Below are 53679 nucleotides of genomic sequence, written 5' to 3' on the forward strand. Positions count from 1 at the left end.
CTCCTTCGAATCGGACGAAGCTTGCCTGTCAGGAATCAACCCGGTCTGAATTGTCAGGACTCAGCCCGGTTCATACCGTGTCTCTCCTATCGTCTTGATCCCTCAAGAACTCGTGCATGACAGCGCGGAGCCGCATTGGGTCGACAGGTTTGTGCAGCAAAATGTACCCTCTATCCTTAGCGTCACGTAATGGTTCGGGTGCCGTATCGCCGCTGGTGAGGATAGCTGGAATTGATGAGCCAAACGCCGCACTAATTTGTTCAATTGCTCGGATCCCGGTCTTTCCGCTCGCAAGATGATAATCCGAGATTATAAGATCGAGGCGTTGTTGGCGCTCAGCCAGTCGGATAAGCGCAGCTTCGTCGGATCCGGCGGTAAGGACGGAGTATCCCCATTTGCCAAGCAATCCGCCCGTCTCCTCTCGCACAATTGGAGCATCGGCAATAACAAGAATTACCTTACCTTCGACCGCAACGACTGCGGGGCGAGGTGTGTCGACGGGCTCAGTGGACGTGACGCATTTGTCGGCCATCGGAATCAGGATTGCGAATCGCGAACCTCGGCCCACAGTCGAAGCTAAGTCGACTTGATGGTTGAGAAGTACGCGAAGCCTGTCGACAATAGCCAGGCCGAGCCCCAGGCCGCCGTACCGGTTCCGTTCTGAGCCGGGTAGTTGAAAAAACTCGCCAAAGATATTCTGCTTCTGATCCTCAGGAATGCCGGGACCGCTATCCCATACTTCGATACGCAACATTTCACCGCGCCGACGACATCCGACGATGATCCCGCCCCGTGACGTATAGCGCACAGCATTGGATACCAGATTGAGCAGTATGCGTTCGAGCAGCATGGCGTCGCTCCGCACCCAGGCATCACTTCGCCGAACGCGTAGACGCAAGCCTTTTTCTCGCGTTGCCTGATCAAACGTAGTCTCAATTGTTTGCAACAGGCGCGCGATCGGGAATTCGGTAATTTTGGGTGTAAGGATTCCAGCATCGAGCCTGGAAATATCCAGGAGCGAGTTGAACATTTCATCCATTTCTTTGCGCGTTGCATCGATCCGCTCGATCGTCTTTGTCCTTTCCCCCGATTTGAGCGGCGTGCGCAGCTGCGCAACGAACAGGCCTAGTGCATGTAATGGCTGCCGCAAATCATGGCTTGCCATGGCAAGAAAGCGCGATTTTGCTGCATTGGCGAGCTCCAGCTCTTGCGTACGCTCTGCAACCTTCCGTTCGAGTTCCATCTGCGAGTGGCGCAGACTTTCCTCCGCCTTCTTGCGCACCTCGACGTCGGCGCTCAGTAACAAGCTTGGAACGGTAATACTGATCAAGAACATCAATACCAGCAGGAATGAAACGTTGAGATCCACGGTCGTGAAGGGGCCGCCGCCCGTGAGCGTCCCCCAAATCGTGATCCCCGCAAGCACCAGCGCAACCGTTGCGGTGTCACGTGGACCGCGGCGCAGCGCCGCCCACAACATTGGCAGGATCGCAAGAAAACCCAGTGGATTTCGGCTCGGCGTTTGCTCGATCAGGGGGCTGAAAGCAATGAGTCCAACAGCCGCCGCTGTTGCGAGGACGCCGACCGTCTCCAAAAATTCCTTGCGGTTGAAAGCATGGAAGGGGCTTGATGCCCAAAGCACGATAACGGGGGCAATGACCAGCGCGCCGGTCACATCTCCCAGCCACCAAGTGACCCAGGCGTTTGCGAAATTCGTCCGTTCGATGTACCCGGCGGTTGCCAGGCTGGACAGTCCAATGGTGGCGCTGATCGGTGTCGCGATCACGAGGCAAATCAGGGTAAACTTCGCGACAGAATTTGGCGTCGAAAACGTATTACATCCGCTCGACCATCGATTGATGAGGTAAACGCCAACAACGGCTTCAAGAGAGTTGCCGGTCGCAATCGCAATTGCGGTGGCAACCGAGCCGGCGGTCGCCGCATTGGCGATCACCGCCGCCGTGAAAATTGCGGGCCAAGTCCGATATCCCCACAACAGCACCGCCGCCAGCGCGACACCTGTCGGTGGCCAAATTGGCGTTGCACTGGGATGAATAGAGGCGAGAGCAAGGCCACCTTTTGCCAGGGCGAAATAGATCAGTCCAATTGCGACCAGACCGCTGGCATAGCTAATGCCTCGGCGGAAATTTATCTCCGGCGATAGTGATCGTGGATCGGACATCGTCGATGCCTGGACCAGGCAGTTGGATCGCCCCCCACAACTGACCTTTGATCTTCTTGAAGATCTGCGAAACTGATCTCGTTGATAAAGATCTGCGAAACATTAATCCTCTTTAGGGACTCGTGCGACCATCTCAAGGTTGCACACGCGTTCGAGCCGGGCTTAGCTAGCGCTCGCATGGTGCCGATACGGGCGGGCATCGCAGGCCCGCCGTGTTCTGCAACTGACCTGCCACCGAAGTTTCATCCAGGAGCATTTGGAGTCCTGTTGGGTCTTACGCCGAGTGGCGCGGATGCAGCAACGGGCGATTGGCGGAGCTGGTCGGGGTTGCGCAGCCGATCGCCCGTTGCGGGGAGGTTGGCGGCATAGGCCGCAGGCGTCTGGTATTTCGGTGAGGAGTGCGGCCGCTCGCCGTTGTAGTCCGTGACCCAGGCGGCGAGCTTGCGCCGTATGTCGTCGAGGCCGAAGAACAGCGTTTCGTTCAAGAACTCGTCGCGCATCCGGCCGTTGAAGCTCTCGACAATGGCGTTCTGGATCGGCTTGCCGGGCGCGATGAAGTGCCAGTCGATGGCGTTGTCCTTGCACCAGGCCAGCATCGCATTGCAGGTGAACTCGGTGCCGTTGTCCGAGACGATCGAACCCGGCTTGCCGCGTCGGGCGACGATAGTGGTCAGCTCCCGCGCCACCCGCCGGCCCGAGATCGAGGTGTCAGCGATCGCTCCCAGGCTCTCCTTGGTGACGTCGTCGACGATGCTGAGGATACGGAAGCGCTGTCCTGGGGCGAACTGGACACGTCCATGCCGCCAAACTTGGTCTTCCAATTGTAGAACGTCGCCTCCGAGATCCCGTGCTTGCGGGCAAGATCAGCCGTCTTCGCGCCGGCCTCGTGCTCTTTCAAAACCGCGATGGTCTGCTCTTCCGTGAACCGTTTACGCTTCATCTGTCCGTCCTTCGTCAGGCCGGACTCTAAATCCTTCTGGAGGAAATTCTTAGGGGCAGGTCACGAGGAGCAAAGCGACGAAGCAATCCAGAATTCTGGCGTGGCTTCTGGATTGCTCCGCTTCGCTCGCAATGACGGAACGTCGGCTTGGCCACGATCTCAACCAAACACGTACATCTTCAGATCGCGCATTCGCCTCACTCGTCTGATCTGATCATCGGACGGGGCGTGTGGCGTCTTGTGAAGCGGAGCGTTGCGATGCAGAACAGACAATCTCGCGATCAGACCGACTGGATCAGCGTGATCGCGATCGTCTCAGTCTTCACGATCGCCAGCCTTGCGTTGCATTTCGGCTGGATGCTTCGCTAACGCTCCATTCCGCTACGCCGCCTTCTTCTTCTCCGCGAGGTCGGCGAGTTCCTTCAGGATATCGGTGGTGCCGGCGAGCCGCTCCTCGGGCGTCTCCCAGACCTGCAGGAACACGACCTTCATGTCGGGGCGCACCTTGGCGGCCTGGCCGTGGCGCTTGATGAAGGCGACGAGACGATCGGGATAGGCGAAGCTGTTGTCGCGGAAGGCGATGACCGCGCCCTTCGGGCCGGCATCGACCTTCTCGACATTGGCCCTGCGACAGTAGTTCTTGATCGCGGCGACCTTGAACAGATAGCGCGTCTCGTCCGGCAGCTTGCCGAAGCGGTCGCGCAGCTCGGCCGCGAAGTTGTCGATCTCGTCGTCGGTCTCGAGATCGGCGAGCCGACGGTACAGCGACAGTCGCACCGAGAGGTCGGAGACGTAGTCCTCGGGGATCAGCACGGGCATGCCGATGGTGATCTGGGGCGACCAGCGGTCGACGGTCGGCTCGGTGATGCCCGCCTTGAGGTTCTCGATCGCCTCCTCCAGCATCGACTGATAGAGCTCGAAGCCGACCTCCCTGATGTGGCCGGACTGCTCGTCGCCGAGGAGGTTGCCGGCGCCTCGGATGTCGAGGTCGTGGCTGGCGAGCTGGAAGCCGGCCCCCAGCGTCTCCAGCGACTGCAGCACGCCCAGGCGCTTTTCGGCCAGTGGGCTGATCTTGTGCGTCGACGGCAGGGTGAACAGCGCATAAGCGCGCAGCTTGGAGCGGCCGACGCGGCCGCGCAGCTGATAGAGCTGGGCAAGGCCGAACATGTCGGCACGGTGCACGATCAGCGTGTTGGCGCGGGGAATGTCGAGGCCGGATTCGACGATCGTGGTCGACAGCAGGATGTCGAACTTGCCGTCGTAGAACGCCCCGATGATGTCCTCGATCACGGTCGGCGCCATCTGGCCGTGCGCGACGGCGACCTTCATCTCCGGCACGGTCTTGTCGAGGAACTCCTTGACCTCGGCGAGATCGTCGATGCGCGGCACGACGTAGAACGCCTGACCGCCGCGATAGCGCTCACGCAGCAGGGCCTCGCGGATCATCACGGGGTCGTGCGGCGCGACGAAGGTGCGAACGGCGAGACGATCGACTGGCGGCGAGGCGATGATCGACAGCTCGCGCACGCCGGTGAGTGCGAGCTGCAAGGTGCGCGGGATCGGCGTCGCCGACAGGGTCAGCACATGCACCTCGGCGCGCAGCTGCTTCAGCCGCTCCTTGTGGCTGACGCCGAAATGCTGCTCCTCGTCGACGATGACGAGGCCGAGATCGCGGAACTTGATCGCCTTGCCGAGCAGCGCGTGGGTGCCGACGACGATGTCGACCGAGCCGTCGGCGAGGCCCTTCTTGACCTGATTGAGCTCCTTGGTGCTGACCAGCCGCGACGCCTGTGCGACGTTGACCGGAAAGCCCTTGAAGCGCTCAGCGAAAGTCTTTGCATGCTGGCGCGCGAGCAGCGTGGTCGGCACGACGACTGCGACCTGCTTGCCGTCGAGCGCGACGGCAAAGGCGGCGCGTAGCGCCACCTCGGTCTTGCCGAAGCCGACGTCGCCGCAGACCAGCCGGTCCATCGGACGTCCCGCTTCGAGATCGGCGAGCGTCGCCTGGATCGCGGCGAGCTGGTCCTCGGTCTCGTCATAGGGGAAGCGGGCGCAGAACTCGTCATAGAGGCCAGCCTGCACCGGCAGCTTCGGTGCCTCGTGCAGCATGCGCTCGGCGGCGATCTTGATCAGCTCGCCGGCCATCTCGCGGATGCGGTTCTTCAGCTTGGCCTTGCGCGTCTGCCAGCCGGAGCCGCCGAGCTTGTCGAGCTCGACATTGGTCTGGTCGGAGCCGTAGCGCGACAACAGCTCGATGTTCTCGACCGGCAGATACAGCTTGGTCTCGCCGGCATAGCGCAGTTCGAGACAATCATGCGGCGCGCCGGCGACCTCGAGCGTCTGCAGCCCGACGAAACGGCCGATGCCGTGATCGACATGGACCACGATGTCGCCGATCGCGAGGCTCGTCACCTCCGAGATGAAGTTGTCGAGCTTGCGGCTCGCCCGGCGCGGCCGCACCAGGCGGTCGCCGAGAATGTCCTGCTCGGAGATGACGGCGATCTGGTCGGTCTCGAAGCCGGTCTCCAGGCCCAGCACCGCGAGCATGGTCTCGTTGCGCGGCGTCGCCTGCACCACGCGCCAGGTGTTGACGCTGGTGACATGGATCAGCTTGTGGTCCTTCAGCATGCTGGCCATGCGGTCGCGCGAGCCTTCGCTCCACAGCGCGATCACGACCTTCTTGCGCACCGATTGCAGCGCCTGCACGTGCGCCACCACGGCCTCGAATACGTTGACGGCGGAATCGTTGCGCTCGGGCGCGAAGTTGCGGCCCTGCCGCGCACCGATGTCGACGACGTTGGCGCTCTCCGGCACCGCGAACGGAGTGACACGCGCCAGCGGGACGGCGGCGAGCCGCTCGGCCCATTCGGAGGACGTCAGATAGAGGCGGTCGACCGTCAGCGGCTTGTAGATCGCCCCGCCGCCGGGATGCTCCATCGCCTCGCGGCGCGCGTCGTAATAATCGATGATCTGCTTGAAGCGCTCGCGCGCGGCGTCCTCGCCCTGCGGCTCGATCACGATGGGTGTGTTCGGCAGATAGTCGAACAAGGTCTCCATCTTGTCATGGAACAGCGGCAGCCAGTGCTCCATGCCGGGATAGCGGCGGCCTTCGCTGACGGCCTCGTACAGCGCGTCATCGCGCTCCGGCGCGCCGAACTCGGCGACATAGCCCATGCGGAAGCGGCGGATGGTGTCGGTGACGAGCTGGAATTCAGAGACGGGCACGAGATCCAGCGAACGCATGTCGAGCAAGGTGCGCTGCGTCTCGGCGTCGAAGGTGCGGATCGATTCCAGGCTGTCGCCGAAAAAGTCGAAGCGCACCGGTTGGTCGAGGTCGGCGGGAAACAGGTCGAGAATGCCGCCGCGCACGGCATATTCGCCGCTCTCGCGCACGGTCGACGAGCGGTGATAGCCGTTATGCTCGAGCCAGGCGACGACGGAGTCCATCGGCACGACATGGCCGGGCGCGACCGACAGCGCCTGCCCGGCCATGGTGTCGCGCGCCGGCACGCGCTGCACGATGGCGTTGACGGTGGTCAGCACGATCAGCGGCTTGTCGCTGCCGGCGAGGCGCGACAGCCGCGCCAGCGTCGTGACGCGCTGGGCGAGAATACCGCCATGCGGCGAGACGCGATCGTAAGGCTGGCAGTCCCAGGCCGGGAACTGCATCACCGGCAGATCCGGCGCGAAGAAGTCGAGCGCCCGCGCCAGCTGCTGCATCCGATTGCCGTCGCGACAGACCACGGCGAGGCTCACCGCCGGCGGCTTCGGCTTGGCCGCGACCGCCCGCGCGAGATCGGAGACGACCAGGCCTTCGGCGCCCTCGGCGACATTGGCGAGCGTCAGCGCGCGCCCCGGCGCGAGATGCTCGGCTGGCGACTTGACCGGGCTCTTCATCAATCGGCGCCCACCGCGCGGAACGCCTTGATGCGCTCGAACAATGCCGGGGTCTGCTCCGGCGGCAGCGGCCGGGCGCCGGTCACCGCGGCGTAGAAATCCGGGTCCGGAACTTCCAGAAGCTGTTCGAGCTCGGCCAGCTCGCTCTCGGAGAGGCTCCCGATCTCGGCATCGGCGAAGCGGCCGAGGATCAGGTCCATCTCACGGGTGCCGCGATGCCAGCAGCGGAACAGGAGCCGCTTGCGACGGTCGTCTAGGCCTTGGCTCGATCGGGTCGTTCCGGTCATCGCGATATTCCTGCAGGACAACGCCAAAAGCCCGGACGGTGCCGGGCGCGGTTCGATATAGCGGCACGCAGCGCTCCTGTCAGCCCTCCCAGGCTGCAGAACCGGCATGCCCGGCACCTGAAACCTGAGAAAAAGACGTGGATGTCTTGGCATTCGCGGCTATTCCGGCTCTCAAACCGCTTTAAGTGTTCGGTCCATGCGCCCAAGCGTTCTCAATCCCCTGTTCGCGCCGGTCACCACCCTCTCCGGGGTCGGGCCGAAGCAGGACAAGCTGCTGCGCTACCTGCTCGGCTGCAGCGAGACGCCTCGCCTGGTCGACCTGCTCCTGCATCTGCCGGCCAGCGTGATCGACCGCCGCAACCGGCCCAAGGTGCGCGACGTCGCGGTCGGAACCGTGGTGACGCTCGAAGTCACGGTCGATCGCCACCGCCCCTCGCGCAACGCCCGCGCGCCGTACCTCGTTTACGCCAGCGACGAGACCGGCGACGTCGTGCTGACCTTCTTCCGTCCCAAGGGCGACTACATCGAGAAGGTGCTGCCGGTCGGCGCCAAGCGCTATGTCTCCGGCACCGTGCAGATGTATGACGGCGCGCCGCAGATCGTGCACCCCGACCGCATCCTGGATGAAGCGGGGTTTGCAAAACTCTCCGGCATCGATCCGGTCTATCCGCTGACGGAAGGCCTCGCACTCGGATCGTTGCGGCGCGCGATTGCCGCGGCGCTGACCAAGCTGCCCGAGCTGCCGGAATGGATCAGTCCGGAGGTGCTCAGCCGCTGTGGCTTCCCGCCCTTGAAGGAGGCGCTGACGCGGGTGCATGTGCCGCAGGAGCTGACGGACATCCTGCCGGAAAACCGGTTCTGGTCGCGGCTCGCGTTCGATGAGCTGCTCGCCGGCCAACTGGCACTGGCACTGGTGCGGGCGCAACTGCGCCGGCCCGCGGGCAACCGTCATGCCGGCGATGGCCGGCTGCGCCGCAAGATCATCGACGCCCTGCCCTATGCGCTGACGAACTCGCAAGCCAAGGCGATCGAAGCGATCGCCGCCGATCTCGAAAAGCCGGTGCGGATGCTGCGGCTGCTGCAGGGCGATGTCGGCTCCGGCAAGACGGTGGTGGCGCTGCTGGCGGCAGCCGCCGTCGCCGAGGCCGGCAAGCAGGCGGCCCTGATGGCCCCGACCGAGATTCTGGCGCGCCAGCATGCCAAGACCATCACGCCGCTCGCCGAGCGCGCTGGGATGAACGTGGCCATTCTCACGGGGCGCGAGAAAGGCAAGGAGCGTCGCGACATTCTTGCGCGTCTGGAGGCCGGCGAAATCGACCTGCTGGTCGGCACCCACGCGCTGATCCAGGACGACGTGGTCTTCAAGTCGCTGGCGCTCGCCATCGTCGACGAGCAGCATCGCTTCGGCGTGCGCGAGCGGCTGGCGCTGACCTCGAAGGGCGAGGCCGTCGACGTGCTCGTGCTGTCGGCGACGCCGATCCCGCGCACCCTCGTGCTGACCTATTTCGGCGACATGGACATCTCCGAGCTGCGCGAGAAGCCGGCCGGCCGGCAGCCGATCGACACCCGTGCGGTCGCCGACACCAGGCTCGGCGAGGTCATCGATGCCGTCGGCCGCGCGCTCGATGCCGGCAAGCTGGTGTACTGGATCTGCCCGCTGGTCGAGGAATCCGAGGCCGAGGGCGTCGATCATCTCACCAATGCGACGGATCGCTTCGAGAGCCTGCGCGAGCGCTTCGGTGCCAAGGTCGGCCTCGTCCACGGCAAGATGAAGGGCAGCGAGAAGGACGACGTCATGGGCCGGTTCGCGGCCCATGAGCTGCGGCTGCTGGTTGCGACCACCGTGGTCGAGGTCGGCGTCGACGTGCCGGCCGCCAGCATCATGGTGATCGAGAATGCCGAGCGCTTCGGCCTCGCCCAGCTGCACCAGTTGCGCGGCCGTATCGGCCGCGGCTCGGAAGCGTCGACTTGCATCCTGCTCTATCACGAGCCGCTGGGGCAGATGTCGAAGGCGCGGCTCGCGGTGATCCGCGAGACCACCGATGGCTTCCGCATCGCCGAGGAGGACCTCAAGCTGCGCGGCGAAGGCGACGTGCTCGGCATCCGCCAGAGTGGCCTGCCCGGCTATCGCATCGCCCGTCCCGAGGTGCATGCCCAACTGATCACCCAGGCGCGCGACGAGGCGCTGCGCATCCTGAAAGAGGACCCGAAGTTGAAGGGCCCGCGCGGCGACGCGCTGCGCTGCCTGCTCTATCTCTACGAACGCGACGAGGCGATCCCGCTGCTGACGGCGGGCTGACATGTCGTAGGGTGGGCAAAGCGACGCCAAAGGCGGCGCGTGCCCACCATGTCGATGGTCGTAAAGAACAACGGTGGGCACGTCACACCGCGCGTTGCGCGGTGCGCCTTTGCCCACCCTACGAGTCTATGACGCCGGCTTATTCACCTTGCAGCTCTCGGCGAACGCCACCAGCTGCGCCGCATCGGTGCCCTGCCCCTGCACGTCCGTCGCGATGTGCTCGAACAGACGGGCGAAGCCTTCGTAGATCAGCGCGGCCGGATGGTCATCACCCAGGAAGCCCGCGATCTCGCGCATTTCGGCGACCCAGCGATAGGCCTTCGGCAGCATGTCCGGCAGCGCATTGGCAAGCCGCGCCTGGACGTGCGGCAGGCTCAGCGCCAACTCGTCGCGCAGCGCGTCGGCGGCGCCGGCGCGGGTGGCGGCCAGCACCATCGCGGCGCCGAGCCCCGTCAGGCCCTTGTTGATGCCCGCATAGGACATCTTCAGCGCCGAAGCCGCGCCGATCGGCCCTTCGATCCGGCGCAGATCGAGCCCGAGTTGGCCCAGCGCGGCGACATCAACGGCCGCCTCGCCGCTCACATACAACGCCGGTCCCTTCGTGCCCGGCTTCGGCGGCAGACCGATGATGGCGGCATCGACCAGGCGCGCGCCCGAGGACAGCACGATGTCCTCGATGGTCCGGATGGTGTCGACGTTGACGGCGTTGCAGTCGACGATGATGGGCTTCTTCGAATTCCGGTTGATGACCGTCGCGAGTTGCTCCGCCAGCGCCACAGCCTCGCCCGGCGGCACGATCGACAGGATAATGTCGGCATTGGCGATCTCGGCGTCGCTGGCGCCGACCATGCCGGATGCGGCCGCCCTCGCCCGCGTCGCCGCGCTGCGCTCCTCGAGCGAAGTCAGAACCTTGCAGCCGTGCTCCACGAGACGGGCGGCGATGGCGCTGCCCATGGCGCCGGGCGCGATGACGGCAATGCTGGGAGGCATGATGACGCTCCGATTCCAACGATGGTCTCTAAAACTATGCCCACCCCATGACAAAACTGAAGGCACGAAAACGAAGGGCAGCCCTTCCGGGCTGCCCTCGCCTTGGCCGCAACGCCAGCGCCCCCTCAGAGCCCCCGAGAACGCTGGCTGCCGCGGCAGACCCTCAGAACGCGATCTTCAAGCCTCCGCTGCCGAAGAAATCGTCTCCTCCCGTGCGTCCGATCGTGCGCGACACGTTCACCGTCAGCGCCACATTGCTCCAGAACGGCGCCACGACGCCGGCGCTCACCCGGCCGTAGACGTTGTGCGAGGTGCCGTTCGGAACCGTCCAGTTGTTGACGATGACGGGCGCCGAGGTCGCGTTGTACTGAATCAGGCGGCCGTTGCCGATGATGTCGTCATCGAGGGTCAGGTTCAGGTACGGATTGATGACGTTGCCCTGCACCTGGAACGGCGTGCGCAGCTGCACGCCGACGCTGCCGATCAGGGTCTCGGCGGTCTGCGAGCCGACCGCGAGCGTCAGCGCAGGATCGCCGGTCTCGGTGTAGCCGTCGACACGGGCGCGGGCATAGGTCAGCCCGCCGATCGGTCCGAGCTTCGCCGTGCCTGCATCGAACAGGTAACCGGCCTTGCCGGCCGCGACGAAGGTGGTGCCGCCGGGACTGGAGGTGATGGTGTCGACCACGCCCGGCCGCGTGTTGTGATAGTCCTGACGGCCGATCGTCGCCAGGCCCTCGGCAAACAGGTTGCTGCTGGCCCAGGCGCCGTAGAGGCCGAACTGATAGGAGTTGGCATCCGTGGTGCCGGCGCTGTTGAACAGCCTCGCCTTCGGATTGGAATAGTCGAAGGCGGTACCGATCATGGCGTTCGCCGACAGCCGGTACTCGACGCCAATTGTGCCGCCGATGCTGTCGAGATTGAAGCCGTTCGAGGCGGCGCTGCCCTGGCGGTCGCTCACGCCGCCATTGCCCTGCATGTAGAACGACCATGGGCTGACCGGCGCCAGCGGCGGCGCCTTGGTGTAAGGGGACTTGGCGTAAGGCGCCTTCGTCACCGCGGCAAAGGAATTCATCGTCGACGGCGCGAAGCCGGTGGTCTCGCGGAACTGATCCAGCTTGCCGAACAGCGTCGAGGCAAACCCCATCGCCGTGATCGATGCCACCTCGCCCTGCGGCGCGAAGGTCAGCGGCGCGTTGAGGCGGTTGACGATGTACTGGCCCAGCACCTCGAAGCCGTGCGAGGTCAGGTGCACGCCGTCGACATAGAACAGATACTGGCTCTGCAGCGCCGGATTGCCGATGCACGCCACCGGACAGGCGCCGACATTGGTGAAGCCATAGCGCTGTGGATTGGCCTGGATTAGCGTCCCCACCAGTCCGGTGTCGACATACTCGACACGTACGCCCGAACGCGCGACGCCTGCGAGCGACTGCTGCATCAGGCTGTTATAGGTCGTGCTGTAGGCCTTGCCGGCCGGGGCATTGGCGTTGCCGACGGCCTCCGGCAAGGTGCTGACATCGCCGGCCGTGAACACGATGCTGCGCGCGCCGTCCCCGACCAGCGCGTTGATGCCGGCCATGGCCTGCTGGGCCGTGACGGCCGCGGCCGTCGGCGCGCCAGCGAGCGAGCCGCCGGCGCGGTAATAGGCCCGCGCATCGTTGCCGCCGACCGAGATTTCGACCAGGTCGGTCGACGAGATCCTGCCGGAGAAGCCCGTCAGTCCGCTCCATTCCTGGAAGAAGCCGGGAATGCCGGGCGCCACCACGTTGGTATTGCCCGCCATGGCGCCGCCGATCGCGTAGTTGAGCTGGGGAATGCCGAGCAGCGCCGAGGTCGTGTCGACGAAATTCGTGCCGCCGCTGAAGCGGCCGGTGGGATAGAGCGGCAGCTTGCCGGCGCCGCCGGTGAAGGTCCAGAGATTGCCCGTGTCGGCGTAGCTGTCGCCAAATGCCTGAATGCGCGTATAGGTGGTCTGGGCTGCTGCCGGCCCCGTCAGTTGCAGGGACGCCGCGGACAGCGCGACCGCGCACAACAATGTCGTCCTACTCACAGGCATCCTACGCGCCTCCCCAACGCCTTACTTTTGTTTGCCCGATGTTTCCATGGTGACCATTCGAAACACCACCGCCCGCTGGTTGTAGGAACGACGACATCCGTGGCTGTGCTTTCCCCGCATCATCATGCAGTGCAAAGCGCCGCGATGCGCACGTTTGCCCGCTGGGCGGACCGGACCGCCAGCGACCATGCTCACGAAGGCTGCTGACAGAATCTGGCAGAGGGCTCGGCTAGTCGTGTGGCTGAAGCGCTGCAGACGGCGCCGCCACCGGAGAAACGACGATGCCCGACTTCAATTTCCTGATCCTCTACGTCGACAACCCGCCGAGGAGCGCGGCCTTCTATGCGGATCTGCTCGGCCGGCCCGTGATCGAACAATCGCCGACATTCACCATGCTGCCGCTGCGCGAGGGGGTCATGCTGGGCTTGTGGTCGCGGCACACGGTCGAGCCGACAGCGACGGGCGCAGCAGGCTTCGCCGAGGTCGCGTTCGCGGTCGGCGATGCCGGCGAGGTCCAGAGGCTGCACGACGACTGGAAGGCGCGCGGACTCTCGATCGCGCAAGCGCCGACGCGGATGGATTTCGGAACGACGTTCGTCGCGCTCGATCCGGACGGGCATCGCCTGCGCGTGTTCGTTCCGCAGGATGCGGCCTAGCCCCTCCGCGGGTGGCCGGCCATGCGCATCAATCGGCCTTTCAGCCTAGTCCGCCTTGGCCGGCTCCGGCTCGCGATGCGGCGATGGCTGCGCGGGTGCGTTGGCGAGGCGCGCGGTGTTGGCCATGTTGGCCAGCGCCGCGACCTTTTTCTGCTGGTCGGATCCCGGCTGCACCACGCCGCATGACATGATCAACGTCGCCGCGTCCTCGGCGCTCATGTCGACCTCGATGATCTTGCTCCGCGGCAGATAGAAGAAGAAGCCCGTGGTGGGGTTCGGCGCGCACGGCAAGAACACCGAGATCTGCTCGTCGTCACCGGGCAGGCGGCTCGCAATCTCCGTGCTCGGCGGCTGCGAGATCAGGACGATCGACCACATGCCCGGCGACGGAAACTCGACCAGGCCGACACGGCGCAGGCTCGAGCCCTTGCCCGAGAACAGCGTCTCGAACACCTGCTTGAGGCCGCGATAGATCGCCCGCACCGCCGGGATGCGGCCGAGCAGCCGCTCGCCGAGGTCGACCAGGGTGCGGCCGATCAGGTTGGCCGTCAGGAAGCCGAGCAGCGTCAGTCCGATCACGGCCACGATCAGGCCGGAGCCGGGCACGCCGAACGGCAGATAGGTTTCCGGACGATAGACCAGAGGCACGAACGGCCGGACCAGCCCGTCCACCCAGGTCACGAACCACCACGTGATGTAGAGCGTGATGGCGACGGGTCCGGCTACGACGAGGCCGGTCAGGAAATAGTTGCGAAACCGGAACATCAGCCCATGGTGGGGCGTCTCGGCCGGAGCATCGGCCAAGGGATCGGTCTCTGGCGGCAGGTCGTCGCGGGAACTCATGCGAACTTCCGGGTCGGATCAAATCTCAGCTAAGGGTCTTAGCAGATTTTTGAAGGGCAAAGGCCCTCTTTCCGACACATGCGCGCTTTGCCGCTGACCTGTGGCCCGGCAGCCGGACACCCATTCCAGGCGGAAGGTGCTTCAGGTCCCGTTGCGGAGAGTTGCGACGCGGACGGCCGAACGCGGCGCCCTAGGCGCTGCGCAGCGGCAGGGCCAGCCCGACCGCCACGAAGATGCCGCCGCAGACCTGGTTGAAGCGCCGCCCGACCCGCGCGAGCCAGGGGCGAACCTGGGCCGCCGCGCTGGCGATGGCGTATTCGGTGACGAACTCGGTCACCGTATAGGTGACGGCCACGACGGCGAACTGCACCGCCAGGCTGCGATCTGGATCGATGAACTGCGGCAGCAGCGCGCTGAAGAACAGCAGGCATTTCGGGTTGGTCGCCGCGGTCAGGAAACCCTGGCGGAACAGCGCGTGTCCTCTGGCCGTCACGGCTTGGTCGGCCAGATCGACGCCCACCGGCGGCGCGAGCCACAACTTGACCCCGAGCCATGCGAGATACAGCCCGCCCACCCATTTCAGGACCACGAGCCAAGTGATCGACGACTGCACCAGCGCACCGATGCCGAACATGCACAGCGCGATGACGAGGATGAAGCCGATCAGGCCGCCCGCGATCGTGAACAGAGTCCTGCGTCCGCCGTGCAGCGCCCCGTGCGTCAAGGCGAGCAGGCCGCTCGGGCCTGGCGTCAGGGAGATCCCCACGGACGTGACGAAGAACAGCAGCCAGGTGTTGAGGGCCATCCCGATCCCCGTGATCAAGCGAACCGACCGATCCGCCGGGCCGGACGTTTGCCTATTCCACCGTGACCGACTTGGCGAGGTTGCGCGGCTGGTCGACGTCGGTCCCCATCACCACGGCGGTGTGGTAGGCCAGGAGCTGCACCGGGATGGCGTAGACGATCGGCGTGAACGTCGCGGCCATGTCCGGCATGGTGATCGTCACCAGCGAGTCCACGGTCGCCTCCTCGGCTCCCTTGGCGTCTGTCATCAGGATGATCTTGCCGCCGCGCGCGGCGACCTCCTGCATGTTCGACACCGTCTTCTCGAACACGCGATCATAGGGCGCGATGACGACGACCGGCATGGTCTCGTCGATCAGCGCGATCGGGCCGTGCTTGAGCTCGCCGGCGGCGTAGCCCTCGGCGTGGATGTACGAGATCTCCTTCAGCTTCAGCGCGCCTTCGAGCGCCAGCGGATAGGAGGTGCCGCGGCCGAGATAGAGCACGTCCTTCGACTTCGCGATCTCGCGGGCGAGCTTCTCGATCTGCGGCTCGGTCGTCAACGCCGCCGCGATCAGGCGAGGCACTTCGACCAGGCCATGCACCAGCTTGGTCTCGTCAGCCTCCGACAATTCGCCGCGGCCGCGACCTGCCGCGATCGCCAGCGCCGCGAGCACCATCAGCTGGCAGGTGAACGCCTTGGTCGAGGCAACGCCGATCTCGGGACCTGCCAACGTCGGCATCACGATCTCGCTTTCGCGCGCGATCGTCGAGGTCGGCACGTTGACGACGGAGAGCGTGTGCACGCCCTGCGACTTCGCATAGCGCAGCGCCGCCAGGGTGTCGGCAGTCTCGCCGGACTGCGAGATGAAGATGGCGAGATCGCCCTGGCGCAGCGGCGCCTCGCGATAGCGGAACTCCGAGGCGACGTCGAGTTCGACCGGCACGCGCGCGAAGCGCTCGAACCAGTACTTGGCGACGAAGCCGGCGTAGCTCGCGGTGCCGCAGGCGGTGATCGAGATGCGCTGAATGTCCTTGAAGTCGAACGGCAGCCGCGCCGGCAGCACTACGCGCTCGGTGCCCATGTCGACATAGCGCGCCAGCGTATGGCCGACGACCTCCGGCTGCTCGTGGATCTCCTTGGCCATGAAGTGGCGATAGTTGGCCTTGTCGACCAGGAACGACGACGCGCCGGATTTCAACACGTCGCGCTTCACCACCGCGCCCGAGGCGTCGTGGATGATGCCGGAGTCGCGGGTGATCTCGACCCAGTCGCCATCATCGAGATAGCTGATCGTGTCGGTGAACGGCGCCAGCGCGATCGCATCCGAGCCGAGAAACATTTCACCGTCGCCGTAGCCCATCGCGAGCGGCGAGCCCTTGCGCGCGCCGATCAGGAGGTTGCCATGACCCTTGAACAGGAAGGCCAGCGCGAACGCGCCCTTCAATTGCGGCAGCGACGCAGCCACGGCCTGCTGCGGCGAATGGCCTTTCAGCAAATAGGAGTTGACCAGATGGACGACGGTCTCGGTGTCCGTTTCCGACGCGAACCTGGCGCCCTGCTTTTCGAGCTCGGCCCGTAGTTCGCGAAAATTCTCGATGATGCCGTTATGTACCACGGCAACGTTGTCAGTCGCATGCGGATGCGCGTTGCTCTCGGTCGGCTTGCCGTGGGTCGCCCAGCGCGTGTGACCGATGCCGGCGTGCCCCTTCAGCGGATGCTGCTCGAGCCGCTTCTGCAGGTTCTTGAGCTTGCCCTCGGCGCGCCGCCGGTCCAAATGATCGCCCTCGAGCGTGGCAACGCCCGCGGAATCGTAGCCGCGATATTCGAGACGTTTCAAGGAATCGACGAGATGCTCGGCAACCGGCCCGCGTCCCAGGATCCCGATGATTCCGCACATCAGCGCTAGTCCCCAAATCGTCGAGAGAGATTCAAAAGCGTGGCATTGTCTTAACGAAAACGGCGCGCTTTCAGGATTCAATAATTATTGCGGATTGCGACAGGGTTAAGTGGGAGCCCTAACCGAGGGCCTGCATGCAACTCCGGTTTGATGCGGAGGTCCGGTTCGGAGCGCACTTAACGCCCGGTCAACGCTTTCGCGCAGAGACTGTCGCGTCGGAGAGGACGCCATGACCTATAGCCGCCGCCCAACTGATCCCAAAGGCACCAGCCCGCTGAGCCTGTCGCATCCGACCTCCGGAAGCCATCTGGCGCACTGGCCGCCGCCGGCCTTGAGCAGCGAGCTCAAGCCGATGCCGATCAAACATCGCGCCAACGAGCCCGTCAAGCACGCCACCCGCCGCGGGTGGCGTTTGACACGTGCGATGTTCGCCGAGTTCCAGGACGACGAAGGCTGATTTCTCAGCTCACTTCTTGTGGCGTTGCTTGGCATTCCGGAAGCGCGCCGCCGCGCCTTCGCGTGTTGTCTGCGGGCTCCGCTCCAGCGCCAGCGCATCATCGGGCACGTCGCGCGTGATCACCGAGCCAGAGCCGATATAGGCGCGGGCGCCGATGGTGATCGGCGCCACCAGCGAGGTGTTGGTGCCGATGAAAGCGCCCTCGCCGATATTGGTCTTGTGCTTGTTGAAGCCGTCATAGTTGCAGGTGATGGTGCCGGCACCGATATTGGCATTGGCCCCAACATGGGCGTCACCGATATAGGACAGGTGATTGACCTTCACGCCCGCCTCCAGCACCGCGGCCTTGGCCTCGACGAAATTGCCGATCTTGGCGCCGTCTCCGAGTGTCGTACCGGGCCGCAGCCGCGCGAACGGCCCGAGCAGGCTGTTCCGGCCGAGCTTGGACTGCACGATGTGCGAAAACGAATGCACCACCGCGCCGTCGCCGATCGACACGCCGGGGCCGATCACGACGAACGGCTCGATGGTCACGTCCTTGCCGAACGTGGTATCCGCAGCGAGGTAGACGGTCTCCGGCGCGACCAGCGTCACGCCTGCATCCATCGCCGCGCGGCGCAGCCGGTTCTGCATCACCGCCTCGGCTTCGGCGAGCTGCGCCTTGGTGTTGACGCCGCGCACCTCGTCCTCGGAGGTCTCGATCACGACCGCCTCGAGCCCCTGCTCGCGCGCGATCGCCACCGCATCGACCAGATAGTACTCGCCCTTGCTGTTGGCATTGCCGATCCTGTCGAGGATCGCGAGCGCGCGACGGCCGTCCATCGCCATCACCCCGGCATTGCACAGCGTGATCGCCCGCTCCGCTTCGCTTGCATCGGCCTGCTCGCGGATCGCGACCAGCTTCGATCCGTCGAGCAGAAGGCGTCCATAGCCGGTCGGATCGGCGGCGCGGAAGCCGAGCACGGCGAGCGCTGCGCCTTCCACGAGCGCTGCCCGCAGCCGCGCGAACGTCTCGGCCGTGATCAGCGGCGTGTCGCCGAATGCGACCAGCAGATCGTCTGCGCCGCGCGCGATCGCCTGCCGCGCCGCCAGCACCGCATGCGCCGTCCCCAGCCGCTCGCGCTGAACGAAGATATCCGCGTCGGGCCGCAGGCGCCTGGCTTCCTTCTCGACCGCTTCGTGCCCTGGCCCCACCACCACGGCGATGCTGGCGCCATCGCCTTGCGGCGCCGCCGCCAGGACGTGCGCGAGCAATGATTCGCCGGCGATGGGATGCAGCACCTTGGGGACGCTCGTGCGCATCCGCGTGCCCTCGCCTGCCGCAAGCACGATGGTCAGACTGGATCGAGCGGTCATGAAACACCTGGGATGAAGGGAGCGCATAGGTCGCGCTGTCATAATGCGTTTTCTGCGCGGGGCAAACCGCACCCGCTGAAGCCCCTGGTGGTTTTCCTGTTAATGTTCGCTTCGTGATTCGATTAAGGCAGGTTCATGGCTAAGGACTCCCGCAAATCCGCCGGCACAAATGGAGCTGAGAAGACGGGGGCGACTCTGTCCGGACTGTTTGCCGACGAGAACGAGTTCGATCGCCGCGCGCTGTGGCGGCTCGGCTGGTGGGGGGCTGGCGCCGTCGGCGCCGTCGGCCTGGCCGTTTTCACCAATCAGGCCGCACAGGGATGGCGGCAGGACCGTGTTTCCGCGGCCGATCTGTCGCGCCAGGCACAATTGCTGCAGTCGCTGGCCCGCGAGACGCAAGGCGAGGCGCGCCAGCTCGGCGCGGCCATCGAGACGCTCAACACCGATCGCGACCGGCTGTACGCGCGCGTGACCGTGCTCGAGCAGGGATTGGACTCGGTGACCGGCGCGCTGGCCAAGCAGAGCGCCCAGGCAACCGCCAATCCCGCCCCCGGCGGCAAAGCCGCACCCGCGCCGCAGATCGCGGCCGTGGAGTCCCAGGCCACGGTGGCGGCCCCATCGAGTTCCGCGGCGTCCAGCCCCTTGCCGGCCTACGCGAACGCGTCGCCGTTCATGCCGATTCCCAACGGGGCCGCCGGAATCAATCCGGCTCAGCCCGGTTCCCCGGCGGCTGCCGCGAGCGCCGACAAGACGAAACAGGAGCAGTCCAGGCCGATGTCGGCCGGGCTGTCGGGTGCTTCGTCATCGTCCGTCTCCGCCGCTCTGTCGCCGACCCCGCCTGCACCCGCCGTCGCGGCGACCGGTTCCCAGCCGCCTGGTGGCGCACCGGACCCGGCCGGCAAGCCGGCCGAGACCGACAAGCTCGCAAAGGCTGAGCCCGCAGAGGCCGCCGCCAAGGGCAATGACAGCACGGACGTCACGGTCACGGCGGTCCAGAAGACCGAATTCGCCGTCGATCTCGGCGCGGCCAGCTCGCTCGGAGGATTGCGGGCGCTGTGGCGGGATCTCGTGAAGACCCATGCCGACCTCGCCTCGCTCAGGCCGATCATCATCCTGAAGGAAGGCCGGAGCGGTCCGGGCATGCAGCTGCGACTCGGCGCCGGCCCATTGGGCGACGCGGCCACGGCGGCGAAGATCTGCGCGGTGCTCGCCGAGAGCCGGCGCGCTTGCGAGACCACCGTCTATGACGGCCAGCGCCTCGCAGTCCGCGAGGAGCCGGAGGGGGCCGAGGCGGCCAAGCCGGGCGCTCCCGCGGTTGCCGCCCAGAAGCCGGTGCAGCGCCGGCGCACGTTTCAGCCGCAGGCCCAGCAGCAGCGCCACGGCAAGCGCGAGGAGCCGCCGCCCACAGCAGCAGCACCGGCGCCGCCGCCGGCAGAGGCGCCCAAGCCCGAGCAACCGTCGGCGCTGTCGTCGTTCTTCCGCCGCTCCTGAGCCTCAAATCATCGTGCGGCCAAAGCCGGTTGGGACGGATTGTGAAAGCAGTCCGCGAACCGGCTTTGCGGCTTGTCCGACGATCCTTTCCGCAGCATAGTCCCGCGCATGAAAAAGACCCCGTTCCGCCTCTCGCCCTATCAGGTGCAATGGCTCCTGATCATAGGCTTCGTCACCGTCGGCTATGCCCTCTATCTGCGCTATCTCGCGATCGAGCTGTCGAGCGTCGCGCTGGCCTGCGATGCCGGCCTGCAGACGCTGGCCTGCAAGAGCCGGGCGGTCGCGACCACGCTGTTCAAGAATTCGGTATTCGGCGCCACCGCGCTGGTGATTGCAGTGCTGCACGTGATGCGGCCGTCGATCGTGCTGTTGACCGGCGGGCTGATCGCCGCCGGCCTCGGCATCGTGCTCTACAACATCGTGCTGTCGGGCTTGGCGATCGGCCTGCTCATTCTCGGATTTGCGCGGCCCGCGCCCGCCACAGCGTGAACGCCAGCAGCAGATACATCGCGCAGGTCCACATCGCCTGCCAGTTGTCGCGGCCCTCGTTGTAGATCACGTAGACCGAGGAGATCGCGAGCAGGCCGGCGAAGCTGGCCTCGGCGATCGGGCGCGCGCCCTGCGCCGGACGATTGCCGAGCAGCATCGCGAACGGCACCACTGCCATGGTCAGGCTCGCGAACGGGAAATCGCGGTAGCGCGGGTCGAACACGAAGCCGAGCGCCGTCTCGGCCGCAATCAGCACCGTCACGACGAGGACCAGGCCCAGCAGGTAGGTGATCTTCAACTGCTTGCGGCCGTCATTCGGTCCGAGCAGGTCGAGAAAGGTCGGCAACGGCCGCCCGGCCATCGCCGCGTTGGCGCTGAGGATGGGCGCCAGGACGCCGGCAGCGAGCAGCGCCCCCCAATGCAGCCAGCCGCCGACACCGAGGCTCTCATAGAACATTTTGTCCGCGGCCATGCCGAACAGCACGCCCGCTGTCGTCGCGGAGAACCCGACCCCGATCCAGGCTGAGACGTGCGGCGGCCAGGGCCGGCGCCGCACCGTCAGCCACCCGGCCAGGAACACCACGAACGACAGGATCATGCCGCCGCCCATCTGCAGCTTCCACAGCGGATAGTTGCTGACGGGCTCGCCCGGCGGATATTTCAGCGCGCGCTGGTCGTCGCTGATCAGGCCCCAATAGCCGCCGACCGTGCCCTCGAGCTTGCGCTTCCACGGCTGATCATAGGCCTCGATCAGGTTGACGCGGAAGTTCTCGCGCTTGGCGAGGCTGAGGATCTCCGACACCACCCGCGCCTGGTTGGCGCGCGACGGCAGCGCACCCTCGCGCATCCGCCCCTCGCTCGGCCAGCCGGTCTCGCCGATCAGAATCTCCTTGCCCGGAAAGGCGACGCCGACCTGCTGGCGGATGGCGTCGACATGGGAGGCGGCGAATTTCGCGCGCACCGGCATGTCCTCCCAATACGGAAGGATATGAACCGTGACGAAGTCGACGATGTCGTAGAGCTCGCGATTGCGCAGCCAGAACTCCCAGACGTCGGCATAGGTCACGGGGACCTGGACCTGGGCCTTGACGCTGCGGATGGTCGCAGCGAGATCGGCGGTCGTCATCTCACCGCGCAGCAGCACCTCGTTGCCGACCACGACCGCCGTGATCACCTTCGGATAGCGCTTGATCAGGTCGACCGCGATCGCGATCTGCTGCTCGTTCTTCAGCTTGTTGGAGCCGAGCCAGATGCCCTGGATCACCTTGATGCCGACCCGGGATGCGATTCCCGGCACCTGGTCGAGGCCGTTCTCGATCGAATAGGTGCGCACGCATTCGGAGATCTTGGCGAGCTGCACCAGGTCCTGCTCGATCTGCTCGGCGTCGATATGGGTGGTCGGATCCAGCGGGCTCTGCTGGCCGCGGAACGGCGCATAGGACACGCACTGCAGCTTCGAATCGAGCTCGATCGGCGCGCGCGCGAGCGTGATCGGCTGGGCCAGCCACCACCACGCGGCGGCGATGACACCCAAGGATATGAGCAGAAGCGCCAGCGGCGTAGGAAGGGATTTCAGTTCCGTGTCTCCAGGCAGGGTGGTGTCGATTACCCGGTCGGCGGCGATCTGCCAAGTAGGCGATCGGCCGAGCCCTCCGGCACTCTTGGCGGACCCGCTCCAAATCACCCTTTTACGATGACGCGAGAAAGTTGGTACGTTGCTGGACAAATTCCGAGATTCCGGTCATTGGGAATCCCGGTTGACCCCGGCCGTCGCAACCAGGTTTCTCGGCCCTGCGCAAGCGCCCGTCAGGAACGCTCCGCGACAGTCGGAATCAATCTCCCGCCGCAATCGGGGCCGATTTGATCGGCATCACCACTGCGTCCGTCAGGGGACGGCACGAAGGCAACAATCGGGGAATTTATGGGTCGACGCGTGCTCAAGTCCAAGTTTTCGGTTTCGCGCCTGTCCGCGGCTCTGGGCCTCGTGCTCCTCATCGGCGCGCCCGGCGCCCTCGCCCAGAGCGGCAGCGACCATCCCCAGGACCAAAAGCCGCAGGCGGCCAATCCGGCCGACGTGTCGAGGGACAACCAGCGCAAGGCCGACGAATTCACCGAAGCGTCCCAGGCGCTCAGTGGCGGCCCGGCCGGCAATCCCGAATGCGTCTGGCTCGGCCGCCGCGTCGTCCAGCTGATGTACAACGACGACCTCGATACCGCCTTCCGCCACCTCGATCTCTATGACCGGTTCGGCTGCCCCGGTGGCCACGTTCAGGCCGCCTTCCGCTGCCTGACGCGATTCATCCCGCAGATCGATCCGAAGGTGCCGAACTCGCTGAACAACCACGTCCATACCTGCTGGATCAATCCGGACGCGAAGCCGCAGGTGGCTGCCGCGCCTGCGCCGGGCCCGGCCTCGAGCCCGGCAGCGACGCCGGCCGCGCAGGCGTCGCCAGCGCCGACGCAGCAGCCCGCCCCCCAGGCTTCGCCCTCGCCCCCGCAGCCTCCGGCGAAGTGACCGGCGCCTGAGGCAGGCAGGACGCACGATCCCGGCGACCGCCCCCCATGCGTGGCGTGCGCATGACAGCGCTCCGATCACGTGGCAGGATACGACCGAGATACGATCGAGGTCGTCGACGCGCGCTTGAGCCTCGCCCCGGTTCAGGCACCGTTCAGCATGATTGGGCTCTGTTGGGATGGCATATGATGTCGCGGCCTTCGGCTGTGACGGCGTGAGAATGACCGCCTTCGTCGTCGAACGTCACGCGTGAACGTGCTCCCGGTAGCATCGCATACCCGAGATGGAACGGCGATCGACCGCTCCGCTTCACCGCTGACTTGATCCTAGGAATGGTTGCCCCTCCAATGCGTGCCGTCGTCGCCGTCCTGCTCCTCGTCACCGCTGTGCACGCCGCCCTCTGGGGACTGCTGCAGGACAAGCAGGAGGCCCCCAATTTCACCGGCCTGCTGCAGAGCGTTTCCTACGATCCGCATGAAGGAACCGGAGCCCCCGGCGCCAACACCGTGGCCTCGCCGGAACGTATCCGCGCCGACATGAAGAAGCTCGCCACGATGACGCGGGCCATCCGGCTTTACTCTTCTACCGGCGGCCTCGAGATCGTGCCGCCGCTGGCCGCGGAGGCCGGACTGAAGGTGATGCTCGGCGCCTGGATCGACAAGGATCCGGACCGCAACGAGCGCGAGATCCAGTCGGCCATCACCCTCGCCCGCCGCAACAGCAACGTCATCGGCATCGTGGTCGGCAACGAGACCATCCTCACGGCGACCCAGAAGGTCGATGAGCTGATCGAGAAGATCAAGCGCGTGAAGAAGTCGGTCAACGTGCCCGTCACCACCGGCGACGTCTGGAACAGTTGGCGCGACAACCCCGAGCTCGCGGCCAATGTCGACTTCATCGCCGCGCACGTGCTGCCCTATTGGGAATTCTTCACCGACGACCAGGCGGTCGATCAGGCGGTGGATCGCTATCAGCTTCTGAAGAAGCAGTTCCCCGGCAAGCGCATCATGATCGCCGAGTTCGGCTGGCCGAGCCAGGGCTACAGCCGCAGCGGCGACAACCGCGGCCCCGCCGTGCCGGGCCCGCTCCGGCAGGCGAAGGTGCTGCGCAATTTTCTCGCCCAGGCCGCCTCGATCGGCATGGAATACAACATCGTCGAGGCCATCGATCAGCCCTGGAAATATTTCGAAGGCGGCGTCGGCCCGTATTGGGGCGTCCTGAATGCCGCGCGCGAGGCGAAATTCGCCTGGACCGGCCCGATCGTGAATCCCGACTATTGGCAGCTCGCGGCCATCGCGCTGCTGGTCGGCGTGCTGCTGTCGCTGCCGATCGTGCGGCTGCGCCAGCCGACCGTGCTGCAGGCCATGATGCTCGCCATCACGGCACATGGCGTCGGTGCCTGGGTCTCCAACGTCTTCGCCTATTGGAACGTGCATTATTTCGTCTGGGGCTCGACCTTCGCACTGACCCTCGGCCTGATCCTCTTGGTTCCATTGATCCTCATTGCGATGGCCCGCATCGAGGAGATCGCCGCGATCGCCTTCGGCCGCGAGCCGCGCCGTCTGCTGACCCGCGACAAGGCCGCGCGCGACCGCGCCGCCATGCCGGAGGGCTATTGCCCGAAGGTGTCGATCCACGTGCCGGCCTATTTCGAGCCGGTCGACATGATGAAGCAGACGCTGGATGCGCTGGCGCGGCTCGACTACCCGAACTACGAGGTCGTCTGCATCATCAACAACACGCCCGACCCGGCGTTCTGGCAGCCGATCCAGGATCACTGCCGCATGCTCGGCGAGCGCTTCAAGTTCATCAACGCCGAGAAGGTCAAGGGCTTCAAGGCCGGCGCCTTGCGCATCGCGATGGAGCGCACCGCCGTCGACGCCGAGATCATCGGCATCATCGACGCCGACTATGTCGTGACGCCGGACTGGCTCTCCGACCTCGTGCCGGCCTTCGCCGACCCCGCCGTCGGCCTGGTGCAGGCGCCGCAGGAGCATCGCGACGAGGATCTGTCGCTGATGCACTACATCATGAATGGCGAATATGCCGGGTTCTTCGACATCGGCATGGTCCAGCGCAACGAGGAGAACGCGATCATCGTGCACGGCACGATGTGCCTGATCCGGCGCGCGGCGATGGACATGGCCGGCGGCTGGTCGAGCGACACGATCTGCGAGGACACCGATCTCGGCCTCGCCATCCAGGAGCTGGGCTGGCAGACCCACTACACCAACACCCGCTACGGCCAGGGCCTCCTGCCCGACACCTACGAGGCGTTCAAGAAGCAGCGCCATCGCTGGGCCTATGGCGGCTTCCAGATCGTCAAGAAGCACTGGCGTCGCTTCCTGCCCGGCCACAGCCGGCTGACCTCGGACCAGAAGCGCGAGTTCTCGCTCGGCTGGCTCAACTGGCTCGGTGCCGAGAGCCTCGGCGTCGTGGTCGCGATCCTCAACCTGATCTGGACGCCGATCGTGGCCTTCGCCGGCATCGCCATTCCCGACAAGATCCTGACCATCCCGATCCTCGCCGCCTTCGTGGTCTCGCTGGCGCACTTCCTGATCCTCTACCGGCTGCGCGTCGCCATCCGGCCCTGGCAGATGCTGGGCGCGATGATCGCGGCGATGTCCGTGCAATGGACGGTCAGCCGCGCCGTGGCCCAGGGCCTGATCACCGAGCATCTCGCCTTCGCCCGCACGTCCAAGGGCGGCCTCTCACGGATGTCGATCGAGTTCCAAGCGTTCTGGGAGGCCGTGATCGGCGCCCTGCTCCTGATCGGCGCCACCATCCTGATCGTGACCAACACCCTGCAGATCACCGAGCTCTACATCTTCGCCGCCGTCCTGATCCTGGAGAGCCTGCCGTTCCTCTCCGCGGTCGCGATCGCGCTGCTGGAGATGTCCCGCATCAACTCCTTCGAGTTCTGGCACTACACCACCGTCCGCACCGCCGAGCTGATCGGCCTGCGCCCGGTCTGGGTGCCCGAGCTGGCGGCGCCGGGCATGCAGCCGGCCCCGCTGAGCGCGGCGGCCAAGGTGGCCGTGCCGGCCGCGACGAAGGTGCCGGAGAAGGTGTAGCCGAGAGGCCGGCGTCGGGTGACTTCGGCACCGGTCCCCGGCAATTGCATGGGACAGCCCGCCCGCGACCATCCTTCGAGACGCCCGCCTCCGGCGGGCTCCTCAGGATGAGGACGGCGTGCGCGGCCCGAGCGATCTGCGGCGAGGTCTGCGCCCTTATCCAGCGGTGCGACCGCCCTCACGCCCCCCTTCTCAACCCTCATGGTGAGGAGCGCCGCCCCTTGGCGGCGCGTCTCGAACCACGAGGCCCCCGCCGCCGCGGCACACTCCCGCCCACCACACCCCCAACCCCCTCCACCCGCTCACACAATCGACCCACCACGCCTCTGTGGTTTCACCCCCTATTGACCGAAACAAACCCACCCCCTACACAGCGCGGGCGACAGCATGCGGCCCATGACCGGGGTTTTTGCGCCCCGTTCCCGCGCCGCAGTGAACCACGGCGACGCCTTGCGCGTTCTCATGGTATCCTGCCGACGATCCGGACAGTGACGGCTCAAGCCGCCACACCGCTTCCTTGGAAGCGAGCGCGTAGCTCAGCCGGTAGAGCACGTGACTTTTAATCATGGGGTCCCGGGTTCGAGTCCCGGCGCGCTCACCAAATCCCCAAGAATTTCAATGATTTATTGTTCCGGGCCGAATTACCGCTTGGCCTCGGTGTGGATTTGTCCTCAATTTGTCCTCAACGCTATCATGGCGCTTTAGGACGCTGCGCGATGGTCCCATGCTGGCGCTGTTATCGATCCCAAGCTTCTCTGGGTGGCTGCTCATCTGGGCCAAGCGTCTCAAGCTAGCTTTGAGTCTGTCGCTCCTGTGCCTCTCAGCCGGAGCCGTTCTTGCAGCTCTGCTGCACAGTGATTTGACGTTCGCCAATGATCTCATTGGCCGCGCCACGGTAGTCGACGGCGACACGATCGAAATCCATGGCGAGCGCATCAGGCTATGGGGCATCGACGCGCCGGAGGGCGACCAGCTTTGCCGGAATAGCGACAGCGATCTCTATCCGTGCGGCCGACAGGCTGCAGCATCCCTAGCCGCGCTTTTCCACGCGATCCCCCGCCCGGTCACCTGCTCCCCGAAAAGCCAAGACCAATACGGCCGCACTGTAGCGGTCTGCCTGCTCGGCGTTCCCGGTCCGGACTTAGGCCAATGGTTGGTTGCCAACGGCCATGCCCTCGACTGGCCCAAGTACTCGCAGGGTCGATACGGCGAGGCTCAACGCGGCGCCGAGAAAGCTGGTCGGGGCATGTGGTCGGGCAGCTTCGTTGAGCCGTGGCATTATCGGGATTGCATCCGGGCAGGCGGACGCCCCTCAGCCTGCTCCGACGATTTAGATCAACATCCATAGAGCGGCCATCGTCACCTGCTGACTTACCCCGTGACCCGCATTGCCAATCTGGGTCCATTCTGCCAGAGCGTGAGCCGCATGAGCCCGAATTACGAGTTTGTATTTGAAAGAGCGCTTTCGCTATCGGGAGTTGAGCGGCCCCGCGTCCTTGATTACGGCTGCGGGCGCGGCGAGGTGGTCATTCACGGACGTCAGGCTGGCTACGAGTTTTTTGGAGCAGATTTGGACGCCCCGGCGTCGGAACGTCCCGAGCACTTCCGAGCGCTCCGGGATGGCCGACTCGACTTCGATGACGGGTTCTTCGACGTCGTCATCTCGAACCAAGTATTCGAACACGTCAGAAACCCGCAGCTTGCGGTGTCCGAGATCGCACGTGTCCTCAAGCCCGGCGGAACGTTCCTGGCCTTGTTCCCCGACCGCAGCTCTTGGTTCGAGGGCCATGTCGGACTGTACTTTGTGCACCACCTGCCCGACGCCGTGGCGCATCGTTACATGCGCGCCGCCCATCGCCTCGGCTTTGGCTACTACCGCGACGGCAAGAGCCCGAAGGACTGGGCCGATTTCATGCTGAACCAGCTCAAGACTGACGTCTTCTACTACTCGCCCAAGGACCTGCGAACCTGGTGGCGAGCGGCTTTCGGCTCTGCTCCGGTCGCGGCTGAGGCTGACTTTATGCGGTTCCGCCTTCAGTCCAAGGGGCTTAAGGGGCTGTCACGGCTCGCACACGCGCCGGTGGCTGCGGATGTCCTCTCGTTCGTCTGCCGCAAGCGGGCCGGCATCGTTTGGGTAACACGCAAGTCCAGCGCCCCAGCTTGATGGGATCGCTGGCCGCGTGACCGACTGTTTCCGGTGAGATTGCGCTTCTCCACCGCTTCCGGTTGAATGGCCCGATGAGATCGGGGAGCGTGATCATTCTGCTGGGGCTCACTGCCCTGGTGTCGTATTCGGTCGGGCAGCAAGGCGCGCCCGGCAGCGGCACGGCCACGCCTGCTACCCCGGTCCCTGCCGCGCAAGTCACCCTGACCAAGCCGGTGGCGTTTACGGCCGTCCCGGCCGAAACGGCGAGCCCGCCTGCCGCAAGACCGGAGACCGACCGTCGGGTCATTGCGGCGCCGACCAATCTCGCCCCGTCAGCGAAGCCAGAAAGCAATCGCCAGCCCGCTCCAACGCAGGCCAAGCTCGCGCCGCCGGAGAAGCCGGCCGCACCCGATACAAAGCGCAAGGTTGAGACCGCGCTCACGGCCGCTGCAATCGTGGCGATCCTAATCAAGGCCAGCCGAGAGCAGTACTACGCCACGGGTCACCCCTGCGCCTGTCCGGATGATCTGATGAGAAACGGCAGAGCTTGCGGGGCACGCAGCGCTCATTCAAGGCCGGGAGGCGCGTCGCCTCTGTGCTATCCGAGCGACGTCAAGCCGGAGATGATTGAGGACTATAGACGTCAAGCGGCGCAGGCCAGCCGATAGGATCGGGTCGAGAACATCAGCGGCATGGGCTCCCGCTTCAGCGTCCCCGCACCCGGCATCAGCCCTGAGGCTTCATCCCAAGGCGCTCGCCGCACATGCTGCCATAGGCCCCCACCACGCCGAGGAGGCCGTCACCCGCGTTCGGGTCCTCCGTGTTGAGCTGTTCTATGATTCCGGTCGGCGATGCGACGACGTTGACCTTACATGCGTAGGTCTTCGCGCTTCTGTCACTCGTTAACGTGGTCTCGGTCGCAAGCTGCCAGACATACGACGATTGACCGCGGTTCATCCGGAAACTGCTGGTCGGCGGCCCCCACTTCATCACGAGGGTATCGACATTCTTGCCGACATATTCCTGACCGAGGCGCGCCCGGACCTCCGGCGCAGATGCTGCACAAGCGCCCAATACGGCACAGATGGCCGTCACCCCAACCAATCGCATCGGCTCCCCCTCTAATACCAATGAACCGCAATCGTTCGGGTCTGGCAACACCCCAGGTAGCGCCGTGAATCTTTTTCCCGAACTATCTCTGGGATTGGGCGACGCGCCGCCGGCCAGAGGTCACCCGGTCCCGCAGCTTGCGCCGAGCGTATGCACAGCCCCAAGACCTAGCGGCTTTCCGAAAGCAGCAATCGGCGAGATCATGCGGCATGAGCACCAAATCGCGCGAACGCCTCTACGGGTCCGCAATTCGCATTGCAGCGGAGCAGGCCGCGCGCGCCCGCAAGGAGGCAGATCGCCTTGCCTGCATCGCCTGGAACAAGCTCATGCTTGAAGCCGGCGGACCGGCGCAACCGTCGCCCGCGCTCGGCGATGCCTTGAACGCGGGATTCGGCTATCTTGAGGTCCGATGCCTCGGCTGCCACACCAACCAGACCGTCGCGCTCGACGTCGTCCGCCGACCGAAGATCACGCCTATTCATGAGCTGGAGCGATACATGCGCTGCAAGGACTGCTCGCAGCTCCGAGGGCATCCATACAAGCGGAGCGCACTGGTGGCGCTACGCGAGACCAAGATTTCGGCGAGCAATCCCCCATCAACATGGTGGCCCGAGCAGCGATGAAACGCTGCTCACAACGCCGCAAGCAATAATGATACGCATCGGGAGCCAACATGCCGAAGATGTTCACCGTCAGTCGCTGGCAAGCCAACTCGGTCGTCGGCACGACATGCCTTCTTTTGTGCACACACGCCTACGCAATTGAGCCAAAAGACGTCACCTTTTACTGTACATCGGAGGCTGTGGGCGGGCTTCGATACGATGAGCAGCTCAAAAAATGGCGTTCTGCTAACTTTCAAGCTGATGGTCGATTCGTTTTGAAGTTGGAGTTTGTTTCGACCACGAGCGAACCAATCTACGAAGGCGCTTCTCCAAGCATAGTTCATAGATTTAGAATCACGGTGAGACCAGCGGGATCGACGATTGACAGTCGTTGCATCGCTGACAGCGATGATGGCTTGGTTGCCGTATGGCCTCGGGGGCACGTGCGTTGTAGTTATTCGCTTTCAGAACTCCGGTTTAACCCGGCCAACAATCGGTTTTTGGAAAGTTATCTGATCGGTTACATCAGCGGTGAGGACAACAACAAGGACACACCGTCTATTGCGGCTGGCATCTGCACCAAGATTGATTGACCGGCGCTCCAGGACTAGCGACTCTAGCCCATGCGGGCCGGTTCTGCCGCCGCGCGCGTCTATATGGGACCAAGCCGACTTGGCCCGTTTTGCCGCTCAAAATGCTCAACGCTCCAGCGACTTTACGAGGGAAGACCATGACCCCGACGGACTTCCTACATAGTGTAGTCGCTCCGAACGTCGAGGCGCTGGAGAGCAGCGTTGGCGACCTTCGGTTGGCGGTGAACGCATTCCTGACGCTGGATGCGCTCGCGGGCGTTGTTCATGCCGACCGACGCGGGCGCGGACTAGAACAGGGTGACGACCACGCCTTTCGAAACAGACTGGCTGCACAGCACCTCGAATATCGGATACTCAGAGACGCGGCTTTTGCCTTGAAACACGGTCAACTGAACGCTTCGACTCGGCTTGTCCAACGGGCGCAGCAGGTGGTGGCCTACAGCTCCGCATGGGATGAAGCAGTTTGGGACCGCTCGCATTGGGACAAACCGGCCCTTGTTTGGGTAGAGGCGAACGATCCTGCACATTCCCGTCTTGCGTACGAACTGGCGCGGGCCGTGCTCAATATCTTGCAGAATATCGTCTAGCGGCTGTTATGTGCAATCTCTACAGCATCACCACGAACCAAGCTGCTATTGCCGCGCTGTTCCGGACCGTGCGCCAATACGAAGGCAACCTGCCGCCGATGCCCGGCGTGTTCCCGGACTATCCAGCGCCCGTCGTTCGCGGCAATGGTGACGACCGCGAGATGGTGCTGATGCGATGGGGCATGCCGCCGCCTCCGCGCACGGGCGGCCCGCCGGTCACCAACATCCGCAACACGGCCTCGCCCCACTGGCGCGGCTGGCTGAAGCCGGAGAACCGCTGTCTCGTCCCCTTCAACAGCTTTGCCGAATACGCGCCGGAGCCGAACCCGAAGACGAAGAAGAAGGACGTTGTCTGGTTCGCCCTGTCCGACGATCGGCCCCTGACCTGCTTTGCGGGCATCTGGGCCGAGTTCAAGGGTGTCCGTGGCACCAAGTCCAGGCCGGTCCCCGGTCCGCATCTGGTCTATGGGTTCCTGACCACCGAGCCCAATGCCGTCGTCGCGCCGATTCATCCCAAGGTGATGCCGGTCATCCTGACGAATGCCGAGGAGCGCGAGGTCTGGCTGCGGGCACCATGGGATGAAGCGAGGGGTCTGCAGCGACCGCTGCCAAATAGCGCACTTACAATCGTGATGCGTGGAGCAAACAAGGAACATGATGCTGGTGTCGCATGACCAACCTTGGTGAACAAAATCACGATGCTATGATCTCGGCCGAGAGTTCGGCGTGGACTCCCGCGTTCGTGTTTCCTGACCTATTCTTGAAGGACCCGATCGAAGATGAGATAGCAGCTATCGTAACTTTTAATGATACTCGCGTTCGCGAAATCTGTGCCAGGATGCCAGAGTTCGCAGAATTTGTTAGCAAATTTACAGATGCCTTTGGCCGGAAGCTCCAACCGAGCATACTCATCCTCAACAAGGATGCGCCGAAATCGTTCATCAAGCTCGGGCCGGCCACCAGCTTTCGCGATCTGGTTGCGTTGTCGGCGATCCCAATATCGAGAGCAAAATCTGCACTATGGCAGCAGAGCTTTGGAACGTATTACTCTGACTGGTACGATTTCTATCCATGGATGATAACTCTTGGTCGACATCTCGGGTGTTCCACGCCAGCCGTCGCCAACCTCGAGACGGTCGACAACTTCCGTGGACAAGGCGATCCGGGCCTTCTTCCGGTCACACTCGATAAAACCGATTTCGATCTCGTGCTGCTAAATGCGTTGTTAAAACGGTGGCGGGTCCGATACAACGGACGCCCACCGACGTGGCCAGACAGAGCACTGTTTCGGTCCCTTGATATGGCTTTTGCCGCGGCCAAGATGCCCGCGAAGGCTGACGTCTCACACTTCTCGCTGGGGCGCAGTATCAGCCTATGGGTCAGCGCATTCGAAATCTTGGCACACCCGAAGACGGGACGGTCGGAAACGTCGCTGGTTTACTCGTTGCTAGACAAAGCTCCGTGGCACGACGCCGGCTTACGCCGAAAGCGCTACAAAGCGTTCGTGTCGGCCAACAAGCAAAAGCAGAGAAAAGCGCCGCTGCGGAGCCTACCTTGCTGGCTCTATGGCGAAATCTATCACGCGCGCAACGACTTCCTTCACGGGAATCCCGTGCGCCCCGATCGTTTGGTGGTCAAGACGTCTGGCAAGAGTTTGTTCAACTATGCGCCGCTGCTGTATCGGATGGCGCTTGCCTCCTTTCTCGATATTCGAATTCCGTCTCCTCTAGCAAGCATTCAGCAACTCGGAGCCGATCATCTAGCGCGACGTATGGCGTTCTTTGACCAACAGCGCGAAATCGAGCGAGAGCTGCGCGCAATTCGAAAAGCGGTTAACAAGTGAACCGCGCATCCCGGCGCTTCGTAGTCCGGGTGACTGCGATGATCGCGCCGCACGAAGGAACAATTCCCAGGAAGTTCGATGAGCGAAACCGCATTTGAGATCCTGAAGGCCGTCGGTTCGTTGTCCGGCATCTTTGCAGCGGCGTTTCTAGTATGGGATCGTTACGTAAAGCATTTTCCTGTCGCAATCATTGTGGCGAGACCGCTCGTGGCGGGTAGTCACAACATTGTACATTGTCTTGTCATAAAGAATGTCAGCGATCGGCCGGTTCTGCTAATCTGGCGCAACGAGGTCGACGCCCACCAACTACGCATGGGAAAGTCCCAATCAGCCATCGTTGAAAGTATGTTCGAGGAAGAAACCATTGTTGCCGTCGGTCCAGAAGCTCAGGTCATTTTGCCCCTAATCCAGCCTCCGAACTATGAGGAGATTGATCCAGAAAATTGCATCTGGATCAATCTCCGCTGGCGGTTCGCGCAGCCGAGAATTTGGCTTTTTGACCGCAAATTGAAGATTTGGATTCGAAAAAGGGATTGGGACTACATGGCGGACAACTATATGCCGCCGGCCGACACGTCAGATAAAGATAGCTCAAGCCAATAGCGCATCACGCGGGTGATGCCGGCGTGCGTCGTCGTCAGCGCGACAGGTACCGTCGAGTTGGCGGTAAGCGGCTCGAATGTGCCGTTTGACGCTGTCGCAAACCTCTGGACGATCCGACCGGGCACGATGCGCTCCCCCTCGCTGGCCGATGTCAGCTCATAACCCGCTTCTTCCAACTCATCGATCAGGGACGAGCCCGGCAGCACCTCAATCATCACCGGATCGGCCCCCGGCAGCGACACAATCCAGCCGCCGCGCGCGGTCACCCACCGATTGAGAGCCGCAAACCGCTCGATGGCCCTCTTGGCCGGCTCGAACTGCTTGCCGGGGAAATGCCTCATGTGGCTACTCGCAATCGTGGGCATAGGCCATGACCTTATCAACGAGGTCCTGCAACACCTTGCGCAGGCCGGCGACATCTTTCCGTCCCGGCGTGTGACGCAGCGTGACAAGCCGTGTCGCCACGTTCGCCATGATCTCGTCGATGGCTCGCAACTCGTAATCCTTGGCGGTCGGGATGGCCATCAGTGAACCGTGATCTTGACCGCGCCGGCTGCCGCCGCGCCGAACTCATCTCGGACGGCGCCGATGATCTCCGCGCGCGTCTTGGGTGGCCAGCTTGGCACCCCGGCCGGACACCAAGGATGCCTCATCCGGACGTGCATCAGGAGATCAACGGCCTCGTTGATGCGGGGATTGTCGCTGTAGGTCACCCCTGCCCTCCGTATTGGCCTGACGCCAGCATCGCCAGGTAGCGCCGCTTGTTGGCAGCATACATCCGCTCTTTCGCATCATCCGACAGGTGCAGCCCGCTGACCGCGCCAAACGAATTGCGGGCGATAGCCCGCTCCTCGGCGGACAACGTGATCGCCCCTCTTTCCTGCGTTCCGGCTGGTGTCGGTGTTTCGCGAGAGACCGGCGCCGAAACCGGGATGGTACGGCGAGCCACTGCCACTGGCCGAGGTTGCGACCCCGCCGGTTGCGGAGCCGACCGCACGGGAGATCGCTGGGCGGAGGTCGGCGCGGATGCTGCCGGCGATCCCGGATCGGTCTTCAGCGCCCCTGTGCGGGTCCGCTGGATCAGCTCAAGGTCGGCCGTGACACCGCCAAGGATACGGCTCTTCATCGCCTCGGTGTCGTCCTCCACGCCATCGGCTAACGCGGCGGCGTAGTGCCTCGACGCGAGCGGCGCAATGCTCGGGTCCATCAGCCTTGGGTATTGCTTCAACGTCTCGCGCTTGAACTCGGAGATGCCGGGGATGCGGTCAATCTGTTCCTCAATGGTGGGCTGGCGCGGCGGTGGCTGCTTCGCCAACTCCTCGGCGCGGCGCTGCGCCTCTAGCGCTTGCTTGATTGGGTCGTCCGGTACGGCATGGGTCGCAGCATCTGCCGATGGTTCGGACGGTGTGCCTGGCGGCGGCACATGGTCGACGACCGGCACGGCGCCACCATCCTTGAACGCCAGCGGCTTTCGATACTTCCGACGGGTCACCATCGGGTCACCAAAGGGCTTGAGGTCAGTTGCTGACTCGGCGGACGTTCGGCATGTAGTCGTCCTCGCCGACATGGTTCTTGTCGGTCCGGCCCGGTCCGCCCGCCTTCGGCTTTTTCTGGCCGCTATGATACGAGTTCTCGCTGGCGCGCTCTGCCCAATAGCCGAGGTCCACCGGATTGCGGCTCGCACCGCTCGGGCCAGCCTGTCGCTTGTAATCTCGTAGACGTTTGATGCTGCTCATTTCAGTCTCCTATCGGCCACGCTCGCGGAAAGCAGTGATCTCCATCGGCTGCCCCAAGTCATTGAGCCGCACGTTGGCATCGCGCGGTGGGCTCTCTGGCCGATGACCGCGCGCGGCTTCCTGCAAATACGAGGTGCGCGTGTTGTTCAGGTATTCGGCGAGCGCGACGGCCACATCACCACGGCTGCCATAGATGTTGCTGCAAGGTCTGATCCCTGCCGGATGCTCGACCTGCGCAGACCATTGCTTCGGGTTATTGTTCATCTGCGTTGCGCGGGCGATGCGCTTGGCGCCATCGGCCTCAAGCTCGACGATGTAGACCTCTGCGGCGCGCGTGCTCTTGAAGGTCAGGACCATGGTTACCTCCGCACCGTGCCTTGATCATCGCGATACTCGCCGGTCCGGCGCATGTGCTGATAGCGGGCCTTCTGTCGGGCGTAGATTTCGAGCTTCTGCTCGCGGGACAGGCTGGGGTCTTGGCTGAAATTGGCCGCGACCTCCATCTCCTGATCGTTCAATCCGTGCGGGTTCGCCTGCCGGGCGTGCGCCTGTCCCTGTGCGTAGTAGGAATTGGCGCGCTGCGCGAGTGCGGCGTATTGGGCATCCAATTCGAGAATCCGGTTTGCTGCATCGTTCACCCGGTCGGGGTCTTCCGACATGCGGCCAGCTTCAAGCTCAGCCACCTGCTGTGCTCGCTCTGCCTCGATACGCTGCCCTTGGGCCACAAGGATTTCATCGTAGCTGTAGCTCATGGAATGCTCCTGGATTGATCCGATGACGCGGCGTGGCCGGCACCATTGGCCTGCTGCTGCCGCACGGCTGCAATGGCCCCGTGCTGCATCAGATAGATGTTGACCGCCTGCCGCAGATGGTTCGACCGGTCCATGAGCGACGCATCGGCGAGCAATTGCAGCGCCTCGTATTGCTCCGGACTCGTCCAGAACTCCAATTTGATTGGAAAGCGCGGTCTCTTTGACATGACTAACACCTGATACCTGCGTGCAGCGAGCCGGCGCTCATGCCGGCCACGTCCGTACAGTGCCGCGTCAATGACGCGGCACGATGCCGCCGGAGCAAGCGCGATAGTCGCTCCAGGCGTCGGCAAGCCGATCGTTGGCCTTGTTCAACTTGTTGGGTGAACCGCCGCGCCGATATTCCTCGGTTGCTTGGCGGACTTCTGCCTGTGCTGCGGCGATCGCAGCGGCAGAGCGTTCCAGATCGCTCATAACCTGTTCTTTCTTGAACTTGCCATCACATAAGCGCAGTTTATACCTGGAGCTGGCGGCATGCAACGCGCCGTCTAGTGTCATAGGAGGCGGGTGTGCAGCCGCGTTACGTCACTGTTAGTAGTTCGGGGTCAAGCCCGTGGCAGTCGACCAACTGGCAAGGACAGCCGCCGATCCAGATCGGGTTCGGCATCCGCGTGACCTCGCTCAGCTCGACCTACCAGATTGACGTCACCATAGACGATCCGACCAACACGTTCCCGTCGTCGGCGGGCCCGACCGTATTCTCGGCGAGCGCAATCGGCGGGCCGGTCACGTCGTCCCAAAATCAGATCGGCGCGATCTCGACCTGCCCCATCGCGGCATGGCGCCTGACCAACAACAGCACGGGCGGCGCTGTGACGGTCACGGCGCTCCAGATCGGAATTGGATGATGGTCAGCGACAACGACATCATCGCGCAGGGGCGCGAGGCTATGGCTCGCATCCGTCAGGGCGAGCAGATGTCATTCCAGGACTGGTGCGCTGTCGGCCGCGCCTGTCGCATCGGTCGCCGCGAGGCGATGGCCCTGGCCAAGGTCAACTCGCCGAAGGGCGCAGCGTACAGCCTCCGCATGAACGGTTGGCTAGCTGATCAAGGCCTCGGCGACATCAGCCGCATGGACCAGTTCTACGCGATGCAGATGGCAGACAACCCCGAGGAGATTGGAGCTTGGCGCAACGCCCTGCCCGAAGCCAAGAGGCGCCGGTTCACGTCGCCGCACGGCATTGTCAACGGCTGGCAGAGAAGCTTTCAACGACCGTCGCCGAAGGCGCGAAACATCGTCCAGAAGCCCCGCCCAGCCTGGAAGGCCAAGGGCGCACCGATCGGCATTCCCGGCGACATGATCCAGCGCGCCGCCCTCGCTTTGCGCGAGGGGTGGTGCAATGACGTCGTTGTTCTTGCTCGTCTCGCTATTCAGGCTGCCATCCGCAGCGAGGCGGATGTCATCGAGCTGCTTCCGGTCAAACGCGGGCAGCCGATCCACCAAAAACCGACCGCAAGCGATGTTGTCCATCAACCGATGCGTCCGGCGCCTTTATCCGCCGTTTAGCTGCCGCTTTACGTCGCCCCTTCCGCCATAGCGTCCACTCCTACCCGCGAGTCAGCCGCTGAGTCTTGGAAAGTTCGTCATGAAGCCCGTCGACCAAGTCCGACCAGCACTCGCTTGGCAGCTTCTTGAACCACTTTCGGAGCAGCATGCGGAAGTCTTGGACGTAGAGTTCCCAGGGCTGGGAGTCGGGCTGCGACTTACGCTTGACGACCTTCTTGGGCTTTGGATCGATTGCGGCCTGCGCCTTCGCCTTTAGCTTCGCGATCTTTTGCTCGCGCTCCTTGGGATCAAGCTGGGCCAACTTTTGCCAGCGCGAGGACTGGTCTTTGGTGATGCCGAGGTCGGCCAGTTTCACGGTCGGCGGCTGCGACTGTGATTTTCTATCGCCACCGGCACCGACATCGCGCTCGCGGTTCTCGGCCATCTCGATCAGCAGCTCGCCTGCTCTTGCCTCGGCGCGAAGCTTGATGTCCGTGGCGTAGTCGATCAGATCGCGGTCCTTCGCTTGCTTCGCATAGAGCGCCATGGCCAGCGCCTTATCCCGGATGTCTTTCACTTCATCCACAGCTCTGGCTTCGGCAATTGCTTGGCACGCGGCGTTGTATCGGACGAGAATGGTTGTTGCTGTCACACCTGCTACGGGGGCTTGTGGTTACTCTTGGCGCCACTGCGGCGCGCGGCGGAAGGGCCGCCGAGACGATCGCTGCCGCCGCTCATGACGGCGCGGCAGCGGTTCCGGTGGCAATGCTCATGTGGTATTCTTCGGTTAGAAAGGGATATCGAGGTCAAAGTCACGACTTCGCATCTCAGCCGCTGCGTCGGCCGACAGCTTGGCATCTAACCATCTGGCAACAGACGTTGCCGCACTAATGAGTTCCAAGGACAGCTTGTCATGCGGCTCCATCCTGGAAATCTCGGCTAGAACGTCTTTCGCGCGCACCAGCAGGAGCGCGGGCGGTCTTGTATTGCTGCTCATGCCCCGACCTCCTCAAACGGGTGCAGCACGCCCAGTTCTCTGCCGAACTCGGTGGGGTCAACTGAGACGTCATTGATGATGTTGCGGTTGATGTCGACGATGTAGAAGTCGCCGAGTTCACGCCACCAGCGCGAGTTGCTGCGACAACACCGCAGCGCTTGATCGTCGTGCTTGAGGCGGCGGTTGATACGCGCAATCAGCGCGCGTCGAGTCAAAGGCACCTTCTGTGTAGTTGCCATCGCGCATGTACTCCCTGCAGTTGGCAGGTCGAACATACGCGCATCCGTGCGGCTGTGAAGATGCGCGGGCGCGATTGAGTGTCGATAGGTCCCGAATCGTGTCGATAGCCCAATAGATGAGCAGCGCGCGCTCTGGTATCATTTGACAAGAACATCAGTGGCATGACTCCGGGTGTTGCAGCCGTCTCCTGATAGGAGGCCGGCCCGCAGACCCGATGTCCGGTCTGCGCCATAGCAGCGGATATGCGCAGCCATCGCATTAAGAACCCGGTCTCCTGCCCGGCGCGGGCCTATCAAGCAGCAGATGAGAACGCGGTCACCTCGGTAAAGGCGACAATCCGTCATCCGGAAGCCGAAGCGTGCAGTGGATCGTATCTCGGTCCCATTCACGGGCCATGTAAACCTCCTCAGAAACGGGTCCTCTCTGGAAACATGGGACTCCAGAAGGACGGGACTCCAGGATGGACGTGTGGTGGCAGAGAGGCAGGATGAGATTTTCCCGAGTCCCGGTTTTATAGGCCGGGGTCGGGGTGTAGTACGGCTCCCCTCCCCGGCCCCGGGGGTGGGGGCGGCGGGGTCGGGTGGCCTGCCTTGATGCGGCGGCAACGCCAGCTACGTCGCGATTGTCGAGAGCCGCGCTCATGACTAATGATCACGTGGCCTGATTGAAACCATTGAGCTTTTTCCATTTATCCTCAGACTTGTGCTCAACAACCGCGATCGGACGGGCTTGGCCGGCAGCCATGGCTCGCGCCTCGTCCAGCATGAACTCAAGCTGCTCGATCAGCTCGCCGACACTGCCGCAGTCCTCGGCAAGCGCCCGCAGGATGTCCGCAGGCGTCTTGGCGTCGGCAAACTCGCCAGGGCCGCCCATCTCGACCTTTTCGACCAGCAGGCCGGTCAGCTTGCCGATCAGGGCGAGGCTGCCGTTGACCGCGCCGAACTGCTTCGCCGCACGGGCGGCCTCGACCGTGGCCTGCAGCTCAGCGAGCAGCGACGCCACCGTCACGCGGCTCTTGGCCACCACTGGCGCATTGATCTCAGCAATCCTGGCCTGCACCTCAGCCGAACTCAGCAGACGCGTTGCTGAGGCCTCTGCGGCGTGTCCATCGGTGCTGTAACCGCTGGCGATGTAGCAGACGGTGACGGACATCTTCGTCTTGTCTCGTTTGGCCACGAGGTTGGCGAAGGCCTCGTGCTTGGTGTTCTTCAGTGCCGGCATGGATGGCCCCTCAGATTGAATTAGGAAGGCGCTGGTGCGTTCCTTGTAGTTGACCGCAGTGGGAAGCGGGGACGAGGATAAACGCATCAGCGAGCCCCGCAAGCCGTGACGCTGTGACTGTGACGTCGAGCGTAACATCAAGATCGGCTCGGCAGTGAGGCTGTTTGTTGTTCACCACGGTATCTCGTCGTCTGCAAGCCGCGCGTTGAGCTTTGCGAAGGGATCAGTGCTGTTCAACGTGATGCTCTGGTTGTTCTTGGCGGAAGCGCCGACAGGCGCGCTTTCTGCAAGAGTCCCGCAAGAGGTTATCCGAGACGATCGAGCTACCAGTTGGGAATCACCGCTAGGAGTCACAAACTCAGAAGCGCGCGCCGGAGGCGCGCTTCTTTGTGTTCCCGTGTTCAAGTGTTCATTATGGGTGACAGCGTAGTGGCACCTCTGGCGCTCGAATTTGTCACCTCTGGACGTGCTGGCTGTCACCTCTGAGCCTGTCCCGGACGATGTCACGGCAGCATCCGTGACAGGCTGCTCTGTCGAGCCAGAGGTGACAACCGTTGTCACCTCTGAGGGCGGGATCAGAAACGTGAATTGGACGTTCTCGTGTTGACCAGGTTTGGTTCGGGTGAGCCACCCATCGGTTTCAAGAACCTTGATGGCGCGGAACAGCGTGCGCTCGTTGATTCCGAGCGCGGCAATGATCTTGTCGTATCCCGGATTGCACTGGCCGCTCTTGGTCCTATTGAACCAAATCTCGAATAGCCCGGTCGCGACCGCAATGGCAGCAGGCGTGTACTTCTTTCGCAGTGCGAACGGCAGGAACGCAGTGAACCATCGCCGCTGTCCGGCGGCATTGCTGACGATCTCGCTCATGACGACACCGCCGTCGTTCCGCGCCATGCCGCGACGGCACGCTCGGCATCGGCGCGCATCTGCTCTTTCGACAGCCGCGGCTTGAATGGCCGCGGCTGTCGCCGAAGCAGTGCATCAATGCCGGATCGGCCGTCGATGTCCTCGGTGCCGTAGACGCGGGCATTGCGCGCATGTCGCAGCCGGGAGAAGTCTCGCTTCATGCCGCGCCTCCATCATTGGCGCGGCCCGTGCCGTCGATAGGCCTAATTTGATCTTGCGCAGGACTGTTGGCGATTGCTACGTTCGCGTTGCTTGAAGTCGTCGCCTGAAGTTCCCGCGCTCCCGGATGCTCCTCCGGGGGCGCTATTTTTTGCATGTGTCGATCCTGAAGTTTGCATTTTCGTATCTTCCAGCCAGGACCCCGCCAGTGTCGTTCTTGTCGCCGGCTTTTGCCGGTCGTCGTCTTAGCTCAGCATATTGTCTTGTCTGGCATTCGCGATGATGCGGACGGCCAGTTCCTCAAGTCGATGGGCAATTGCTTCGCCTGCGTCGTGGTCGTCGAGCGGGCCAAGCAGGCGTTCAACAGCAACTGACTCGGCCCGCACCTTGATTGCGATCTCGATCAGGTCCCAAAACTGATAGTGGTTGCTCATGCTGCCTGCTCCTCGGCCTTGCGCACGCGCTCGTTGATCCAGCGCTGCGCGGTGCTCCAGCTCCAGCGCGGGAAGCGCCCGATGTAGACGCACGGCGGCGCGTGGCCTTCCTGCGTCCATTTGCGCAGGGTCACCAAACTGATCGGGCGGCCGATCACGGCCATGCCGAACCGCTCGGCGAACTCAGTTTGAGATAGCAGATCGTTGTTATGCTCGCTCATGGTCAACTCGCCACACAAGAGGAAAGACAGGCGGAAGATACAGCGTTCCATGCGCAAGTGAAGTCGGATCAGCAAATCGAGTGTCGATAGCTCAAACCGACGCCAAGGCGTTGGTTCGCAATGGGATGACATTCGGCTGCGGATTGGTGATGCCGTCGATCAGATTGGCCAGCGCCTCGAAGGCCGCGCGCTTCTCCTTCGGGTATTCGAACCGATTGTAGGTCCCGGCAACGCCGCTGATGATGTGGCCGAGGCAGCGCTCGGCATGGTCAGGGCGAACGCCAGCCTCTGCCATCAGCGTGCTCGCGGTCCTGCGCAGATCGTGCAGCGTCCAATTGGGCATTGGGTCGCGGCCGTCCTTGGCGCGGATGTCGTTGATGGTCTTATCCAGCTCGCGCTTGGCCTTCGAATAGCCGCTGAAGGCCGTCTTGCCGCCGTCGCTTGAGAAGATGAACCCCGTGCGGTCGCCAATGAGCGCCTTGGCTTGCGGGCTCAATTGGATGACGTGGTCCTTGTTGCGGTGCTTCGGCAGGCGCTTGTATCGCGCCGCCGGAATGATCCAGTCGTCGCCGTTGACCTCGGACGAGTGCATGTCCGACGACTCGGTGCGCCGGTTGGCGCAGAGCAACGTGAACTTGATGTAGCGCGGGTAACACTCCGGGACGTTCTCGACGACGTCCAGCGCGGCGTACAGGTCGCGCAGCTCCTGATGGTCGAGCACGCGATCACGGGACAGCGCCTCGCTCCTGGCCATGCCCTTGACGATCGGGTTGACGAACCTCTTGTCGCGCAGGGCATAGAAGTTGAAGCACTTGCGCACCGCCGCGAGCACGCGATCGGCCATCACCGGCCCGCTGTTCTCCTCGACATGGTCGAGCAGCTTGGTGATGTCGTCGCGGTCGATCTCACGGATGGCAATCTCGCCGATGGCCGGCTTGATCAGGCGCTCAATCGTCCGCTTGACATCGCCCGCCGAGCGCAACGGCCGATCAGCTCGCATCACGTGACGCGTCACGAACTCGTCCAGGACGTCGGACACCGTCACGGCCTTCTCGGCGGCTGGCTGATCAGCCGAGGCAGGCGCGCGAACCTTGAGCCATTGCACGGTCGGCGCCCTGTACGCCCGCACCTTGCCCGCCTCCTCCTGGCCCTTCTCGATCGCCTTCATGCGATCAATCGTCTTCTCGATCGCCTGCAGCACGGTCAGCGTGCCGCCGCTGCCGACCCATTGGCCAACTGTCTCGGTCCATTGCTTGCCGTCGTGGCGATAACGATAGACGAAGGTCCGTGTGCCCTTCGGGGTCACCCGGACGCCAAACCCGTTCGGCGCGATCTTGCCTTGCAGCTTATGTCCGCCGAACCAATGGAATGCAGTCGCTTCCGGCGTCGGCAATGCCTTCAAGATGTCTTCGCTGACCCGATTTGTGCTCATGCGCCATCTCCGAATGTACTCAAATTGTGCTCAGGCTGAAATTACGCGAGCTTCCTCGAACGTCAATCGAAATATCACGTGGTTTCAGGAAAATGCAGTGAAATGAGCAATTTGGCCTGAGTACAAACGAAAACACGAATTCGGCCAAAAGCTTAGAAAAGACGCTTGAAAGAACTTTTAATCACGGGGTCCTGGGTTCGAGCCCCAGCGCGCTCACCAAGCGGAATCAGCGGGTTAACTTGAATTCAACTCTTGACGACGCCGGTTCGTTTGGGCTCGGCCACAACCAACTTTCTTGGTGCCAGATTACGCAGGCTCTTGAAGTCGCGCAGAAGTTGAGCTTGGATAAAGCATTGGGGGAGCCACGATGAACACTTCGAGAGCGGCAAGACGCGCACTAGGCCATAGCCAATTAAGTACTATTCAAAGCGATAATATGGCAGCCCGGCATGTGGGGCGCCAATCCTGCTTCGGCTAATCAAAAATGGCATCCCCAATCCAGACATTTCTCAGCGAGCTACCTGAGAGCTTGCTGCCGCGAATACGAGCGGGCTTCGACGTATTGTCGAAGCTGCCTTCGTCCGACCGGCGCGCCATAGTCGTCAAATTTTTGGATACCTTTGAACGCACCGGAGATCTCGACCGGGACTGGTTGGAGGCCACCGTCTCGATTTCGCGCATCGACGCGAGTGCCGTGCTTGCGGCCCTCTCTGTCGCTGTTGGTGTCCTATCCCAAACCGATGGCGGCCCTCACGACTTTGTTCAAGCAGGTCGCGGTAAGCTCTTTGAAGATGCTGCAATCGATGCGGTTCAGGAAGTCGCTACGATTATTGCGTCAGAAAAACCAAGAATCAGCGATACAATTGAGCGCCGCACGCTCAGCGCTCAAACGTTACCCGCTTTGGAACGGTTCGACGTATCCGTCGACTTCCGTTTCGGTTTTGACAAAAATAATGAGATCAAGTCTGGAGTGCCCGTCGCGTTAGTCCACGTCGACACCGACGCCCAAGCAGAATTGTTTCTGCAGATGTCTCGAGCCGATATCGAAATGCTCGTCGACAAGTTGGGCACGGTTCTTAAGCAAATGGCGGCAGCAACAAAAGCGTTCGAAAAAACCGACGTATTCAAATGACAAGTATTTTGGATTTTACGAAAGATTTTTCCATTCCCCTTGTTGTGTACGTCGCAGTCGGCGTCGTCGTGCTGTGGTGCAAAACCAGCAAAGCCAACAGGAACATATACGGTCTCTCGCCAGTTATTGCCTTATTCTTGAGCAACGAGAGGGCCAGAAGCATCGTAGAGCTTATTGTATTCCTAACCATCGGCTGTCTAATATCCGAAGGGTTTGTCATTCCAGGCACACCAGCTCAAGCAGTCGCTGCCGGGCTAGGATGGACAGGGCTGCTTACCAGATGAACGGGAAATTATTCATGCCCTCGTTCGCGATGTCTCATGCACAGTACCGAAAGGCGATCAACGCTTGCATCGCTGCAGTAATACTTGTCGCCGTGGGGCAGCAGTTTTTTCACATCGACAGCTGGTTGGTGGCGACAATTCTCGCTCTTGCCACAGCGCTAGCTTTGGGGTTGCGGTTTTACTCCACCTCCGAAGATGAGCAGCAGCGACTTGTAGAGCCGTCTCAGGCAGAAGTTGCGCCAGCGGAGGTTCTTGAGCATCTTCCCGCGATTATCCATGGACGCTCCGTTCCTACCATCTGGTCAAAATCAGACTACGCTGATTTGGTGGCCCTCTATGTTGCCAACCTCCCGATCGCAGCACATTCGGAATTGATGGCGGAGCGCATTATCGCGGACCAAGTTCTTTCCCGCCTTCTCTCAAATCGGACAATCCACCAGAAAGTTCCACAGAGCGAACGCATTAGGCAGATGCTCTTGGATGAATTTGCTGGATACGACAGTCCGTGGATGAAAGAGGTGCCGATTGGTGCGGTCAAACTACGCATCCGCGGCAATTTCGTTGAGCTGCACATAGTGCCAACTCGAAAGCAGGCCGCACGCGACGAAATTGCGCAGTCTCGCAAGATTTTCCCTGATCTCTCAGTAGCCCGTTCGATTTCGCACTAAACGCCTGAAATCCGAGGAAAGACCCGTCAGTTTCCGACGGCTTACAAATTGAAAGCGATCAAGCGGGTCGAGCGAGGCGAAGGCGTTCTGCCCGTCGCTCGTGACCTCGGCATAGCGAGTAAGCTTCTGCACGACTGGATCAAGGCGTGGAAGGCACATGGGCCGGAGGGATTGAACCGCAAGCGCGGTCCCAAGCCCGGCCCGCGCAAGCTGAAGCCTGTGGCGACGTATGACGACAAGCGGAGGTTACGGTGACAGTGCACTAAACTTCCATCGACGTCAGGTAACGCGGCCACACTGCCTTAGCCCCTCACCCGCTCACCGCAAACCCAAGCACCAGCTGCTTCGGACTCTGCTTGAATTCCTTGATCACCGCGGCCCGGACCTTCTCCGACAGCTCCGGCAGCGGCTTGGCGGTGTAGAGCTTGGGGAAGGTCACCATGACCGACGTCAGCGTGCCGTTGTTCCAGTTGAAGCCGACTGCGGGACGCACGCCGGTTTCGGCGAGGAGGTCGGCTTCGACAGCCCGGCTGTAGGCAAGTCCGTTTTGAACGGCGTCGACCATCCCGCAGCCGGCGAGGCATGCGATCAGGGGGATCAGCGCGAGGGCTCTCATGGTCGTCCACTCCAGGGTTCAGCGTCCGGCGACGCGCCGTCGCCACGCATGGCGCCTGCCGAGGTTGCAGCGGCCGACGAGCATGAAATGCGGCCACGGCCGGATCATGGCGCGACGGCGCAACGTTTTCCAGCGTGACCCGCCGGGACAGGTTAGACTGGCGTGAGCCATCCATGAAGGCGGACAATCGTCAGGCATTGGCGTGCATGGTGCTGATCGCTGTCCTGATGGTCGCGCTCCTGTCGGCCAAGTATCAAGTATGACGACGGCCGGTGGCGCGGACAGTCCGAGACCGAGTGCTTGCGGCAGGCCCGGGGACTGCCTCCGGTCGGGCGGCCTTGAGCGAGAATTCCGGTGCGCTAAATTGACCTCGCTACTTGGCGCGAGCAGTTTCATGCACTGTCACCGCAACCGTAACCGCCAATACCGAAAGATCCGTCCCTTACCTGCCGGGGGCAGCATCGGCCTCCAGCACGACCTTCGCGACGGGATACCGCCAATCGTTCTTCGTGTTGTCGGCGGCGGCGTCGATGCCGGCCACGATGACCGCACCAAGGATGCCGCCGTTCATGCCGCTGGCCAGACGAGCCTGGCGCGTCGAATCGAAGGGCGCGACCGTGATCATCCGCTTTTGATAGCCGGGCTTCTGGCAGGTCACGGCAAGCGTGCTCGACTGTCCGCGATAGAGCGGCACGCGCACCTTGGCGGGGCTCGTCATGGTTGCGCTGAAGCCGGAGGCTTCCAGTGAGCAGGACGCTCCGGCCATCTCGACCTCGCCTCCCCCGCCGGGATTGTGAAATGTCCGCACCTCCACGAGCTGGTCACCCGCGAACTCGGGCACGCTTGCGTCGGTGCGGCGCTTCGGCTCGTAGACGTCGATTCCTCGGCTGCCTGTCGTCGACCTGACGTCGGTCACACTGTTGACCGCAAGCGGCGCAGCACACCCGCCAAGACACGCCGCTCCCACGATGGCCAGCCAGCCGGCCATCCGACGCAAACCGTTCATTTGAGCCCCCACAGCACCCCTACTGTCGTTACTAGCGGTAGCAGGGGCCGATCTGGGGAACAATAGTCGCAACCTCAGGGGGAATAGAAACAACTAACAAAAAGCCGACTTCGTTGCGGGCCGGCCACAATCGCTGTCGTCCCGGCACGCAATGCTCGCATGAGTTGCAGTGGTCGTTGGGCCTTCATGGCGCAGCTTCTTGGGACAGCCAGCGGATCATGGCGCGACGGCCCTGCGCATTCCAGCAGCGTTGCCGTGAGGATGCGCGGAAAAACTCATTTCATCAGGTCCCTCAAGGCGATCACCCCTGTCCAGTCCCTCCGCCAAAAATATTCGACTTCACTTTTTCCGAATTTCATGGTTGACTGTCCCCAACCCGTGCTCCTCGAGAGGGGCGCTTCGCGATCGTCACGGACGTTGGGTGCGGGGAGCGGTGGCCGCGGCTGGCTGCAGCGCGCTGATGCGCGCGGACGAACAGCCTGACGCGGACGTGAAATCGCGTGGTCCTGGCGCCCCGAAGCTGGCGCCAAGTCCTGGGGGTGATGATCCCCGAGGGCGACGGTGGCTATCAAGCCGGACACCGGGGAGATCGCGTATAAACGTGAAGACCATCGCGCGGGGAATGCCGGATGTCGGCTGAACCTGTGGTGACTGCCGCCTGCTTTTTCTTCTGCAGGCGGGCCATGGGTTGCGGCCTGCAGCCCGGCATTCCCCGCGCCCTCTGTTTGATGGGGGCGAGACGACCAGCAAAGCTCGGGCGCGAGATGCGTCGCGACGATGGTTGAACGCGCCCCCTGCCCGGCAACCGCCTGCGTCGTGATGAGGTTCAGATGGCCCGGCCGATTGGTCGTCCTACGACGGGACTGAGCGCAGTCGCCCGTTGCGTCCCCGCGGTGCGGACGCACGCGGCTTTCAATCACCGGCTGCCGGGAGCGCGCGCACGAACAGCAACAAGATCTTACATGACGACATCAGACCTGCGCAAAAGCGCCGCTGACGCGGCGTGTGTTCGCATCTGTGGCCGCACGCGATCGAACCGATGGCGCTCCTCGCGGTGCAGCCGCGATCGCGTCAACCGTATCGTGAGGAAGCCCCGATGTCGTCACCCACGCCAACAGGACGGCGGGCCATGCTCGTCCTGCTCGCCGTTCTCCTCCTCGGCAACATCGCCGCCATCATCGCCTGGCCGTCGCATTGCGGCACGAGCCCACGGCTCACGATCGGCGCGGTCATGCTCGCCGGCTGCGGCGAGGCCGACGCCGCTGGTCCTCACCTCGAGGCGATGCGGCGGCCGCATCGGGCGCCCGAGCCGGTTGAAATGGCGAAGGCTCCCTGACATCGTGGCCGTCACCCGTGTTCAGCGATCAGCAGCCCGCCGAGATCGAGCGCGGCGACGCGCTGAGGCTGCTGCCGCGCCTTGCGGGCTGATGCGCCACGTCTCGCCCAAGGAGCTTTCCCGATGTCCTACGCCTTCCTCTTGACCTCGCTGATCGTGGTGGCCTCGCCCGGCACCGGCGTGCTCTACACGCTCGCGGTGGCGCTGACGAAGGGGTCGCGGATGAGCGTCGCCGCGGCGTTCGGCTGCACGCTCGGCATCATCCCGGCGATGCTCGCCGCGATCATCGGGCTTGCCGCGGTGCTGCACACCAGCGCGCTGGCATTTGCCGCGCTGAAATGGTGTGGCGTTGCGTATCTCTTGTACATGGCCTGGCAGACGCTCGGTGAGCGTGGCGCACTCTCGGTGGAGGCCAAGGATGACGCGAAGGACGCGGCGCGCTCGGCCGGGCGAGTGGTGCTGACCGGCTTTTTGATCAACATTCTCAACCCCAAGCTGTCGATCTTCTTCCTCGCCTTCCTGCCGCAGTTCATCGCCGCGGACGAGGCGCATCCGCTCGCCGCGATGCTGGAGCTGTCGGCCACGTTCATGGCGATGACGTTCGCGGTGTTCGTTGTCTACGGGCTGTTCGCCTCAGCGGTGCGCGATCGCGTCGTCAGCCGCCCCCGGGTGATGGCGTGGCTGCGCCGGGCCTTCGCCGGCGGCTTTGCTTTGCTTGGCGCCCGGCTGGCGCTGAGCGAGCGGTGAGGGCGGCCGATCAAGGGGGGCTGACGGCTCATGGCGACGGGAATACGACCTTCGCTCCTCACCCTGAGGAGCCCGCCGCAGGCGGGCGTCTCGAAGGGCGAGGCCCGCGCTGTGGCCTCATGGTTCGAGACGCGCCGCAAGGGCGGCGCTCCTCACCATGAGGGGTGGGGGTCCGAGGCCGCCGCTGCACGTTGACCACGAGTAGCGCGCTTATGATGGGAGTATCGAGTTGCGCCTTGGAAAGCCTGCGCAAAAACAAGACCCGCCCGGAGCGGTGCCGCTCCAGACGGGTCGTGTTAGTTCAACAATTCAGCAGGACTGTATCAGCCGAACTGGTTCATCGTGTTGTGCGCGCCGCCGGCCTTCAGGGCCTTGTCGCCGGCGAAATATTCCTTGTGGTCGTCGCCGATGTCGGAGCCGGCCATGTTCTGGTGCTTGACGCAGGCGATGCCCTGGCGGATCTCGGCGCGCTGGACGTTCTTGACGTAGCCCAGCATGCCCTGCTCGCCAAAGTACTCGCGGGCGAGGTTGTCGGTCGAGAGCGCGGCCGTGTGGTAGGTCGGCAGCGTGATCAGGTGATGGAAGATGCCGGCGCGCTTGGCCGAGTCCGCCTGGAAGGTGCGGATGCGCTCGTCGGCTTCCTTCGCCAGCGGGGTGTCGTCGTACTCCGCCTTCATCAGCTCGGCGCGGTTGTACTTGCTGACGTCCTGGCCCGCCTCCTTCATCGCGTCATAGACCTGCCAACGGAAGTTGAGGGTCCAGTTGAACGACGGCGAGTTGTTGTAGGCGAGCTTGGCGTTCGGGATCACCTTGCGGATGCGGTCGACCATCTTGGCGATCTGCTCGATATGCGGCTTCTCGGTCTCGATCCACAAGAGGTCGGCGCCGTTCTGCAGCGAGGTGATGCAGTCGAGCACGCAGCGGTCCTCACCGGTGCCGGGACGGAACTGGTAGAGGTTGGAGGGCAGCCGCTTCGGCCGCAGCATCTTGCCGTCGCGGTTGATGATGACGTCGCCGTTGCGGGCGTTCTCGGGCGTCACCTCCTCGCAGTCGAGGAAGCTGTTGTACTGGTCGCCGAGATCGCCGGGCTGGCTGCTGAAGGCGATCTGCTGCGTCAGGCCGGCGCCGAGCGAGTCGGTGCGGGTGACGATGATGCCGTCCTCGACGCCGAGCTCCAGGAAAGCGTGGCGGCAGGCGCGGATCTTGGCCAGGAAGACGTCATGCGGCACGGTGACCTTGCCGTCCTGATGGCCGCACTGCTTCTCGTCGGAAACCTGGTTCTCGATCTGCAGCGCGCAGGCGCCCGCCTCGATCATCTTCTTGGCGAGCAGATAGGTCGCTTCCGCATTGCCGAAGCCGGCGTCGATGTCGGCGATGACAGGGACGACGTGGGTCTGGAAGCCGTCGATCTTGGCGATGATCTCCGTCTCCTTCGCCTTGTCGCCGCCCTTGCGGGCCGCGTCGAGCGTGCGGAACAGATCGTTGAGCTCGCGCGAGTCGGCCTGGCGCAGGAAGGTGTAGAGCTCCTCGATCAGCGCGGGCACCGAGGTCTTCTCGTGCATCGACTGGTCCGGCAGCGGGCCGAACTCGGAGCGCAGCGCCGCGATCATCCAGCCCGAGAGATAGAGGTAGCGGCGGTCGGTCTTGCCGAAATGCTTCTTGATCGAGATCAGCTTCTGCTGCGCGATGAAGCCGTGCCAGCAGCCCAGCGACTGGGTGTACTTGGTGCTGTCCTCATCATAGGCGGCCATGTCGGCGCGCATCACCGCGGCGGTGTAGCGGGCGACGTCGAGGCCGGTCTTGAAGCGGTTCTGCAGGCGCATGCGCGCCACGGCCTCGGCGGTGACGCCGTTCCAGGTCGGCTGGGTCTCGAGCAGCGCACGCGCCGCCTCGACTTCGGCCTGGTAGGACGCGGGGCCCTGGAGGGCCTGATCGTGAAGTCCACGCGGTTGGAAGTTCATGTCCGTGATCCCTTCGGTGAAGACAACCTGGGATCTGTTGTAAGCACGCTGGGACGGCGGACCAGACATTGCGCGGAAAACTTGTCACACTTTACAAACATCTCGTGTATAGCTGTAAGGAGATTACAAGACCGGGATTTGGCCATGACCACCGCCACGGCACGATCGATCTTCATGGGCCCGCGCCTGCGCCGCCTGCGGCGCGAGCTCGGCCTGACCCAGGCCGATATGGCCGCCGACCTCGAAATCTCAGCGCCTTACGTGGCGCTTTTGGAGCGGAACCAGAGGCCGGTGACGGCCGACATGCTGCTGCGGCTGGCGCGGACCTACAAGATCGACCTGGCCGATCTGGCCGGCGACGGCGGCGCCGATCACACCGCGCGGATGCAGTCGGTCCTGAAGGACCCGATGTTCTCCGACATCGACATCCCCGCGCTGGAGATTTCCGACCTCGCGGTCAGCTATCCCGGCATGACCGAAGCCTTCCTGCGCCTCTACACGGCGTATCGCGAGGAGCAGCTCGCGCTGGCCGAGCAGCGCGCGCCGGCGCTGGCCGGCACTGCGCCGCGGCCGGGCAACGACGGTTTCGACGCCAACGATCCCGTTGCCGACGTCCGCCGCTTCCTGGCCGCCCGCCGCAACAACTTTGCCCAGCTCGACGATGCCGCCGAGCGGCTGGCGCAGGCGATTTTCCAGGGGCCGCCGACCGGGTCCCCGCAGGTCTCGGCGGGGCCGGCCGGCTTCATCGAGCGCTTTCGCGCGCGGCACAATCTCCAGGTCCGCTACATGCCGCCGAACGTCATGCTCGGCTCGCTGCGGCGGCTCGATCTGCACCGGCGGCAATTGCTGATCGAGGACTCGCTGGACAGCGCGAGCCTCAAATTCGAGCTCGCCCGGCAGCTCGCTTATCTCGAGCTCGATACCGAGATCGGCGCAGCCCTGGAGGACGGCAAGTTCGCCAGCAAGACCGCCGAGCTCTTGGCGCGGCGCGCGCTCGCGGCCTACGCGGCGGCTGCGATCATCATGCCCTATTCGATCTTCGCGAAGGCCGTCGATGCGCGGGCCTATGATCTCGAGGCGCTGGCGCGCCAGTTCGGCACCAGCTTCGAACAGACGGCGCATCGCGTCACGACCCTGCAGAAGCCGGGCGCCGAGCGGATTCCGTTCTTCCTGATCCGCGTCGATCCCGCCGGCAACGTCTCAAAACTGCTCGACGGCGCCGGCTTCCCGTTCGCGCGCCACGGCGGCGCCTGCCCGCTCTGGTCGGTGCACGGCATCTTCAAGACGCCGCGCCAGATCGTGACGCAATGGCTGGAGCTGCCGGACGGCCGCCGCTTCTTCTCGATCGCGCGCACCGTGACCGCCGGCGGCGGCTCCTACGGCGCCGTCCGCGTCGAGCGGGCGATTGCGGTCGGCTGCGCCGCCGAGCATGCGGGCCAGCTGATCTACACCCGCGACGGCCACGGGCCTGATGCCAACGAGCCGACCCCGATCGGCGTCGCCTGCCGGGTCTGCCACCGCCCGAAATGCGCGGCGCGCTCGGCGCCGCCGATCGGGCGCGAGATCCTGCCGGACGATTTCCGGACGTCGTCGGTTCCGTTCGGCTTCTCGGCGGATTGAGCATGGGCCGGCAATGGAACAAGGAGCTGGTCGGCGGCCGGGATGGCGGGCGAAAATCCGCCAAAACGGGCTGCAAATCGGCTGGGACGCCATGGCCCTTGACGGAACAGCCATAAACCGGACAAAGATTGCGCCAAAATGTCGCGGCGGAGATTGGCCATGAGATACGTCGACGGCGCTGTGATGTTCCTCAGTCTGTGGCTGCTGGCATCGATGGTCCTCGACGCCATGACGCCGCCCGAGCTGAACTTCTACATGATCGGCCCGATCATTGCGCCGGCCGCGATCATCACCGGCTTCCTGTACTGGCTTCGCATCCCCTCCCGCGACTTCGTGCTGGCGTCCGCAGCTATCTGGATGGTCTGCGAGATGACGATGGAGATGATCACCCCCAAGCCGCTGTCGCCGCTGCTGGCGGTGGCCGCCGTCGCGCCGCTGTTGGTGGCCGGGATCCTCCTGCACGTCCAGCACTGGCGCCAATCGAGCGGCCGCTCGCCACCGCCCGCTTCGGCGCCGACGACCAATCTGCCGGGCTCCTCCAACGCGATGCCGGGCCGGCGGCCGTTCTGAGCCGCGCCGGCAATGGTGGATAGCGTGCAGCTGATCCTCCCGTTGTTCTACGGGACTGGATGTTTACGAGGAAATCAGAAACCCCCTCTTAAGCTCCGCCGGTCCATCAGAAGCCGACACACAGCCGCGCGGGGACCATGCTCAACGAACTTCTCGTGATCGAAGATGCCGACGTTCATCTGTCGATCCTGCGCAAGATCGCCGTGCAGGCGGGCTTTGCGACGACCGGCGTGAACTCGGTCGACGGCGCGATGAACGTGCTGCGCCGGCGCAGCTTCGAATGCATCACGCTCGACCTGAATCTGGGCGAGCGCTCCGGCACGGAGGTGTTGCAGCTGTTGGCGGACATCAAATCCCGCACGCCGGTGCTGATCATCAGCGGCTCCGACGAT

58 protein-coding genes, 1 tRNA gene and 1 pseudogene (1 of these 60 only partly in view) are annotated in these 53679 nt (G+C 63.7%); 27 read left to right on the forward strand and 33 right to left on the reverse strand.

Annotated elements, in window-relative coordinates; translation table 11 throughout:
- Positions 1 to 70 precede the first annotated feature (70 nt).
- From QX132_RS00005 to QX132_RS00020, 4 genes and pseudogenes are all read right to left on the reverse strand, one after another.
- Positions 71 to 2182, reverse strand: a complete 2112-nt coding sequence (locus tag QX132_RS00005) for an MASE1 domain-containing protein (protein ID WP_316159780.1) — start codon at positions 2180 to 2182, stop codon at positions 71 to 73.
- Between the two features lie 242 nt (positions 2183 to 2424).
- Positions 2425 to 3122: pseudogene (locus QX132_RS00010) on the reverse strand (integrase core domain-containing protein).
- A gap of 381 nt (positions 3123 to 3503) precedes the next feature.
- Positions 3504 to 7019: a transcription-repair coupling factor gene (gene mfd, locus QX132_RS00015; protein ID WP_316159781.1), complete on the reverse strand. Its 3516-nt coding sequence runs from the start codon at positions 7017 to 7019 to the stop codon at positions 3504 to 3506.
- Positions 7019 to 7306 (reverse strand): succinate dehydrogenase assembly factor 2, encoded by a 288-nt coding sequence (locus tag QX132_RS00020; protein WP_315757546.1) that lies wholly within the window; start codon positions 7304 to 7306, stop codon positions 7019 to 7021. The genes mfd and QX132_RS00020 overlap by 1 nt, the downstream gene beginning before the upstream one ends.
- A gap of 196 nt (positions 7307 to 7502) precedes the next feature.
- Between QX132_RS00020 and recG the strand changes: the two genes are divergently transcribed.
- Complete coding sequence (recG, locus tag QX132_RS00025; protein ID WP_316159782.1) at positions 7503 to 9605, forward strand: ATP-dependent DNA helicase RecG; 2103 nt, start codon at positions 7503 to 7505, stop codon at positions 9603 to 9605.
- A gap of 126 nt (positions 9606 to 9731) precedes the next feature.
- Here the strand turns inward: recG and QX132_RS00030 are convergent, their stop codons facing one another.
- Positions 9732 to 10595: an NAD(P)-dependent oxidoreductase gene (locus QX132_RS00030; RefSeq protein WP_315774723.1), complete on the reverse strand. Its 864-nt coding sequence runs from the start codon at positions 10593 to 10595 to the stop codon at positions 9732 to 9734.
- 163 nt (positions 10596 to 10758) lie between these two features.
- Entirely contained in the window at positions 10759 to 12651 is a 1893-nt protein-coding gene (locus QX132_RS00035; RefSeq protein WP_315797384.1) for an autotransporter domain-containing protein, read from the reverse strand.
- A 281-nt stretch (positions 12652 to 12932) separates the two neighbouring features.
- Between QX132_RS00035 and QX132_RS00040 the strand changes: the two genes are divergently transcribed.
- Entirely contained in the window at positions 12933 to 13307 is a 375-nt protein-coding gene (locus QX132_RS00040; RefSeq protein WP_316159783.1) for a VOC family protein, read from the forward strand.
- A gap of 45 nt (positions 13308 to 13352) precedes the next feature.
- On the opposite strand, the gene QX132_RS00045 is transcribed toward QX132_RS00040, so the two are convergent.
- From QX132_RS00045 to glmS, 3 genes are all read right to left on the reverse strand, one after another.
- Complete coding sequence (locus QX132_RS00045; protein WP_315737899.1) at positions 13353 to 14150, reverse strand: DUF502 domain-containing protein; 798 nt, start codon at positions 14148 to 14150, stop codon at positions 13353 to 13355.
- A gap of 190 nt (positions 14151 to 14340) precedes the next feature.
- On the reverse strand, positions 14341 to 14955 hold the full coding sequence (locus QX132_RS00050; RefSeq protein ID WP_316159784.1) for a LysE family translocator: 615 nt from the start codon (positions 14953 to 14955) through the stop codon (positions 14341 to 14343).
- A gap of 52 nt (positions 14956 to 15007) precedes the next feature.
- Positions 15008 to 16834, reverse strand: coding sequence for a glutamine--fructose-6-phosphate transaminase (isomerizing) (glmS, locus tag QX132_RS00055; protein ID WP_315797383.1), 1827 nt, complete (start codon positions 16832 to 16834; stop codon positions 15008 to 15010).
- 229 nt (positions 16835 to 17063) lie between these two features.
- On the opposite strand from glmS, the gene QX132_RS00060 reads away from it, so the two are divergent.
- A complete protein-coding gene (locus QX132_RS00060) occupies positions 17064 to 17291 on the forward strand; it encodes a hypothetical protein (RefSeq protein ID WP_315811057.1) in 228 nt (75 codons plus the stop codon).
- 9 nt (positions 17292 to 17300) lie between these two features.
- Here the strand turns inward: QX132_RS00060 and glmU are convergent, their stop codons facing one another.
- A complete protein-coding gene (glmU, locus tag QX132_RS00065) occupies positions 17301 to 18647 on the reverse strand; it encodes a bifunctional UDP-N-acetylglucosamine diphosphorylase/glucosamine-1-phosphate N-acetyltransferase GlmU (RefSeq protein WP_315772133.1) in 1347 nt (448 codons plus the stop codon).
- Positions 18648 to 18782: 135 nt separating this feature from the next.
- On the opposite strand from glmU, the gene QX132_RS00070 reads away from it, so the two are divergent.
- On the forward strand, positions 18783 to 20138 hold the full coding sequence (locus tag QX132_RS00070) for a hypothetical protein (RefSeq protein WP_315811058.1): 1356 nt from the start codon (positions 18783 to 18785) through the stop codon (positions 20136 to 20138).
- A gap of 108 nt (positions 20139 to 20246) precedes the next feature.
- A complete protein-coding gene (locus QX132_RS00075; RefSeq protein ID WP_284416120.1) occupies positions 20247 to 20627 on the forward strand; it encodes a hypothetical protein in 381 nt (126 codons plus the stop codon).
- On the opposite strand, the gene QX132_RS00080 is transcribed toward QX132_RS00075, so the two are convergent.
- The gene (locus QX132_RS00080) at positions 20587 to 22167 is read right to left on the reverse strand and encodes a beta-(1-6) glucans synthase (protein WP_316159994.1); all 1581 of its coding nucleotides are present in this window, start codon (positions 22165 to 22167) and stop codon (positions 20587 to 20589) included. The two genes, QX132_RS00075 and QX132_RS00080, sit on opposite strands and share 41 nt — an antisense overlap.
- 381 nt (positions 22168 to 22548) lie before the next feature.
- Here QX132_RS00080 and QX132_RS00085 point away from each other — a divergent pair, with 381 nt between their 5' ends.
- The 6 genes from QX132_RS00085 to QX132_RS00110 all read left to right on the forward strand — a co-directional run bounded on the left by QX132_RS00085 (position 22549) and on the right by QX132_RS00110 (position 29030).
- Positions 22549 to 23142: a beta-1-3, beta-1-6-glucan biosynthesis protein gene (locus tag QX132_RS00085; protein WP_315737893.1), complete on the forward strand. Its 594-nt coding sequence runs from the start codon at positions 22549 to 22551 to the stop codon at positions 23140 to 23142.
- 347 nt (positions 23143 to 23489) lie between these two features.
- Positions 23490 to 26216, forward strand: coding sequence for a glycosyltransferase (locus tag QX132_RS00090; protein WP_316159785.1), 2727 nt, complete (start codon positions 23490 to 23492; stop codon positions 26214 to 26216).
- A 525-nt stretch (positions 26217 to 26741) separates the two neighbouring features.
- Positions 26742 to 26817, forward strand: a tRNA-Lys gene (locus tag QX132_RS00095).
- A 123-nt stretch (positions 26818 to 26940) separates the two neighbouring features.
- Positions 26941 to 27564 (forward strand): thermonuclease family protein, encoded by a 624-nt coding sequence (locus tag QX132_RS00100; protein WP_316159786.1) that lies wholly within the window; start codon positions 26941 to 26943, stop codon positions 27562 to 27564.
- A 30-nt stretch (positions 27565 to 27594) separates the two neighbouring features.
- Complete coding sequence (locus tag QX132_RS00105) at positions 27595 to 28380, forward strand: class I SAM-dependent methyltransferase (protein WP_316159787.1); 786 nt, start codon at positions 27595 to 27597, stop codon at positions 28378 to 28380.
- 89 nt (positions 28381 to 28469) lie between these two features.
- Positions 28470 to 29030 (forward strand): hypothetical protein, encoded by a 561-nt coding sequence (locus QX132_RS00110; RefSeq protein WP_316159788.1) that lies wholly within the window; start codon positions 28470 to 28472, stop codon positions 29028 to 29030.
- Positions 29031 to 29088: 58 nt separating this feature from the next.
- On the opposite strand, the gene QX132_RS00115 is transcribed toward QX132_RS00110, so the two are convergent.
- On the reverse strand, positions 29089 to 29472 hold the full coding sequence (locus tag QX132_RS00115) for a hypothetical protein (protein ID WP_316159789.1): 384 nt from the start codon (positions 29470 to 29472) through the stop codon (positions 29089 to 29091).
- A gap of 209 nt (positions 29473 to 29681) precedes the next feature.
- On the opposite strand from QX132_RS00115, the gene QX132_RS00120 reads away from it, so the two are divergent.
- The 6 genes from QX132_RS00120 to QX132_RS00145 all read left to right on the forward strand — a co-directional run bounded on the left by QX132_RS00120 (position 29682) and on the right by QX132_RS00145 (position 33700).
- On the forward strand, positions 29682 to 30095 hold the full coding sequence (locus QX132_RS00120; protein ID WP_316159790.1) for a hypothetical protein: 414 nt from the start codon (positions 29682 to 29684) through the stop codon (positions 30093 to 30095).
- 50 nt (positions 30096 to 30145) lie between these two features.
- Positions 30146 to 30667, forward strand: a complete 522-nt coding sequence (locus QX132_RS00125) for a hypothetical protein (protein ID WP_316159791.1) — start codon at positions 30146 to 30148, stop codon at positions 30665 to 30667.
- Positions 30668 to 30804: 137 nt separating this feature from the next.
- A complete protein-coding gene (locus QX132_RS00130) occupies positions 30805 to 31254 on the forward strand; it encodes a hypothetical protein (protein WP_316159792.1) in 450 nt (149 codons plus the stop codon).
- Positions 31255 to 31262: 8 nt separating this feature from the next.
- On the forward strand, positions 31263 to 31928 hold the full coding sequence (locus tag QX132_RS00135) for an SOS response-associated peptidase (protein ID WP_316159793.1): 666 nt from the start codon (positions 31263 to 31265) through the stop codon (positions 31926 to 31928).
- A complete protein-coding gene (locus tag QX132_RS00140; RefSeq protein ID WP_316159794.1) occupies positions 31925 to 33097 on the forward strand; it encodes a hypothetical protein in 1173 nt (390 codons plus the stop codon). Before QX132_RS00135 ends, QX132_RS00140 begins: the two co-directional genes overlap by 4 nt.
- Positions 33098 to 33175: 78 nt before the next feature.
- Complete coding sequence (locus tag QX132_RS00145; RefSeq protein WP_316159795.1) at positions 33176 to 33700, forward strand: hypothetical protein; 525 nt, start codon at positions 33176 to 33178, stop codon at positions 33698 to 33700.
- Here the strand turns inward: QX132_RS00145 and QX132_RS00150 are convergent.
- The 9 genes from QX132_RS00150 to QX132_RS00190 all read right to left on the reverse strand — a co-directional run bounded on the left by QX132_RS00150 (position 33652) and on the right by QX132_RS00190 (position 36662).
- On the reverse strand, positions 33652 to 34041 hold the full coding sequence (locus QX132_RS00150; protein WP_316159796.1) for a hypothetical protein: 390 nt from the start codon (positions 34039 to 34041) through the stop codon (positions 33652 to 33654). The genes QX132_RS00145 and QX132_RS00150 overlap by 49 nt on opposite strands.
- A gap of 4 nt (positions 34042 to 34045) precedes the next feature.
- The gene (locus tag QX132_RS00155) at positions 34046 to 34225 is read right to left on the reverse strand and encodes a hypothetical protein (protein ID WP_316159797.1); all 180 of its coding nucleotides are present in this window, start codon (positions 34223 to 34225) and stop codon (positions 34046 to 34048) included.
- A complete protein-coding gene (locus QX132_RS00160; RefSeq protein ID WP_316159798.1) occupies positions 34225 to 34413 on the reverse strand; it encodes a hypothetical protein in 189 nt (62 codons plus the stop codon). Before QX132_RS00160 ends, QX132_RS00155 begins: the two co-directional genes overlap by 1 nt.
- Positions 34410 to 35195, reverse strand: a complete 786-nt coding sequence (locus tag QX132_RS00165) for a hypothetical protein (protein WP_316159799.1) — start codon at positions 35193 to 35195, stop codon at positions 34410 to 34412. Before QX132_RS00165 ends, QX132_RS00160 begins: the two co-directional genes overlap by 4 nt.
- Positions 35196 to 35217: 22 nt before the next feature.
- The gene (locus tag QX132_RS00170; protein ID WP_316159800.1) at positions 35218 to 35436 is read right to left on the reverse strand and encodes a hypothetical protein; all 219 of its coding nucleotides are present in this window, start codon (positions 35434 to 35436) and stop codon (positions 35218 to 35220) included.
- A 9-nt stretch (positions 35437 to 35445) separates the two neighbouring features.
- Positions 35446 to 35793 (reverse strand): hypothetical protein, encoded by a 348-nt coding sequence (locus QX132_RS00175; protein ID WP_316159801.1) that lies wholly within the window; start codon positions 35791 to 35793, stop codon positions 35446 to 35448.
- A gap of 2 nt (positions 35794 to 35795) precedes the next feature.
- A complete protein-coding gene (locus tag QX132_RS00180; protein WP_316159802.1) occupies positions 35796 to 36188 on the reverse strand; it encodes a hypothetical protein in 393 nt (130 codons plus the stop codon).
- Positions 36185 to 36415 (reverse strand): hypothetical protein, encoded by a 231-nt coding sequence (locus tag QX132_RS00185; RefSeq protein ID WP_316159803.1) that lies wholly within the window; start codon positions 36413 to 36415, stop codon positions 36185 to 36187. The genes QX132_RS00180 and QX132_RS00185 overlap by 4 nt, the downstream gene beginning before the upstream one ends.
- A gap of 67 nt (positions 36416 to 36482) precedes the next feature.
- Complete coding sequence (locus tag QX132_RS00190; protein WP_316159804.1) at positions 36483 to 36662, reverse strand: hypothetical protein; 180 nt, start codon at positions 36660 to 36662, stop codon at positions 36483 to 36485.
- A gap of 95 nt (positions 36663 to 36757) precedes the next feature.
- On the opposite strand from QX132_RS00190, the gene QX132_RS00195 reads away from it, so the two are divergent.
- Together QX132_RS00195 and QX132_RS00200 are read left to right on the forward strand one after the other, a co-directional pair.
- The gene (locus tag QX132_RS00195) at positions 36758 to 37096 is read left to right on the forward strand and encodes a hypothetical protein (RefSeq protein WP_316159805.1); all 339 of its coding nucleotides are present in this window, start codon (positions 36758 to 36760) and stop codon (positions 37094 to 37096) included.
- Positions 37096 to 37755 carry a hypothetical protein gene (locus QX132_RS00200; protein WP_316159806.1) on the forward strand — a complete coding sequence of 220 codons (660 nt, stop codon included), beginning with the start codon at positions 37096 to 37098 and terminating at the stop codon, positions 37753 to 37755. Before QX132_RS00195 ends, QX132_RS00200 begins: the two co-directional genes overlap by 1 nt.
- Positions 37756 to 37795: 40 nt before the next feature.
- Here the strand turns inward: QX132_RS00200 and QX132_RS00205 are convergent, their stop codons facing one another.
- From QX132_RS00205 to QX132_RS00245, 9 genes are all read right to left on the reverse strand, one after another.
- On the reverse strand, positions 37796 to 38386 hold the full coding sequence (locus QX132_RS00205; RefSeq protein WP_316159807.1) for a hypothetical protein: 591 nt from the start codon (positions 38384 to 38386) through the stop codon (positions 37796 to 37798).
- Positions 38387 to 38521: 135 nt separating this feature from the next.
- On the reverse strand, positions 38522 to 38731 hold the full coding sequence (locus QX132_RS00210; RefSeq protein ID WP_316159808.1) for a hypothetical protein: 210 nt from the start codon (positions 38729 to 38731) through the stop codon (positions 38522 to 38524).
- The gene (locus QX132_RS00215; protein ID WP_316159809.1) at positions 38728 to 39006 is read right to left on the reverse strand and encodes a hypothetical protein; all 279 of its coding nucleotides are present in this window, start codon (positions 39004 to 39006) and stop codon (positions 38728 to 38730) included. The genes QX132_RS00210 and QX132_RS00215 overlap by 4 nt, the downstream gene beginning before the upstream one ends.
- Positions 39007 to 39622: 616 nt before the next feature.
- Positions 39623 to 40192, reverse strand: a complete 570-nt coding sequence (locus QX132_RS00220) for a hypothetical protein (RefSeq protein ID WP_316159810.1) — start codon at positions 40190 to 40192, stop codon at positions 39623 to 39625.
- A gap of 171 nt (positions 40193 to 40363) precedes the next feature.
- Entirely contained in the window at positions 40364 to 41062 is a 699-nt protein-coding gene (locus QX132_RS00225; protein ID WP_316159811.1) for a hypothetical protein, read from the reverse strand.
- On the reverse strand, positions 41059 to 41262 hold the full coding sequence (locus QX132_RS00230; protein ID WP_316159812.1) for a hypothetical protein: 204 nt from the start codon (positions 41260 to 41262) through the stop codon (positions 41059 to 41061). The genes QX132_RS00225 and QX132_RS00230 overlap by 4 nt, the downstream gene beginning before the upstream one ends.
- 243 nt (positions 41263 to 41505) lie before the next feature.
- Complete coding sequence (locus QX132_RS00235; protein ID WP_316159813.1) at positions 41506 to 41694, reverse strand: hypothetical protein; 189 nt, start codon at positions 41692 to 41694, stop codon at positions 41506 to 41508.
- A complete protein-coding gene (locus QX132_RS00240; protein ID WP_316159814.1) occupies positions 41691 to 41972 on the reverse strand; it encodes a hypothetical protein in 282 nt (93 codons plus the stop codon). The genes QX132_RS00235 and QX132_RS00240 overlap by 4 nt, the downstream gene beginning before the upstream one ends.
- Positions 41973 to 42006: 34 nt before the next feature.
- Positions 42007 to 43347 (reverse strand): integrase family protein, encoded by a 1341-nt coding sequence (locus QX132_RS00245; RefSeq protein WP_316159815.1) that lies wholly within the window; start codon positions 43345 to 43347, stop codon positions 42007 to 42009.
- A 484-nt stretch (positions 43348 to 43831) separates the two neighbouring features.
- Here QX132_RS00245 and QX132_RS00250 point away from each other — a divergent pair, with 484 nt between their 5' ends.
- The 3 genes from QX132_RS00250 (at position 43832) to QX132_RS00260 (ending at position 45686) form a co-directional block, all read left to right on the forward strand.
- Positions 43832 to 44479 (forward strand): hypothetical protein, encoded by a 648-nt coding sequence (locus QX132_RS00250; protein WP_316159816.1) that lies wholly within the window; start codon positions 43832 to 43834, stop codon positions 44477 to 44479.
- Between the two features lie 298 nt (positions 44480 to 44777).
- Entirely contained in the window at positions 44778 to 45431 is a 654-nt protein-coding gene (locus QX132_RS00255; protein ID WP_316159817.1) for a hypothetical protein, read from the forward strand.
- A 9-nt stretch (positions 45432 to 45440) separates the two neighbouring features.
- Positions 45441 to 45686: a helix-turn-helix domain-containing protein gene (locus QX132_RS00260; RefSeq protein WP_316159995.1), complete on the forward strand. Its 246-nt coding sequence runs from the start codon at positions 45441 to 45443 to the stop codon at positions 45684 to 45686.
- A 55-nt stretch (positions 45687 to 45741) separates the two neighbouring features.
- Here the strand turns inward: QX132_RS00260 and QX132_RS00265 are convergent, their stop codons facing one another.
- Both QX132_RS00265 and QX132_RS00270 read right to left on the reverse strand, forming a co-directional pair.
- Positions 45742 to 46047 (reverse strand): hypothetical protein, encoded by a 306-nt coding sequence (locus QX132_RS00265; RefSeq protein WP_315712035.1) that lies wholly within the window; start codon positions 46045 to 46047, stop codon positions 45742 to 45744.
- Positions 46048 to 46489: 442 nt separating this feature from the next.
- Positions 46490 to 47035, reverse strand: a complete 546-nt coding sequence (locus QX132_RS00270) for a hypothetical protein (RefSeq protein WP_315785327.1) — start codon at positions 47033 to 47035, stop codon at positions 46490 to 46492.
- 1147 nt (positions 47036 to 48182) lie between these two features.
- Here QX132_RS00270 and QX132_RS00275 point away from each other — a divergent pair.
- Both QX132_RS00275 and QX132_RS00280 read left to right on the forward strand, forming a co-directional pair.
- Positions 48183 to 48389: a hypothetical protein gene (locus tag QX132_RS00275; protein WP_315774708.1), complete on the forward strand. Its 207-nt coding sequence runs from the start codon at positions 48183 to 48185 to the stop codon at positions 48387 to 48389.
- A 123-nt stretch (positions 48390 to 48512) separates the two neighbouring features.
- Entirely contained in the window at positions 48513 to 49136 is a 624-nt protein-coding gene (locus tag QX132_RS00280) for a LysE family translocator (protein WP_316159818.1), read from the forward strand.
- A 323-nt stretch (positions 49137 to 49459) separates the two neighbouring features.
- Here the strand turns inward: QX132_RS00280 and QX132_RS00285 are convergent, their stop codons facing one another.
- Positions 49460 to 51097 carry an isocitrate lyase gene (locus QX132_RS00285; RefSeq protein WP_316159819.1) on the reverse strand — a complete coding sequence of 546 codons (1638 nt, stop codon included), beginning with the start codon at positions 51095 to 51097 and terminating at the stop codon, positions 49460 to 49462.
- A gap of 144 nt (positions 51098 to 51241) precedes the next feature.
- Between QX132_RS00285 and QX132_RS00290 the strand changes: the two genes are divergently transcribed.
- From QX132_RS00290 to QX132_RS00300, 3 genes are all read left to right on the forward strand, one after another.
- Positions 51242 to 52717 (forward strand): short-chain fatty acyl-CoA regulator family protein, encoded by a 1476-nt coding sequence (locus tag QX132_RS00290; RefSeq protein WP_315811068.1) that lies wholly within the window; start codon positions 51242 to 51244, stop codon positions 52715 to 52717.
- A 159-nt stretch (positions 52718 to 52876) separates the two neighbouring features.
- Positions 52877 to 53287: a hypothetical protein gene (locus QX132_RS00295; RefSeq protein ID WP_316159820.1), complete on the forward strand. Its 411-nt coding sequence runs from the start codon at positions 52877 to 52879 to the stop codon at positions 53285 to 53287.
- 137 nt (positions 53288 to 53424) lie between these two features.
- On the forward strand, positions 53425 to 53679 hold the 5' portion of the coding sequence (locus QX132_RS00300; protein WP_315737882.1) for a response regulator. It continues 159 nt past the right edge of the window; 255 of the gene's 414 nt are visible here — the first part of the coding sequence; it begins with the start codon at positions 53425 to 53427; its stop codon lies off the right edge, out of view.

Source organism: Bradyrhizobium sp. SZCCHNRI20481, assembly GCF_032485055.1.
Taxonomy (GTDB): Bacteria; Pseudomonadota; Alphaproteobacteria; order Rhizobiales; family Xanthobacteraceae; genus Bradyrhizobium.

Excerpts from the sequence above, each read along its gene's own strand:
- QX132_RS00020 (WP_315757546.1), bottom strand. The coding sequence starts at position 7,306 with ATGACCGGAACGACCCGATCGAGCCAAGGCCTAGACGACCGTCGCAAG.
- QX132_RS00180 (WP_316159802.1), bottom strand. The coding sequence starts at position 36,188 with ATGAGCTACAGCTACGATGAAATCCTTGTGGCCCAAGGGCAGCGTATC.
- QX132_RS00165 (WP_316159799.1), bottom strand. The coding sequence starts at position 35,195 with ATGGTGACCCGTCGGAAGTATCGAAAGCCGCTGGCGTTCAAGGATGGT.
- QX132_RS00155 (WP_316159797.1), bottom strand. The coding sequence starts at position 34,225 with ATGGCCATCCCGACCGCCAAGGATTACGAGTTGCGAGCCATCGACGAG.
- QX132_RS00120 (WP_316159790.1), top strand. The coding sequence starts at position 29,682 with ATGAGCACCAAATCGCGCGAACGCCTCTACGGGTCCGCAATTCGCATT.
- QX132_RS00005 (WP_316159780.1), bottom strand. The coding sequence starts at position 2,182 with ATGTCCGATCCACGATCACTATCGCCGGAGATAAATTTCCGCCGAGGC.
- QX132_RS00140 (WP_316159794.1), top strand. The coding sequence starts at position 31,925 with ATGACCAACCTTGGTGAACAAAATCACGATGCTATGATCTCGGCCGAG.
- QX132_RS00280 (WP_316159818.1), top strand. The coding sequence starts at position 48,513 with ATGTCCTACGCCTTCCTCTTGACCTCGCTGATCGTGGTGGCCTCGCCC.
- recG (WP_316159782.1), top strand. The coding sequence starts at position 7,503 with ATGCGCCCAAGCGTTCTCAATCCCCTGTTCGCGCCGGTCACCACCCTC.
- QX132_RS00225 (WP_316159811.1), bottom strand. The coding sequence starts at position 41,062 with ATGAGCGAGATCGTCAGCAATGCCGCCGGACAGCGGCGATGGTTCACT.
- QX132_RS00190 (WP_316159804.1), bottom strand. The coding sequence starts at position 36,662 with ATGAGCGATCTGGAACGCTCTGCCGCTGCGATCGCCGCAGCACAGGCA.
- QX132_RS00145 (WP_316159795.1), top strand. The coding sequence starts at position 33,176 with ATGAGCGAAACCGCATTTGAGATCCTGAAGGCCGTCGGTTCGTTGTCC.
- QX132_RS00050 (WP_316159784.1), bottom strand. The coding sequence starts at position 14,955 with ATGGCCCTCAACACCTGGCTGCTGTTCTTCGTCACGTCCGTGGGGATC.
- QX132_RS00235 (WP_316159813.1), bottom strand. The coding sequence starts at position 41,694 with ATGAGCAACCACTATCAGTTTTGGGACCTGATCGAGATCGCAATCAAG.
- QX132_RS00290 (WP_315811068.1), top strand. The coding sequence starts at position 51,242 with ATGACCACCGCCACGGCACGATCGATCTTCATGGGCCCGCGCCTGCGC.
- QX132_RS00125 (WP_316159791.1), top strand. The coding sequence starts at position 30,146 with ATGCCGAAGATGTTCACCGTCAGTCGCTGGCAAGCCAACTCGGTCGTC.
- QX132_RS00270 (WP_315785327.1), bottom strand. The coding sequence starts at position 47,035 with ATGGCCGGCTGGCTGGCCATCGTGGGAGCGGCGTGTCTTGGCGGGTGT.
- QX132_RS00060 (WP_315811057.1), top strand. The coding sequence starts at position 17,064 with ATGACCTATAGCCGCCGCCCAACTGATCCCAAAGGCACCAGCCCGCTG.
- mfd (WP_316159781.1), bottom strand. The coding sequence starts at position 7,019 with ATGAAGAGCCCGGTCAAGTCGCCAGCCGAGCATCTCGCGCCGGGGCGC.
- QX132_RS00075 (WP_284416120.1), top strand. The coding sequence starts at position 20,247 with ATGAAAAAGACCCCGTTCCGCCTCTCGCCCTATCAGGTGCAATGGCTC.
- QX132_RS00030 (WP_315774723.1), bottom strand. The coding sequence starts at position 10,595 with ATGCCTCCCAGCATTGCCGTCATCGCGCCCGGCGCCATGGGCAGCGCC.
- QX132_RS00035 (WP_315797384.1), bottom strand. The coding sequence starts at position 12,651 with ATGCCTGTGAGTAGGACGACATTGTTGTGCGCGGTCGCGCTGTCCGCG.
- QX132_RS00245 (WP_316159815.1), bottom strand. The coding sequence starts at position 43,347 with ATGAGCACAAATCGGGTCAGCGAAGACATCTTGAAGGCATTGCCGACG.
- QX132_RS00170 (WP_316159800.1), bottom strand. The coding sequence starts at position 35,436 with ATGAGCAGCATCAAACGTCTACGAGATTACAAGCGACAGGCTGGCCCG.
- QX132_RS00230 (WP_316159812.1), bottom strand. The coding sequence starts at position 41,262 with ATGAAGCGAGACTTCTCCCGGCTGCGACATGCGCGCAATGCCCGCGTC.
- QX132_RS00150 (WP_316159796.1), bottom strand. The coding sequence starts at position 34,041 with ATGAGGCATTTCCCCGGCAAGCAGTTCGAGCCGGCCAAGAGGGCCATC.
- QX132_RS00045 (WP_315737899.1), bottom strand. The coding sequence starts at position 14,150 with ATGAGTTCCCGCGACGACCTGCCGCCAGAGACCGATCCCTTGGCCGAT.
- QX132_RS00295 (WP_316159820.1), top strand. The coding sequence starts at position 52,877 with ATGAGATACGTCGACGGCGCTGTGATGTTCCTCAGTCTGTGGCTGCTG.
- QX132_RS00285 (WP_316159819.1), bottom strand. The coding sequence starts at position 51,097 with ATGAACTTCCAACCGCGTGGACTTCACGATCAGGCCCTCCAGGGCCCC.
- QX132_RS00200 (WP_316159806.1), top strand. The coding sequence starts at position 37,096 with ATGGTCAGCGACAACGACATCATCGCGCAGGGGCGCGAGGCTATGGCT.
- QX132_RS00255 (WP_316159817.1), top strand. The coding sequence starts at position 44,778 with ATGCCCTCGTTCGCGATGTCTCATGCACAGTACCGAAAGGCGATCAAC.
- QX132_RS00250 (WP_316159816.1), top strand. The coding sequence starts at position 43,832 with ATGGCATCCCCAATCCAGACATTTCTCAGCGAGCTACCTGAGAGCTTG.
- glmS (WP_315797383.1), bottom strand. The coding sequence starts at position 16,834 with ATGTGCGGAATCATCGGGATCCTGGGACGCGGGCCGGTTGCCGAGCAT.
- QX132_RS00100 (WP_316159786.1), top strand. The coding sequence starts at position 26,941 with ATGCTGGCGCTGTTATCGATCCCAAGCTTCTCTGGGTGGCTGCTCATC.
- QX132_RS00070 (WP_315811058.1), top strand. The coding sequence starts at position 18,783 with ATGGCTAAGGACTCCCGCAAATCCGCCGGCACAAATGGAGCTGAGAAG.
- QX132_RS00220 (WP_316159810.1), bottom strand. The coding sequence starts at position 40,192 with ATGCCGGCACTGAAGAACACCAAGCACGAGGCCTTCGCCAACCTCGTG.
- QX132_RS00185 (WP_316159803.1), bottom strand. The coding sequence starts at position 36,415 with ATGTCAAAGAGACCGCGCTTTCCAATCAAATTGGAGTTCTGGACGAGT.
- QX132_RS00085 (WP_315737893.1), top strand. The coding sequence starts at position 22,549 with ATGGGTCGACGCGTGCTCAAGTCCAAGTTTTCGGTTTCGCGCCTGTCC.
- glmU (WP_315772133.1), bottom strand. The coding sequence starts at position 18,647 with ATGACCGCTCGATCCAGTCTGACCATCGTGCTTGCGGCAGGCGAGGGC.
- QX132_RS00215 (WP_316159809.1), bottom strand. The coding sequence starts at position 39,006 with ATGTTCGACCTGCCAACTGCAGGGAGTACATGCGCGATGGCAACTACA.
- QX132_RS00040 (WP_316159783.1), top strand. The coding sequence starts at position 12,933 with ATGCCCGACTTCAATTTCCTGATCCTCTACGTCGACAACCCGCCGAGG.
- QX132_RS00275 (WP_315774708.1), top strand. The coding sequence starts at position 48,183 with ATGCTCGTCCTGCTCGCCGTTCTCCTCCTCGGCAACATCGCCGCCATC.
- QX132_RS00265 (WP_315712035.1), bottom strand. The coding sequence starts at position 46,047 with ATGAGAGCCCTCGCGCTGATCCCCCTGATCGCATGCCTCGCCGGCTGC.
- QX132_RS00210 (WP_316159808.1), bottom strand. The coding sequence starts at position 38,731 with ATGAGCAGCAATACAAGACCGCCCGCGCTCCTGCTGGTGCGCGCGAAA.
- QX132_RS00175 (WP_316159801.1), bottom strand. The coding sequence starts at position 35,793 with ATGGTCCTGACCTTCAAGAGCACGCGCGCCGCAGAGGTCTACATCGTC.
- QX132_RS00090 (WP_316159785.1), top strand. The coding sequence starts at position 23,490 with ATGCGTGCCGTCGTCGCCGTCCTGCTCCTCGTCACCGCTGTGCACGCC.
- QX132_RS00130 (WP_316159792.1), top strand. The coding sequence starts at position 30,805 with ATGACCCCGACGGACTTCCTACATAGTGTAGTCGCTCCGAACGTCGAG.
- QX132_RS00115 (WP_316159789.1), bottom strand. The coding sequence starts at position 29,472 with ATGCGATTGGTTGGGGTGACGGCCATCTGTGCCGTATTGGGCGCTTGT.
- QX132_RS00135 (WP_316159793.1), top strand. The coding sequence starts at position 31,263 with ATGTGCAATCTCTACAGCATCACCACGAACCAAGCTGCTATTGCCGCG.